Source organism: Oligoflexia bacterium (assembly GCA_034439615.1).
In the GTDB taxonomy this organism is placed as follows: Bacteria; Bdellovibrionota; Bdellovibrionia; order JABDDW01; family JABDDW01; genus JAWXAT01.
The window spans coordinates 1-55,929 of the sequence record JAWXAT010000017.1; the positions used below are offsets into that span (position 1 = coordinate 1).

The 55,929-nt window shown below is 39.4% G+C and carries 62 protein-coding genes (1 of these 62 only partly in view); 23 read left to right on the forward strand and 39 right to left on the reverse strand.

Annotated features, from left to right (window positions below; all coding sequences use genetic code 11):
* The first annotated feature begins 386 nt into the window (after window positions 1-386).
* Together SGI74_04300 and hflX are read left to right on the forward strand one after the other, a co-directional pair.
* Window positions 387-974 carry a hypothetical protein gene (locus SGI74_04300; protein MDZ4676711.1) on the forward strand — a complete coding sequence of 196 codons (588 nt, stop codon included), beginning with the start codon at window positions 387-389 and terminating at the stop codon, window positions 972-974.
* A gap of 44 nt (window positions 975-1,018) precedes the next feature.
* Window positions 1,019-2,404, forward strand: coding sequence for a GTPase HflX (gene hflX, locus SGI74_04305; protein ID MDZ4676712.1), 1,386 nt, complete (start codon window positions 1,019-1,021; stop codon window positions 2,402-2,404).
* Between the two features lie 6 nt (window positions 2,405-2,410).
* On the opposite strand, the gene SGI74_04310 is transcribed toward hflX, so the two are convergent.
* From SGI74_04310 to SGI74_04320, 3 genes are all read right to left on the reverse strand, one after another.
* Complete coding sequence (locus tag SGI74_04310; protein ID MDZ4676713.1) at window positions 2,411-2,602, reverse strand: hypothetical protein; 192 nt, start codon at window positions 2,600-2,602, stop codon at window positions 2,411-2,413.
* Window positions 2,602-2,823, reverse strand: a complete 222-nt coding sequence (gene infA, locus SGI74_04315) for a translation initiation factor IF-1 (protein MDZ4676714.1) — start codon at window positions 2,821-2,823, stop codon at window positions 2,602-2,604. Before infA ends, SGI74_04310 begins: the two co-directional genes overlap by 1 nt.
* Before the next feature lie 132 nt (window positions 2,824-2,955).
* On the reverse strand, window positions 2,956-3,561 hold the full coding sequence (locus tag SGI74_04320; protein MDZ4676715.1) for a DUF1579 domain-containing protein: 606 nt from the start codon (window positions 3,559-3,561) through the stop codon (window positions 2,956-2,958).
* Between the two features lie 89 nt (window positions 3,562-3,650).
* On the opposite strand from SGI74_04320, the gene SGI74_04325 reads away from it, so the two are divergent.
* The gene (locus SGI74_04325) at window positions 3,651-3,968 is read left to right on the forward strand and encodes an MGMT family protein (GenBank protein ID MDZ4676716.1); all 318 of its coding nucleotides are present in this window, start codon (window positions 3,651-3,653) and stop codon (window positions 3,966-3,968) included.
* A 1-nt stretch (window position 3,969) separates the two neighbouring features.
* Here the strand turns inward: SGI74_04325 and SGI74_04330 are convergent, their stop codons facing one another.
* Genes SGI74_04330 through SGI74_04340 form a run of 3 tightly spaced genes read right to left on the reverse strand, consistent with a single transcriptional unit; the run spans window position 3,970 to window position 6,027 of the window.
* Window positions 3,970-4,827 carry an MlaD family protein gene (locus SGI74_04330; GenBank protein ID MDZ4676717.1) on the reverse strand — a complete coding sequence of 286 codons (858 nt, stop codon included), beginning with the start codon at window positions 4,825-4,827 and terminating at the stop codon, window positions 3,970-3,972.
* Entirely contained in the window at window positions 4,811-5,431 is a 621-nt protein-coding gene (locus tag SGI74_04335) for a paraquat-inducible protein A (protein ID MDZ4676718.1), read from the reverse strand. Before SGI74_04335 ends, SGI74_04330 begins: the two co-directional genes overlap by 17 nt.
* Window positions 5,431-6,027 (reverse strand): hypothetical protein, encoded by a 597-nt coding sequence (locus SGI74_04340; protein MDZ4676719.1) that lies wholly within the window; start codon window positions 6,025-6,027, stop codon window positions 5,431-5,433. The genes SGI74_04335 and SGI74_04340 overlap by 1 nt, the downstream gene beginning before the upstream one ends.
* Window positions 6,028-6,103: 76 nt before the next feature.
* Between SGI74_04340 and SGI74_04345 the strand changes: the two genes are divergently transcribed.
* A complete protein-coding gene (locus SGI74_04345) occupies window positions 6,104-7,042 on the forward strand; it encodes a hypothetical protein (protein ID MDZ4676720.1) in 939 nt (312 codons plus the stop codon).
* Between the two features lie 21 nt (window positions 7,043-7,063).
* Here the strand turns inward: SGI74_04345 and SGI74_04350 are convergent, their stop codons facing one another.
* From SGI74_04350 to SGI74_04365, 4 genes are read right to left on the reverse strand one after another with little or no spacing between them, the layout of a single operon-like run.
* Complete coding sequence (locus SGI74_04350) at window positions 7,064-7,645, reverse strand: hypothetical protein (protein MDZ4676721.1); 582 nt, start codon at window positions 7,643-7,645, stop codon at window positions 7,064-7,066.
* A gap of 6 nt (window positions 7,646-7,651) precedes the next feature.
* Complete coding sequence (locus SGI74_04355) at window positions 7,652-8,005, reverse strand: YkvA family protein (GenBank protein MDZ4676722.1); 354 nt, start codon at window positions 8,003-8,005, stop codon at window positions 7,652-7,654.
* Window positions 8,006-8,043: 38 nt separating this feature from the next.
* Window positions 8,044-10,338 (reverse strand): phosphoenolpyruvate carboxylase, encoded by a 2,295-nt coding sequence (locus SGI74_04360; protein ID MDZ4676723.1) that lies wholly within the window; start codon window positions 10,336-10,338, stop codon window positions 8,044-8,046.
* Window positions 10,339-10,347: 9 nt separating this feature from the next.
* Window positions 10,348-11,877: an SDR family oxidoreductase gene (locus SGI74_04365; protein MDZ4676724.1), complete on the reverse strand. Its 1,530-nt coding sequence runs from the start codon at window positions 11,875-11,877 to the stop codon at window positions 10,348-10,350.
* Window positions 11,878-12,095: 218 nt separating this feature from the next.
* Here SGI74_04365 and SGI74_04370 point away from each other — a divergent pair, with 218 nt between their 5' ends.
* The 3 genes from SGI74_04370 to SGI74_04380 all read left to right on the forward strand — a co-directional run bounded on the left by SGI74_04370 (window position 12,096) and on the right by SGI74_04380 (window position 14,534).
* Window positions 12,096-12,767: a hypothetical protein gene (locus SGI74_04370; GenBank protein MDZ4676725.1), complete on the forward strand. Its 672-nt coding sequence runs from the start codon at window positions 12,096-12,098 to the stop codon at window positions 12,765-12,767.
* Window positions 12,768-12,925: 158 nt separating this feature from the next.
* The gene (gene rsmH / locus SGI74_04375) at window positions 12,926-13,999 is read left to right on the forward strand and encodes a 16S rRNA (cytosine(1402)-N(4))-methyltransferase RsmH (protein ID MDZ4676726.1); all 1,074 of its coding nucleotides are present in this window, start codon (window positions 12,926-12,928) and stop codon (window positions 13,997-13,999) included.
* Window positions 14,000-14,063: 64 nt separating this feature from the next.
* Complete coding sequence (locus SGI74_04380) at window positions 14,064-14,534, forward strand: Dps family protein (protein MDZ4676727.1); 471 nt, start codon at window positions 14,064-14,066, stop codon at window positions 14,532-14,534.
* 11 nt (window positions 14,535-14,545) lie between these two features.
* Here the strand turns inward: SGI74_04380 and SGI74_04385 are convergent, their stop codons facing one another.
* The 7 genes from SGI74_04385 to SGI74_04415 all read right to left on the reverse strand — a co-directional run bounded on the left by SGI74_04385 (window position 14,546) and on the right by SGI74_04415 (window position 22,723).
* Window positions 14,546-14,998, reverse strand: coding sequence for a YaiI/YqxD family protein (locus SGI74_04385; GenBank protein MDZ4676728.1), 453 nt, complete (start codon window positions 14,996-14,998; stop codon window positions 14,546-14,548).
* A gap of 17 nt (window positions 14,999-15,015) precedes the next feature.
* Window positions 15,016-16,428: a DEAD/DEAH box helicase gene (locus tag SGI74_04390; protein MDZ4676729.1), complete on the reverse strand. Its 1,413-nt coding sequence runs from the start codon at window positions 16,426-16,428 to the stop codon at window positions 15,016-15,018.
* A gap of 138 nt (window positions 16,429-16,566) precedes the next feature.
* Window positions 16,567-18,402: an ABC-F family ATP-binding cassette domain-containing protein gene (locus SGI74_04395; protein ID MDZ4676730.1), complete on the reverse strand. Its 1,836-nt coding sequence runs from the start codon at window positions 18,400-18,402 to the stop codon at window positions 16,567-16,569.
* Between the two features lie 16 nt (window positions 18,403-18,418).
* Window positions 18,419-19,330, reverse strand: coding sequence for a hypothetical protein (locus SGI74_04400; GenBank protein MDZ4676731.1), 912 nt, complete (start codon window positions 19,328-19,330; stop codon window positions 18,419-18,421).
* A 2-nt stretch (window positions 19,331-19,332) separates the two neighbouring features.
* Window positions 19,333-20,463, reverse strand: a complete 1,131-nt coding sequence (locus SGI74_04405; protein ID MDZ4676732.1) for a DEAD/DEAH box helicase — start codon at window positions 20,461-20,463, stop codon at window positions 19,333-19,335.
* A gap of 143 nt (window positions 20,464-20,606) precedes the next feature.
* On the reverse strand, window positions 20,607-21,839 hold the full coding sequence (locus SGI74_04410; protein MDZ4676733.1) for an ATP-binding protein: 1,233 nt from the start codon (window positions 21,837-21,839) through the stop codon (window positions 20,607-20,609).
* Window positions 21,839-22,723, reverse strand: a complete 885-nt coding sequence (locus SGI74_04415) for a PAS domain-containing protein (protein MDZ4676734.1) — start codon at window positions 22,721-22,723, stop codon at window positions 21,839-21,841. The genes SGI74_04410 and SGI74_04415 overlap by 1 nt, the downstream gene beginning before the upstream one ends.
* 288 nt (window positions 22,724-23,011) lie before the next feature.
* On the opposite strand from SGI74_04415, the gene SGI74_04420 reads away from it, so the two are divergent.
* Window positions 23,012-23,371, forward strand: coding sequence for a hypothetical protein (locus SGI74_04420; protein ID MDZ4676735.1), 360 nt, complete (start codon window positions 23,012-23,014; stop codon window positions 23,369-23,371).
* Window positions 23,372-23,373: 2 nt separating this feature from the next.
* On the opposite strand, the gene SGI74_04425 is transcribed toward SGI74_04420, so the two are convergent.
* Window positions 23,374-24,108 carry a pseudouridine synthase gene (locus SGI74_04425; GenBank protein ID MDZ4676736.1) on the reverse strand — a complete coding sequence of 245 codons (735 nt, stop codon included), beginning with the start codon at window positions 24,106-24,108 and terminating at the stop codon, window positions 23,374-23,376.
* An 80-nt stretch (window positions 24,109-24,188) separates the two neighbouring features.
* Between SGI74_04425 and SGI74_04430 the strand changes: the two genes are divergently transcribed.
* Complete coding sequence (locus SGI74_04430; protein MDZ4676737.1) at window positions 24,189-24,644, forward strand: GNAT family N-acetyltransferase; 456 nt, start codon at window positions 24,189-24,191, stop codon at window positions 24,642-24,644.
* Window positions 24,645-24,646: 2 nt separating this feature from the next.
* On the opposite strand, the gene gstA is transcribed toward SGI74_04430, so the two are convergent.
* Window positions 24,647-25,249 (reverse strand): glutathione transferase GstA, encoded by a 603-nt coding sequence (gstA, locus tag SGI74_04435; GenBank protein ID MDZ4676738.1) that lies wholly within the window; start codon window positions 25,247-25,249, stop codon window positions 24,647-24,649.
* Window positions 25,250-25,281: 32 nt separating this feature from the next.
* Window positions 25,282-25,797 (reverse strand): peroxiredoxin, encoded by a 516-nt coding sequence (locus SGI74_04440; protein ID MDZ4676739.1) that lies wholly within the window; start codon window positions 25,795-25,797, stop codon window positions 25,282-25,284.
* A 117-nt stretch (window positions 25,798-25,914) separates the two neighbouring features.
* Between SGI74_04440 and SGI74_04445 the strand changes: the two genes are divergently transcribed.
* From SGI74_04445 to SGI74_04455, 3 genes are read left to right on the forward strand one after another with little or no spacing between them, the layout of a single operon-like run.
* Window positions 25,915-26,202: an HNH endonuclease gene (locus tag SGI74_04445; GenBank protein ID MDZ4676740.1), complete on the forward strand. Its 288-nt coding sequence runs from the start codon at window positions 25,915-25,917 to the stop codon at window positions 26,200-26,202.
* An 8-nt stretch (window positions 26,203-26,210) separates the two neighbouring features.
* Window positions 26,211-28,064 (forward strand): ABC-F family ATP-binding cassette domain-containing protein, encoded by a 1,854-nt coding sequence (locus tag SGI74_04450; protein MDZ4676741.1) that lies wholly within the window; start codon window positions 26,211-26,213, stop codon window positions 28,062-28,064.
* Window positions 28,061-28,741 (forward strand): class I SAM-dependent methyltransferase, encoded by a 681-nt coding sequence (locus SGI74_04455; protein ID MDZ4676742.1) that lies wholly within the window; start codon window positions 28,061-28,063, stop codon window positions 28,739-28,741. The genes SGI74_04450 and SGI74_04455 overlap by 4 nt, the downstream gene beginning before the upstream one ends.
* A 6-nt stretch (window positions 28,742-28,747) precedes the next feature.
* Here the strand turns inward: SGI74_04455 and SGI74_04460 are convergent, their stop codons facing one another.
* Complete coding sequence (locus SGI74_04460; protein ID MDZ4676743.1) at window positions 28,748-29,101, reverse strand: diacylglycerol kinase; 354 nt, start codon at window positions 29,099-29,101, stop codon at window positions 28,748-28,750.
* Between the two features lie 99 nt (window positions 29,102-29,200).
* On the opposite strand from SGI74_04460, the gene msrA reads away from it, so the two are divergent.
* From msrA to SGI74_04475, 3 genes are all read left to right on the forward strand, one after another.
* A complete protein-coding gene (msrA, locus tag SGI74_04465) occupies window positions 29,201-29,683 on the forward strand; it encodes a peptide-methionine (S)-S-oxide reductase MsrA (protein ID MDZ4676744.1) in 483 nt (160 codons plus the stop codon).
* Window positions 29,684-29,789: 106 nt separating this feature from the next.
* The gene (locus SGI74_04470; GenBank protein MDZ4676745.1) at window positions 29,790-31,724 is read left to right on the forward strand and encodes an RDD family protein; all 1,935 of its coding nucleotides are present in this window, start codon (window positions 29,790-29,792) and stop codon (window positions 31,722-31,724) included.
* Window positions 31,721-32,662 carry a rhomboid family intramembrane serine protease gene (locus tag SGI74_04475; GenBank protein MDZ4676746.1) on the forward strand — a complete coding sequence of 314 codons (942 nt, stop codon included), beginning with the start codon at window positions 31,721-31,723 and terminating at the stop codon, window positions 32,660-32,662. Before SGI74_04470 ends, SGI74_04475 begins: the two co-directional genes overlap by 4 nt.
* Here the strand turns inward: SGI74_04475 and SGI74_04480 are convergent.
* On the reverse strand, window positions 32,657-34,486 hold the full coding sequence (locus SGI74_04480; protein MDZ4676747.1) for a phosphoenolpyruvate carboxykinase (GTP): 1,830 nt from the start codon (window positions 34,484-34,486) through the stop codon (window positions 32,657-32,659). The genes SGI74_04475 and SGI74_04480 overlap by 6 nt on opposite strands.
* 178 nt (window positions 34,487-34,664) lie before the next feature.
* Window positions 34,665-35,729, reverse strand: a complete 1,065-nt coding sequence (locus SGI74_04485; GenBank protein ID MDZ4676748.1) for a hypothetical protein — start codon at window positions 35,727-35,729, stop codon at window positions 34,665-34,667.
* Between the two features lie 137 nt (window positions 35,730-35,866).
* Here SGI74_04485 and SGI74_04490 point away from each other — a divergent pair, with 137 nt between their 5' ends.
* A complete protein-coding gene (locus tag SGI74_04490) occupies window positions 35,867-36,562 on the forward strand; it encodes a hypothetical protein (protein ID MDZ4676749.1) in 696 nt (231 codons plus the stop codon).
* Window positions 36,563-36,801: 239 nt separating this feature from the next.
* Here the strand turns inward: SGI74_04490 and SGI74_04495 are convergent, their stop codons facing one another.
* Together SGI74_04495 and SGI74_04500 are read right to left on the reverse strand one after the other, a co-directional pair.
* Complete coding sequence (locus SGI74_04495; protein MDZ4676750.1) at window positions 36,802-38,118, reverse strand: peptidoglycan DD-metalloendopeptidase family protein; 1,317 nt, start codon at window positions 38,116-38,118, stop codon at window positions 36,802-36,804.
* Between the two features lie 71 nt (window positions 38,119-38,189).
* Window positions 38,190-38,681 carry a rhodanese-like domain-containing protein gene (locus tag SGI74_04500; protein ID MDZ4676751.1) on the reverse strand — a complete coding sequence of 164 codons (492 nt, stop codon included), beginning with the start codon at window positions 38,679-38,681 and terminating at the stop codon, window positions 38,190-38,192.
* 129 nt (window positions 38,682-38,810) lie between these two features.
* Here SGI74_04500 and SGI74_04505 point away from each other — a divergent pair, with 129 nt between their 5' ends.
* Window positions 38,811-39,179 carry a response regulator gene (locus SGI74_04505; protein ID MDZ4676752.1) on the forward strand — a complete coding sequence of 123 codons (369 nt, stop codon included), beginning with the start codon at window positions 38,811-38,813 and terminating at the stop codon, window positions 39,177-39,179.
* A gap of 4 nt (window positions 39,180-39,183) precedes the next feature.
* Here the strand turns inward: SGI74_04505 and SGI74_04510 are convergent, their stop codons facing one another.
* On the reverse strand, window positions 39,184-39,921 hold the full coding sequence (locus SGI74_04510; protein ID MDZ4676753.1) for a lytic transglycosylase domain-containing protein: 738 nt from the start codon (window positions 39,919-39,921) through the stop codon (window positions 39,184-39,186).
* Window positions 39,922-40,107: 186 nt separating this feature from the next.
* On the opposite strand from SGI74_04510, the gene SGI74_04515 reads away from it, so the two are divergent.
* On the forward strand, window positions 40,108-40,905 hold the full coding sequence (locus SGI74_04515) for an alpha/beta hydrolase (protein MDZ4676754.1): 798 nt from the start codon (window positions 40,108-40,110) through the stop codon (window positions 40,903-40,905).
* Here SGI74_04515 and SGI74_04520 read toward each other — a convergent pair.
* Genes SGI74_04520 through SGI74_04550 form a run of 7 tightly spaced genes read right to left on the reverse strand, consistent with a single transcriptional unit; the run spans window position 40,881 to window position 48,151 of the window.
* Window positions 40,881-41,582 carry an esterase gene (locus SGI74_04520; GenBank protein ID MDZ4676755.1) on the reverse strand — a complete coding sequence of 234 codons (702 nt, stop codon included), beginning with the start codon at window positions 41,580-41,582 and terminating at the stop codon, window positions 40,881-40,883. The two genes, SGI74_04515 and SGI74_04520, sit on opposite strands and share 25 nt — an antisense overlap.
* Window positions 41,542-42,600: a tRNA-dihydrouridine synthase family protein gene (locus SGI74_04525; GenBank protein ID MDZ4676756.1), complete on the reverse strand. Its 1,059-nt coding sequence runs from the start codon at window positions 42,598-42,600 to the stop codon at window positions 41,542-41,544. The genes SGI74_04520 and SGI74_04525 overlap by 41 nt, the downstream gene beginning before the upstream one ends.
* On the reverse strand, window positions 42,597-44,105 hold the full coding sequence (locus tag SGI74_04530) for a S8 family serine peptidase (GenBank protein MDZ4676757.1): 1,509 nt from the start codon (window positions 44,103-44,105) through the stop codon (window positions 42,597-42,599). Before SGI74_04530 ends, SGI74_04525 begins: the two co-directional genes overlap by 4 nt.
* Window positions 44,075-44,440, reverse strand: a complete 366-nt coding sequence (locus SGI74_04535) for a YbaN family protein (GenBank protein MDZ4676758.1) — start codon at window positions 44,438-44,440, stop codon at window positions 44,075-44,077. The genes SGI74_04530 and SGI74_04535 overlap by 31 nt, the downstream gene beginning before the upstream one ends.
* Window positions 44,441-44,487: 47 nt before the next feature.
* Window positions 44,488-45,309, reverse strand: coding sequence for a hypothetical protein (locus SGI74_04540; protein MDZ4676759.1), 822 nt, complete (start codon window positions 45,307-45,309; stop codon window positions 44,488-44,490).
* Complete coding sequence (locus tag SGI74_04545) at window positions 45,309-47,525, reverse strand: TonB-dependent receptor plug domain-containing protein (protein MDZ4676760.1); 2,217 nt, start codon at window positions 47,523-47,525, stop codon at window positions 45,309-45,311. Before SGI74_04545 ends, SGI74_04540 begins: the two co-directional genes overlap by 1 nt.
* A complete protein-coding gene (locus tag SGI74_04550; GenBank protein MDZ4676761.1) occupies window positions 47,522-48,151 on the reverse strand; it encodes a TonB family protein in 630 nt (209 codons plus the stop codon). The genes SGI74_04545 and SGI74_04550 overlap by 4 nt, the downstream gene beginning before the upstream one ends.
* Before the next feature lie 60 nt (window positions 48,152-48,211).
* Here SGI74_04550 and SGI74_04555 point away from each other — a divergent pair, with 60 nt between their 5' ends.
* From SGI74_04555 to SGI74_04565, 3 genes are read left to right on the forward strand one after another with little or no spacing between them, the layout of a single operon-like run.
* The gene (locus SGI74_04555) at window positions 48,212-48,799 is read left to right on the forward strand and encodes a TIGR00730 family Rossman fold protein (GenBank protein ID MDZ4676762.1); all 588 of its coding nucleotides are present in this window, start codon (window positions 48,212-48,214) and stop codon (window positions 48,797-48,799) included.
* Between the two features lie 7 nt (window positions 48,800-48,806).
* Complete coding sequence (locus SGI74_04560) at window positions 48,807-50,012, forward strand: MFS transporter (GenBank protein ID MDZ4676763.1); 1,206 nt, start codon at window positions 48,807-48,809, stop codon at window positions 50,010-50,012.
* Window positions 50,009-51,277, forward strand: coding sequence for a dicarboxylate/amino acid:cation symporter (locus SGI74_04565; protein MDZ4676764.1), 1,269 nt, complete (start codon window positions 50,009-50,011; stop codon window positions 51,275-51,277). The genes SGI74_04560 and SGI74_04565 overlap by 4 nt, the downstream gene beginning before the upstream one ends.
* A gap of 7 nt (window positions 51,278-51,284) precedes the next feature.
* Here the strand turns inward: SGI74_04565 and SGI74_04570 are convergent, their stop codons facing one another.
* The 3 genes from SGI74_04570 to SGI74_04580 all read right to left on the reverse strand — a co-directional run bounded on the left by SGI74_04570 (window position 51,285) and on the right by SGI74_04580 (window position 53,782).
* Window positions 51,285-51,962: a carbonic anhydrase gene (locus SGI74_04570; GenBank protein MDZ4676765.1), complete on the reverse strand. Its 678-nt coding sequence runs from the start codon at window positions 51,960-51,962 to the stop codon at window positions 51,285-51,287.
* Between the two features lie 75 nt (window positions 51,963-52,037).
* Window positions 52,038-52,817, reverse strand: a complete 780-nt coding sequence (locus SGI74_04575; protein MDZ4676766.1) for a metallophosphoesterase — start codon at window positions 52,815-52,817, stop codon at window positions 52,038-52,040.
* Window positions 52,814-53,782 (reverse strand): nucleotidyltransferase, encoded by a 969-nt coding sequence (locus SGI74_04580; protein ID MDZ4676767.1) that lies wholly within the window; start codon window positions 53,780-53,782, stop codon window positions 52,814-52,816. The genes SGI74_04575 and SGI74_04580 overlap by 4 nt, the downstream gene beginning before the upstream one ends.
* Window positions 53,783-53,963: 181 nt before the next feature.
* Here SGI74_04580 and SGI74_04585 point away from each other — a divergent pair, with 181 nt between their 5' ends.
* On the forward strand, window positions 53,964-54,137 hold the full coding sequence (locus tag SGI74_04585; GenBank protein ID MDZ4676768.1) for a hypothetical protein: 174 nt from the start codon (window positions 53,964-53,966) through the stop codon (window positions 54,135-54,137).
* A gap of 17 nt (window positions 54,138-54,154) precedes the next feature.
* On the forward strand, window positions 54,155-54,361 hold the full coding sequence (locus SGI74_04590) for a response regulator (GenBank protein ID MDZ4676769.1): 207 nt from the start codon (window positions 54,155-54,157) through the stop codon (window positions 54,359-54,361).
* Window positions 54,362-54,381: 20 nt separating this feature from the next.
* Here the strand turns inward: SGI74_04590 and SGI74_04595 are convergent, their stop codons facing one another.
* The 3 genes in view from SGI74_04595 to SGI74_04605 are tightly spaced (at most 13 nt apart) and all read right to left on the reverse strand, a layout consistent with a single transcriptional unit that may run on beyond the window.
* Entirely contained in the window at window positions 54,382-54,849 is a 468-nt protein-coding gene (locus tag SGI74_04595) for a PaaI family thioesterase (GenBank protein MDZ4676770.1), read from the reverse strand.
* Window positions 54,850-54,862: 13 nt separating this feature from the next.
* The gene (locus SGI74_04600) at window positions 54,863-55,438 is read right to left on the reverse strand and encodes a cysteine dioxygenase family protein (GenBank protein MDZ4676771.1); all 576 of its coding nucleotides are present in this window, start codon (window positions 55,436-55,438) and stop codon (window positions 54,863-54,865) included.
* Window positions 55,426-55,929: the 3' portion of a putative sulfate exporter family transporter gene (locus SGI74_04605; protein ID MDZ4676772.1), read on the reverse strand. The gene runs 447 nt beyond the window's last position; the window shows 504 of its 951 coding nt (coding positions 448-951); its start codon lies beyond the right edge, outside the window; the stop codon is at window positions 55,426-55,428. Before SGI74_04605 ends, SGI74_04600 begins: the two co-directional genes overlap by 13 nt.

Sequence of the window (55,929 nt, forward strand, 5' to 3'; positions counted from 1 at the left end):
AATTGTTTGGCTGAATTTAAATAACTAACCACACCAAGGCTGGTAATTAACAAAAGTGCTGAGGCAATTATTGCCTCAGCCATGCCGAGGCCTTTTTGATTTAAATGTCTTAGACGTATGAAGTTATCCATTAAATAAAAGTTATGGGTATTGAAAATACTAGTCAACATGAAACTAGAGTTTGAGCATTTTCGTGAATAAATTGCGGACTTGGTTTACAAAAATACCCAATCTAATCTGAATTCTAGATTAAGTCTTTCCCTCTCCTACACCAGACCCCTTAAAAACAATAATTGTGTCGAACGCTTCACTTCAGTGCATGGCATATAAGTTGCTCAAGTATCATTCAAAACCGGTAATTTACCTCTCATAAGGAGTATAATTTCATGAAAAATTTATCGTTAATCATTGCTATCACCCTCATCTTTTCGATCATGCTAGTGACAAATTCGTCTCACGCTTATTTTGCGACAAATGCCCTTCAAGACTCAGTTAACACTTACCCAGATGGTTCAGGTGGTTTTGTCTATCGTTATACCGAAGCTGATGGCGGAATCACATGGGCGTGGGATGCCAACGCTGACGGACGCTTCGAAAAATGGAAAAGCATTTATAATATTCCCAATCAAAAAGGTTACGGCGTATTTTATTGGGATTGGAATCAACGTGGAACACCTCAAGGTTATGCTTGGGCCTATGATAATGAAGATAATTATTTTGAAAAAGCTTGGGACGGAGACGGTGATGGTTTTTTTGAAAGTTTCTGCACCTACTCTCGTGATGTGGGCTGTGTGAGTTGGGTATCAGCCAGTACATGTAATCTTGTTGAGCGTAAACAACTTCATACCAAAGCTTACCATGAGCAAATTGCTGCACTCTCATCTGGCAACACGCTTCGCATAAAACGTGCGCAAGCTGAATACACACGTGCAACTGTCGTTCTAAATGCCTGTAAGTATCGAATGGGCGGATAAGTTTCTTGAGTGGCCTTTTGCCACTTTAGTGATAGTGTTGATCGATGTCGAATCAATCAAAATCTAACGCCGTTTTAGTTACAATTCACACGCCAAATTTGAGTGTGGAGGATCTAGAAAGTTCTCTTCAAGAACTCACGCGCCTTGTAACCACACTTGGTTACATGGTCGTGGGGCAAGTAAGACAAAAAAGAAGTTCAGATAAATATGCGACAGTTCTCGGAGAGGGAAAGCTTGCTGAATTAGCCCTTTGGACAAGTGGTTCCGGAAAAGTATCTACATCTTTTAAAAGAAAGAAAAATAAAGCCGCACTAAAACGTGACGCCGAAGCGGCAGAGGCTGATGAATCTGAGTTGGTCGATTCTGAAGACGACTCAGATAGCGAGCCTGAATTTACTGGTGAACAAGCTCAAATTGTCATTGTTGATTGTGACCTTTCTCCTTCTCAACTGAGAAATCTTGAAAGTGCTGTCGGGGTCACCGTACTTGATCGTACAGGTGTGATTATTGAAATCTTTGGACGACACGCCCGCACTCGTGCAGCAAGACTTCAAGTTGAGATCGCAAAACTTAATTACATGGCTCCTCGTTTACGCGAAACGGGAGGTAGCAGTGAACGACAAGGCGGGGGCATCGGCGGTAAAGGCTCAGGTGAAACAAGTCTTGAACTTGATAAACGTAGAATTCGTGATCGAATTAAAGAACTAAAAACTGAATTGGCATCTATAGGTAATGAACATCAACAGCGTCGTGCAAGACGTGAAAAAGAATTAACAGTGGCGCTGGTCGGTTACACCAATGCTGGTAAATCATCATTGATGCGTGCCATGACCGGAAGTGAAGTTCTCGTTGCTGATAAACTTTTTGCAACACTTGATACAACCATTCGCCCACTGTACCCCGAAACACAGCCAAAGGTTTTGATGTCTGATACCGTAGGCTTTATTAAAAAATTACCCCATGACCTTGTGGCATCTTTTAAATCAACTCTTGATGAAGCGGTAAGTGCTTCACTTTTACTTTTTGTAGTTGATTCAGCGGATCCGTCTTTTCGATCTCAACTCGAAGTTACTCAAAAAGTTTTAGCTGAAGTTGGAGCTACTGATGTTCCTAGTAGATTAATATTGAATAAAAAAGATCTTCTTACGATAGAAGATTTAACCACACTTAAAATGGAATATCCTGATGCGGTTTTTATTTCTACAAAAAGTAAAGAAGATCTCAAGGCTTTACGTGAACTCATTATGTCTTACTTTGAAAGTAATATGATTGATGAAGATTTATTTGTTCCATTCGCAGCTCAAGGAGTGATTGGAGAAGTAAGGTCTCGGATGCGTGTATTATCTGAAGAATATAATTCTGATGGAGTAATATTGCGTGTGCGGTCTACGTCTGAAAATCTAACTTTTGTAAAAAAGAAGCTTAAATAAAGAATTTTATAATTTAGATAATAATAATCCGCAATCTACACAGTGGCGATCGCCATTTTTTCTACGCGCTAAGTGTTTGTCGTTATCACACCTTTGTTGTTGGGGCATGTTCAGTTTTTCACCGCAAGTGGGGCAAAATGAAACTTGTGATTGAGCGCGACCATGATTCATATTCGGGCAACGTGCAGATTGATTCATTAAAATCTTTCTCGGTGTGTGATGAATCCGTGAGTAGGATCATAAGGCGAAACAGTTACGGTAACTTTATCTCCGGGCACAATTCTAATTTTGAAGCGCTTCATTTTGCCGCTGAGTTTGGCAAGAATCGTGATTCCGCCATCAAGCAAGACGGAGTAATTACCCCCACCTTTTGTTGTGGTTATTGTTCCTGCCAACGCAATATTATCATCCTTAGCCAAATGTAATTCCTCACAGTGAAAAGTATTTCCAATACTGTAACAGTTTAGCCGACTTAGCGATACTGGAAATCGCTGAAAGCCGTCTTGTCGTATGTGTTGACGTTGACGGCTATTACAGCGGCCTAAAGCATGTTACTTCACGCGTTTATAAGTCATTTCCATCATTTTAAATTCTTTGTTATCGGTCATGCCGGGGCCATGCATAGTGTAGGTCATATTATTTTTATCGATAACTTTCCACTCGCCACGGTAGGTAGATTTTCTCTCTTTTTTCATCGGGCATGAAAATTCGCCACTATCAGTAAGCGTTTTTGTTGCGGCATCAAAATCACCCGTGCCATGCATAACTCCTGTGCCCATATTATCAAGCCAGATGGTTTCATATTTGTTTTTAATATTATCGTACCCAACAAGACCCATACCTTCAAAGGGCATGCCCATCGCTAAACCTTTCGTGTCATGCTGCAAAAAGCGTCCGCCAAGAATCATTTTCATGCTGCTTGTGCCTTTTGATTCTTGAGGCTTTCCATCAGCAGATTCCCACCATTTTGATGTGTACTTCCAGTTTCCTGCCATATCAGCTAGAATTTTATGTGGAGCTCCTGGAGTTGCGTATGCAGTCCATGCTTTCATCATTTCTTGATGCTTTGGATCATTAGGAATCTTTGCTGTATCAGCAGCAACTGCAGTGACGCTCATTGCGACAGTCATGATTAATAAAAATAGATTTTTTTTCATAGAAGTTCTCCTTTGGATGAATGTTCTTGATAAAAAAAACTATCAGCTGACTTGTCATAGAGCAAGTAGTCAGTCTACAAATAATAAGTATGCTTACGGATTTTACAAAACAAGTAATCAAAATGATCAAAAAAATACCCAAAGGCAAGGTGGCTACCTACGGGCAAATTGCTAAACTTTCTGGTAAACCACATGGTGCTCGTGGAGTTTCTTGGATTCTTCACTCATGTTCTAAAAGTCATAATCTACCTTGGCACCGTGTTATTAATTCTAAGGGGAAAATATCATTTCATTGGTCAACGCCTGATTTTCTTCGTCAAAAAAGAATTTTGTATAAAGAAGGCATTAAGTTTTTAACCGAAGATCAAATAGACTTAGTTAAATATCAATGGCGTACTTCCAAATAAATTAGAGTTCAAGTTGGGGGTTCCATTTCCCTGAATCTTTTGGGGCTTCCCCATGAAGTGGATAACGGCTTTGTGCTTTGGCTACTGCGCCGGGATTATTTGGGGTAAAAAATTCGATGCCACCATGCATAATAGAATCAAATGAATTCACCTTAATCTCTGAATTAAATAAACCCAGATCTGCTTTGATTCCAGCTTTTCTCCAAAATACAGAATTTGTGCGAATGAGATTCACGTATTTATTTTGAACATCAATCTGTATGACGGCCACTTGCGCGGTTTTAGAAAGGGCTACTTTACTTATTGAACCAACTTTGATTCCTCGAAATGTGACGGAATCTCCTGGAGAGATTGATTCTGCATTACTTGTCTCAATAAAATAAACAGATGTGTTTTCTAACGAATCATTAGATTCAGGACTCAATTGCCCTTTAAATTCTAATTTGGTTTTTCCCTCAGGGTTCCCTGGTTCTACGGCAATGTAAGTGCCGTCAAAAATTGTTTCGAGGCCACTAATGCCAGCGGCACTGACTTTAGGCATGACCATCCAAAATTTTGAACCGGCAACAGCAAAATTCTCAGCATCGCTTGTCAGCTTGATATAAACAATTGCGTCTTTTGTATCTTTTGTGAGTGAAATCTTTTTGACCGTACCAATGGGAACACCTCGATAACGAACTCGAGTTTTTTCAGCTTGAATACCAGAGGCATCGTCAAAAAATATTTTAATAGTCGGGCCGCCCTGATTAAAATGATCAAATACGAGCCAGCCTGAAATCAGTATGGCAAAAATTGGAAATAACCAAACATGCCAATTTGATCGTATATTTTTTATTTTTTGTTCAACTTGTTTTTTCATTTTCTTTATCCCACAATAGTTTAGGGTCAAAATTATCAGATGCAAGCATGGTAAATATAACTACAAAAGCAAATAAGACGGAGCCAACCTCAGGTGTTACTGATGTCCAATGACCCAATTTCATGACTGCGACAAGTACAGCCAATAAATAAATATCTAACATTGACCATCTGCCTATTGCCTCAATGATGTGGTAAAGGCGTGTTTTAAACTTGGGATTGCCCACACTATTTGCGGTTAGCGATAAATAAAATAAAATAATGAGTTTTAAAAAAGGTATTAACATACTTGCTAAAAAAACTATGAGAGCAATGGGCCAAGAACCATCTTCTGCTAGAGATAAAATTCCACTCCAAATTGTTGAGCTATTTTTATTGCCGTAAAGTTCAACAGTCATAAACGGGAAAAAATTTGCAGGAATATAAAATATCAGTGCAGTCATAGAAAACGCTAATGTCAATTTTGCAGATTTTCTTGCAAGTCGATGATTGTTGTATCCACAGCGGTCGCACTCAATACTTTTTTCTAATTCGTCAGACAAAAGAAGTGGATTTGAGCACTGATAGCATATGAAGTGTCGGGGTTGATTTTTTAAAGTGCTCATTATTTTTCCTGTATCATATATTTCACACCAAAAAGGATTCCATATTGATGGGCATCTTCATTTGGTTTAGTTGACAATGAATAACAATAACGTCCGTCTAAAATTGTTGCGATTTTTTCGTTTGTCCATACTTCCCACTGGATGGAATATTCAATCCCTGATTCGACCATCTCACGAGCAGATGTGATTTCACCCGTAGCAATATCATTATAAATAGTCTGTGGTTCGCCATTTGAAAACATAGAATTAAAGAAAAACCCCATTGAGAAAATGTCTGATAACCAATGCCTATATCCAATCGGTACTGATATTTTATGGACCTTTTCTACCATGAATGCATTCCCAGAAGATCTTTGGTAAGTTTTATGCGTGTAAAATAATCCAATTTCGATGCCGCCTCTATCGTAAAGGTCTCCTTCAGCGAGAAATCCTATGCCCGCAAGCGGGGGCGAATATGCCGGGTTTTTTGAACGTAAGGAATGAGTTTGATGAAAAAATGGCCCAATAGTACCAAGGACTGTACCCTCATGGGCTTGGTGAGCATTGCTGGTGATGCCAACAATGAGAATTGATAAAATTATCCAAAAGCTACCCATATTCACTGACTTAAGATACAAATACGAGTCACAAAAGACTACAAGATTCTTAAGAAGGCGGAGAGCGAATAGATAAATGTTATACTCGGTTTATACATACTTAATATTAGTACTGGCCCAAGTGCTTTTTTGCTCAGGTGTTTATGCGGCTGCCGTTGTCGAAGTCGAAAAAAAACCTAAGACTCTTATTGAGCGTAATATTGAAATTTCAAAAAAAATCGATGAATTTGCAACCGATATTGATGTTGGGTTGTCTGGTCAAAATAATAGAGATGTAAGTTTTAGAAATCTTACTCAAGTCACTTTACGCAGTGAGGCCAATTGGGCTGAAAACGGAGCATTTACATATAAGCCTTTTCTTGACCTGAGATTGCATTTACCTAATTTTGAGAAAAAATGGCAGCTTAAATTTTCAACATCAGATGAAGAACAAGTGCGTGGTGTAAATAAAAACCGTGTGAGGACAGCACCCTCTAGACAAAATTATGGTGGTGGTGTGGGGCTTGCGCAACAGTTGGGTCAAGTCATTGCTGAGTTTGAACCTCGGGTTGAATTTCTTGATGGTGTTCGTCATTCATACATTTTAAGACTTAAAACAAAAACTGAAAATTCATTTTTTACAATTCGCCCAGAAGCAGAACTTTTTGTGCGATCTTACGCGGGTGCAGGCGAGTTCTTTTCGATCAACACAGATATTCCTTTGTATAAAACCGCAGTTTTAACAATCATTAATGAAGAACAATATGTAGATCGAGAAAATGTTTTTTCTACAAACAATGGTATCAGAATTGGTTATGATTATAATGATTCTATGTCACAGGGTTATTCACTCATATTTGAATCATCTAGTCGTCCGAATTATCATTTAGACCGCTATGTTGTAGCCACTGGTTTTAGCCACAAGATTTTTCAAAATATTTTGCATTACACAATTGTGCCTTACTTGGCTTTTCCAAGAACATTAGATTTTAAGGGCTCACCAGGATTAAATTTAGAGTTAAAATTAATATTTTAAAACAATAAGGTGTATTTTTACTTATTGCCTTAAACCTTTTCCCTTAAATTTTATTTGTTCAACTGAATCTTCATTGGGTGTAATGCGATTCTCGATTTTTATATCTACAAGTAGATTGTCAATTAAGAGCATGTCTTCAGTAGGTTTATAGGTCAGCGTAAATTCACTTTTGGTAGTTAAAATATAAATGGCTGCCTGATCAACTTTTGGCGGAATCTTAACGGTAATTTTTTTACCTGCTAAAAGCTCTGATCTTTTTAATTCTGGCTCAATTTCATACTCTTTATCAGATACTTGTAAAGTGATGCTAATTTTGTCTGAATTGTTTTTAAGTGGTTTTAAAATAATTTTTTCTAAGCGAATGTCAACGTAAGGAGTCACTTGGATTTCAGAGTTTGATAACTTTAAAATCGAATTAAGTGTAAGGGCCATGTTTCTTTTGGCTACAGTGTTATTAAGAACACGAAAAACAGGAGTTTTTGACTTGTCATCCACAACCAAAAATGTTTCTCGGTCTTTATAAAAAAGTGGCTTTGGAATCGCTTGAACTGGCTGTGCGAAAAAAATTGATGCGATTATGAGAAATGCTTGAGCGGATTTCATTTAACCTTATTTCAAGTAAACGGAGGGTTTGAATTTCCAGATTTTGTGTTTAATCCAATCGGGGGTTAAAAAGGTTATGATGTGTGCAAATTTTCGAACTCGAATATAGCTTTTCATATCCCAGGGGTAATGTGAGAGCAGAATAACTTGATCTAAATGATTGAAAAAATAATCTAAAACAACACCTAAAATAACGATGTCATCAAGCATTCCAAAAAAGGGAATCCAATCAGGAATTAAATCAATAGGCGAAATGATGAGTGCAATTAAAACCAGTAATATTTTTTTATCAGCATCGGGAATACGCACATCATTGGAGACGTCTTTAATAAATGCGATGAGTTGTTTTATATATTTCATCTCATAAATTTAGAGTTTTAACCTCCAGCAGTCAATTATTAACCTGTGGTGAGCATTCCACTGGCAATACCAGTAACTGTTTCTCTCAAGAGGCTTGGGTCTTTATCTTTTAACGCTATGATCTGAAGTAGATTCATGGGGTGTATCATGGTTGAGCGGAGTCTAATACTTGTGCCTAACCATGGTCTATACCACAGGAGATTTTGTTCTCCACTTAATGCGCGAACAAATCTCATCGCCTTTTCATGTTCTTTAGAAATCTCAATAATACTTGAGTCGATTAGTTTTTTATCCAAGCTTGAATTCATCAAATAAGAAAATGCGACTGATAAATCCACTTTTGACAAAGTAAATGCCATTAACTTTACAAACGTTTTAAAAAGCGGATGTGACTTAAATGTTTCTTTCAAGAGTACTTGCTCTTCTTTATTTAGATTCTCCCACGCTGAGCCAACACCCCACCATACTGGTAAAAGAATTCTTGTTTGTGTCCAGCACAATACCCAAGGGATAGCCCTTAAACCTTTTACTGAAAGCTGACCAGCGCGTTTTGTTGGACGTGAACCGATTTTTAATTGATCAAGATAAGAGTAGGGGGTCGCTTTTTCGACAATCTGTAGAAAATTTGGATCATGAATAAGTTTACGATAATGCTCAGCCACTTGATTTGAAAAAGAAATCAGACTCTGGGTTGTTAGAGTCGAGGGATGCTTTGCTTCTTTGTATCCGCAGTTGACTATTTTTTGAACGATGCTATTTAAAATTTCTGAAGATGCAAAAGTTCGATAGATCATTTCTCCTTGTATGGTCGCTTTAAAATTTGATCGTGCTGAATCTGGCCACCAAGCGACTTGATCTTCAACTGAACCCCCGCCACGATCAACGCTGCCTCCAGAACCGTGAAAAAAAACAGGCATGAGTCCGAAACCTTGTACGGTCTTTTCAAGTTCGTGAAGTGCGTGGCCAATCATTGTGCGACTTGAAAGTGCGCCATTTTCTTTTGCTGAATCAGAGTATCCAAGCATAATTTCAAAAGTAGAGTTCCAAAATTTCGTACAAGCTAAATGCAATTCTTTATTTTTAAGTGTCTGTGACGTAATTTCTATGGCCAGATTTAATGCCTTTTTGTTTTCAAAAAGTGGAATCACCGGAATTACAGGTTTGCCTAATGTTTTTTTAACTATGCTTAAGCCAGCTAGAATGTCTTTTGGTGATTCAGTCATACTAACGACGAATCCTTTTACATACCATCTGGGGTTTGCCCCGCGTGAGAGTTTGTTAACTTGAGTAAACATTTTAAATATTTCACCCGTTGATTTTTCTGCTGCAATTTGAACCAAATCACTACTTTCGCGAAGTTCTAAGGGCACAACAAGAGCGGGAAATAGATCTAAGAGACGACTGAGCTCTTTTAGCCCGGGAGAGTCAGACCTAACGAGGGTTGAGTATTGTTTTTTAGCTTTTGTGAGAAGTGCGTAAAGTGTGGTGATTTTTTTTCCATCACCTGGATTTAAATTCTTTAATTGCCTGAGGTGATTAGAAAGTGCGGTTAAACTTTTTAATTTCGCATGAATAATACTGAGATCATTTTGTGTTCTATCAACGTACGACAACGCTGTTTCAATGAGTCTTTCCCTTGAGAGGCTAAAACTTTCTGTCATCACTTTTGCAGTTACGCCGGGATGCCCATCTTTATCACCACCAACCCAGGTACTTAAATAGACGGGTTGGTTATTACTCGCATAACGGCTAAGTACGTTAATAATATCTTCGCGTAAAACTGAATAAATATAGGCCGCTTCATCGGCGACTTCTGGTTTTTTATCACGAGCCATGGGTACTTTAATCGCAAGTAAGATGAGATGTTCGAGTTGAGCTAACGCCTCAGAATTACCATCAAGTATATTAATGAGTGCATTTGTGATTTGAGAAAAAATAAGTATACACTCAGGGCTTCTGGATTCAGTGGGATGCGCTGTTAATACAAAGGTGATATTCGATACACACTGAGCTGGGTTTTTCTCGGGGCTTTTTCTCAATCTAAAAGTTCTGTAAGCATTCTCACAAGCGTTGATAAGTTCAAGTGAAACCGCAAAACTATGGGCTACCCAAAATCTTTTCTTTGGCGTGAGCTTTCGAAGACTCGTAAGAATTTTTTCGTGCAATTTTAATTTTTCTGAAATTCCAGCTTCTCGTACATTTTTAAACTCAAGTCGTATGTGTTCAATGTAAGTTAGAGTGTCTTTTCCATATTCTGATTCGATTGCTTTGCCGAGAAAATTGAGTGAATCACGAACGAGTGTTCGAAATTCTGCGGGAAGTTTTGTTTCCATGAGATGTTTTTACCAATCTGTGGGTTTATAATCTTTTAAAAATTTTCCACACCAATGTTCTCCGGTTAAAATACCATCAAAAAATGGATCACACACACGTGCTGCGCCGTCTACGATGTCAAGGGGCGGTTGAAAATCATGAACCTCTTGTTTAAGTGCTGAAAGAGTTGCCGGATCTTCATCTGTTACCCAGCCTGTATCAACTGCGTTCATAAAAATTCCAAAATTAACTAAATCACCAGCAGAAGTGTGTGTAAGCATATTCAATGCTGCTTTAGCCATATTTGTGTGAGGGTGGCGATCAATTTTTTTAAAGCGATGAAATTTTCCTTCCATCGCCGTAACATTCACGATGTGTTTTTTGCCTGTCGAATCACGCTTCATTAATGGGACAAGTTTGCTACACAAAACAAACGGTGCGATGGAATTTACTAACTGTACTTCAAGTAATTCAGGAGTTGGTACATCTGCGAGTTTGTAACGCCAGCTATTTGTGCTGCGTAAATCTACCTGTTGAAGATCGGCGTCGAGTTTACCTTGAGGAAAAACTTCTTCCACCGCTAATGAAGCATCATAGGTGTAAGGAATTTGCGAAAGCTGTGCAGAGGCGCGAAGTCCAATTCCTGGGCCTTGGCCATGCCATGCTACTAGCGGAGCTGAGTCGTTTGTTTGTGGTGCTGTTTTGCAAAAAACATCTAACTGAGCTTTGCATGTTTCGTGAGGCTTTAATAATTGTTGAACTTCCTCAGACAATTGACTGTAGGGGGTTGTTTCTCCTGCCATGAGATGAGCGTAAAATCCAGGAGGGCGCCTTACTGTTTGTGCGGCATTATTAATTAAAATATCAAGTCGATCAGTGTTTTGTTCAATATAGCGAGTGAAAATTTCAACACTTGGTGTGTGACGTAAATCTAAACCATGAATTTGAAGTCGATCTTTCCATATAATAAAATCTGATTCTTTTGAAAACCGAGTCGCCGCATCTACTGGGAATCGAGTTGTTACAATCACCCGTGCACCTGCACGTAACATCATCAGCGCAGAGTGATATCCGATTTTTAGTCGTGCACCTGTGATAAGAGCCACTTGGCCCTCGAGGGACGCTGATTGAAATCTTTTTTTGTAATTAAGCTCAGCGCACTCCATGCACATTTGGTCATAAAAAAAATGAAGTTTTGTAAACTCAGCTTTGCACACATAACAATTGCGCGCCGTTTTTAATGCATGTTCTTCGGTTGATTCAGCTGTGATTTGTAGTGGTGCTTTGAAGATAGCATCTTGGCGCGCTTTACGAATTCCTGTTGTAGCACGCGCATTGCGATTCTCACTCATCACAATTTTATGGCGATATTTATCCACAGACTTTTGACGACGACGGCTATCATCTCGATTGGGTCTTGATAACCGGCCCGCGGCTTTAAAGAGTGCAAGCCGAGTGTCGGGTGGTAATTGGGCTAAGAGGGCGCCATTTTCCACAAGGTTTTCAAGTAGCCCTACTGTGCGTTTTATTTCTTCAATTGAAGGTGTATCGTCATTCATGGGTAGGAAATTATTCTTTATGGCATATAGTGTCAACACGCTAAGTGGTGCGTTTTAACTCCTTACATTTCTAATTTTAGGGAATTAGTGTCAATCTGACATCAGAAAACTCATCAAACTCGCATATAAATGATCTTAAGACATTTTGAGTTGGTCTAAACCTTGCGATGAAGCGCTATTACACGGGTCATGGAGGGCCAAATACAAAGGGGTCTATTATGTTTTCTAAAAATTTAGTGGCTGCGGTAATAATTCTAGGGGGCTCATCACATGCAATGGCTCAGCGGGGCGATCATGGTTCTTATGGAACATGCTATGACCAAAAAATTTCTGTTGTGCGAACCATTGACGGTGATGTGACCTCGTCAGTTCGTCAATTAGGTAGTGTAGGTGAGGAAGTTAAGAGAAGTGCTCGAACACTGCGCCAGATGGCTGATTCGATGCATGGGGGAAGTAGTATTAATGGAGGCGGAGTAGATCTCAACCGAGAGATCAACGAAGAAATTGATCGGTCTGTCTTACCACCCTCTCAAGAAGCTGGAAATGCAGTGGCGCGAGCAATGCAACAACTCAATGTAGGTAATATTGATGCCGCACGATCTGAATTACAAGAAGCAACACAGTTGTTGAGGCAAAATCAAAATGCACTAGCTCAATTGAAATCAAAAGTTTCTAGTCTTAATTCACAAGGGAATAATGGTGGTGGCAATTCATATCAATCTCGCGAATTAAGGCAACTCTCAGAGCAGCTAGCAAGAGTGGGGTCGCAAGCTGATTATACCCTTCAAGAAATTCTCGGTGGGTATGGGTATAATAACTCAAATGGTTCGCTGGGGCGTTTAAGACGAAGTTTTGAAGATTATGCATTAAATTGCGGTAGAGGTAGGTAAAGTTTGGGCCGCTTCGTAGGGGGAGCGGCCTTTTTTTAATTCACTCGTACTTATTAAATATGTTATTTTCACTTCACAATGAATCCACAGTTATTTAAAACAGCTGCAAGTTTTCGAAAATGGCTCAGCCATAATCACGATAAAACCAAGGATCATCAATGACATCTTCTGATGACCCCAAAGACAATTCAAAACCCAAACGCAGAATACGCTACAAAGGAACTCATCCGCGAAAATTTCATGAAAAATATAAAGAGCTTGCGCCAAATCAGTATGTTGAAGATATCGAAAAAATAAAATCACGCGGTGCCACACCCGCAGGTACACATCGGCCTATTTGCGTGAATGAAATTTTAGAAATTCTAAACCCACAGCCGGGCAATATTGTACTTGATGCTACTCTTGGCTACGGAGGGCATTCATCACTGATACTTCAAAAGATATTGCCCGGTGGTCGACTTATTGGCCTTGATCAAGATCCCATCGAATTGCCAAAAACAGAATTAAGATTACGCGCGCAAAATATTTCAGGAACAACTGAAACGATTCCTGAATCAGCACTCATTGTTGAAAGTGTTAATTTTGAAAATGCTTTTAGTGTACTGAGAACAAAGGGGGTGCCATTAGTAGATTTAATTTTGGTAGATCTCGGTGTTTCATCAATGCAAATAGATGATCCTTCAAGGGGCTTTTCTTTTAAAATCGATGCCCCACTTGATCTTCGCATGAATCCACTTAAGGGGCAGCCTGCAGCGGCCTTACTTTCACGGTTAAAAGAAAAAGATCTTATAAAAATATTAATCGAAAATGCAGATGAACCTCACGCTGAACAGATTGCAAAGGCATTATTAAAAAACCGCCCCACAACTACAATTAAAATGGCTGATACAATACGTGAGGTTATTAAAACATTTACTCCACGAGTTCAAAAAGAAGAAGGTGATGCTCCAATCAGGCGCGCCTTTCAGGCATTAAGAATAGCTGTGAACGATGAATTTTCTGCCCTTGATCAGTTTCTCGATGACATTCCTCGAATGCTCAAAAGAGGCGGGCGTGTTGCTATTTTGTCATTTCATTCAGGAGAAGACCGTAGAGTGAAAAAATCCTTCCAGGCCAGAGAACGATTAGGTGTGTACAGCAAGGTAGCACCTACCCCCATTCGTCCCAGTTTTGAGGAGCAACACAGTAATCCTCGCTCAAAATCGGCAAAGTTACGTTGGGCAATAAAATAAGAATTTTTTAAGTAGATATAATCTATTGGGGGGGTAATCTTTGCCAAACCCTAAGGAGGTATCTATGAAAATTAATATCGGTATCGAAGAAAAAGATAGAAAAGAAATCGTACATGGTCTTTCAAGACTCTTAGCTGACACATACACATTGTATCTTAAAACTCATAACTTCCACTGGAATGTTAAGGGTCCGATGTTTCAAACTTTGCATCTTATGTTTGAACAACAATACAATGAACTGGCAATAGCTGTTGATTTAATCGCTGAACGAATTCGGGCCCTTGGATTTCCGTCACCTGGCACTTATTCCGAGTTTATTGAACTCTCATCTATAAAAGAAGGCCGCGGTGTTCCGTCTGCTGAAGAGATGATTCAATCGTTAGTAGAAGGCCAAGAAGCTGTAGTGCGTACGGCAAGGACGATTTTCCCCGTAGTTGATAATTGTCATGACGAACCAACTGCTGATTTATTAACTCAACGTATGCAGATTCATGAAAAAACAGCATGGATGTTGAGGAGTCTTTTAGAAAAATAATTTGTGATGCTCTAGCGAGCGTTCAAAATAGATTGAATAATTTGATCTAGTTTAGATAAAAACTGTGACTTATCTTTTTTTTCCATCGGGGCGGGGCCACCTCTGGCTTCGCCCATTTCTCTTAATCGCGCCATGAGTTCACGTGTCGCGAGCGCATCACCAATGCTATCGGGTGTGAATTCAACACCTTTTGGGCCTACAACACGTGCTTGTTTTTTTATACAGCGATCAGCTAGGGGAATATCCGCTGTGATGCAGATATCTTTTACTTGAATGTGCTCAGCGATCCAATCATCAGCAGCGTCAAATTCTCCAGAAACCACTATGAGTTCTATAAGTGGATTAAGTGGAATTTTCATGGCTTTATTGGCAACAAGGATTACTTTGAATTTATACCGAGCTGCTACTTTATAAACTTCATCTTTTACTGCACAACCATCGGCATCTATGTAAATGTCAGGCAAGTATATCTCCGGGCGAATTAATCTTTGGAACGACTCACACCTGAATTACCACCCCATTTTGAGCGGTGTCTTTTCTTTTGCCATCCACCTTCGGTTCGACCGCCGCTTCGGCCACGTGAAAATTCACGGGCATGCTCGCGCAGTGCTGGTGGTTCGATTGGTGATTTCTTGGGATCTTCAAATATTTCAGGGAAGGTTAACATCAGAAATTTACCAACGATTGCTTCTTTACTTAAATCAGTAATCGCAGTTTTCCAGGTGTCATCTAAAAGTTCAATAGCACGAGAATAATTTGCCTGACCTTGAAAACGATTAAGAATTTCTGTAACTTTCTTTGTACCAACGTCTTTACGTGTGGGAAGTATTCCCTCTTTCATCTTACTTTTTGTCATTTGCTCAATTCGTGGAATCAAACCACGGTGGCTTGGTGTAACAAGGCTCATTGCAAAACCTTTTTTACCACTACGAGCTGTTCGACCAATACGATGAACATAACTATCAAGTTCACGGGGTATAGAATAGTTAACAACGTGAGTAATGTCTTTTACATCAAGGCCGCGTGAAGCAACGTCTGTACAAATAAGAATACTTGTTTTGCGATTTCTAAATGCATGCATGGTGCGCTCTCGGGCATTTTGATCTTTATCACCATGAAGACTATCAACCTTGTAACCACGTTCTGTTAGATACTGAGTTAATTCAGTAACAAGAATTTTTGTTTGGCAAAATACGAGGCCGTAAAATGCATCCGCAAAATCAATAATTTTGCACAAAATTTCACGTTTATTTGAATCTCGAGTGACATAATAAATTTGTTCAACCGTACTTGAAAGCATCTCGGTGCGATTCACTTGAACTTGTTGTGGCTTTTTTAGATATGAATCTGCAACGCGACGTACGTCACGTTCCATGGTGGCAGAGAAAAGCCAAATATTACTTGTCGCACGAGGTGTTTTTTTAAGTATTGCTTCTAGATCATCTTTGAAGCCCATTGAAATCATTTCATCTGCTTCATCTAAGATCACCGTATGAACGCTGTCTAAATTTACAGTTCCACGTGAAATGTGATCAATGAGTCTGCCGGGTGTTCCTACAACAATTGAAGCGCCATCTTTAAGACCGCGAAGTTGTTCGCCGTAACTAGCGCCACCATAAATGGCTACGGCACGAACGCCTTTAAATTTACCAAGTAAATTTATTTGTCCGGTGACTTGGAGTGCAAGTTCACGTGTTGGGCAAAGTATGAGCCCCTGTAACTTGCGAATTGCTGGATCAGTTTTTTCTAAAAGTGGAATTCCAAATGCGGCGGTTTTTCCTGTGCCTGTTGCTGCAAGTCCAATGAAGTCAGTTGCGTCGCCTAATAAAATCGGTAATGCCTGCGCTTGAATAGGACTTGGTGTTTCGTAACCCATTTCGGTGATTGCACGCATAATGGGAGGGCTTAGGACTAATTCATTAAATGATTTCAAAAACAATCTCTTTTCTTTGAGAAATTTGGTGCGTGTAAAGCTGATCTCTACACGCGCGATTTAAAAATACTTGTATCATATTTTTTTATGAATGGGAAATTATTCAAGCTCTGCCCATCGTGCATAAAGTCGATCAATTTCTTTTTGCACGACTGACATTTCTTTAGACAGTTCTTGCAAACGAGAAGCGTTAGATGCCAGTTCTGGTTTGATACTTTCGGCAGTAAGTTCAGCTAAGCGGCTCTCAGTCTTTTTAATATTTGCTTCCATTGAATCATATTCGCGCTGTTCATTAAAACCGAGTTTGCGTTTTTTCTTTGGTTGTGAGGCCGTGTAATTTTGATCTGATTGACTATTTTTTGACACCCCATTTTTGAGTAAATCTTTTAATAGTTTTTCTTGTTCGCCATGCCAAATTTCCCATTGCTCTAAACCAATAAGTGGCATGATCATTTTCACACCATTTTCATCAACTCCAAAGGCTAATAATTTATTTGCCACCTGATCTAGAAAGTAGCGATCATGAGTTACAAGTATGACTGCACCATTAAATTCTTGAAGTACTTCTTCAAGAACATCAAGGGTGGCCATATCAAGATCGTTTGTTGGTTCATCAAGTACCAAGACATTTGCTTTTTTAAGCATCAGTTTAGCAATGAGAAGTCTACTTTGCTCACCACCGGAGAGTTTCCCCACGGCAAGACCCATTTGTTCATAGCTAAAAAGAAAACGACTGAGATAACTTTTAATATGAACTTTTCCGCCCGCGTACTCAACGAAATCACCTTTTGGTAAAATAGTGTTTTGTACACTTATATTTAAATCGAGTGTTTCTCTGTTTTGCTCAAAGTAGGCGACCTCAAGGCGTTCAGCGTGAAAAACTATTCCAGTGTCTGGCTTTTCTTGACCCATTAAAATTCGAATCAATGTTGATTTGCCACAACCGTTGGCACCGATAAGGCCAATGCGGCTTTTTGGTGTTAATAGTAAATCTAATTTTGGGACCACCAACTTATCGCCATATGATTTTAATATGCCAGTAGCTTCGATAAGTTTTTTCGGATTTTTTTCAAGATTTTGAAAATCAATACGGACAGTTGCGTTTTTATTTCTTTCAGTTAGTTCTTCAACTTGATTTTTTAAATCGCCAGCTTGTTGTATGCGTGCTTGTTGTTTTGTTTGTCTAGCCTTAGCGCCTCGCCTTAACCATTCGGTTTCACGCCTTAATGTATTTTTAAGTTTTGTTTCGTGAAGTTCTTGAGCTGACATTAAATCTTGTTTGGCATCTAGGTAAGTGGCGTAATCACCTTTAATACTTAATAAGCCACCAGCATTACGTCTATCGAGTTCAAGTATACGATTTGAAATGCGCTGTAAAAAAAGACGATCATGTGTGATTGTTAAAGTTGCAAATTGTGATTGCGCCAGTAAATTCTCTAGCCAAAGAATACTTTCGACATCCAAATGATTTGTAGGTTCATCTAGCAACAACAAGTCGGGCTGTTTAAGTAGTTCGCGAGCAAGGGCTACGCGTTTTTTCCATCCACCAGATAACTTTTCTACCAGTGTTTCTGGTTCTGCTTCTGAGCCACCTGAAAGTGCTAGTTTTGACATGATCTTTTGTGCTCTAGAAATTTCTTCCCAGTCATAGGGGTCAACGGCACCTTCCATCACAGCTGATTCAACAGTAGCATTTTCTGAAAATTTTGGTACTTGCTCAAGATAACCAACGCGAAGACCCCGTTGAACAGAAAGTGTTCCCTCATCAGGGGTTACGTTACCTGCAAGTATTTTGAGGAGTGTTGATTTGCCTGCCCCATTGGGGCCAATGAGTCCGATTCTTTCTCCACTTTCAATAGAGAAAGTAATTCCACTAAACAGAGGGCGAGCTGTGAATGACTTTGTGAGTTGGTGTGCATTGATCAAGATAGACATATCAGTTTAATCCGGCCTATCTTTTCTTTGAGATGTGCTGCATGCGACTTAGTTCGGCAGCTTTATTGTCGGTGTACCAACCATTGAGTGAGAGTTCTTTATAAGCTTGTTCAAAATTTGGTTTAGCTTCGTCATATCTTTTTAAAAGTTGCAGGCATTCTGCAATTTCTAAAAATACATGCCCGTTTGTTTTACCGGTAGCAGCTACTTCATTGAGTAATTCATTTTGAAATTTTAATGATTCATCAAGCCTATTGAGTGCGCGCAATGTACGCGCAATGCTCCATTTAATGGCTAATCCAGTGGTGGCTTGTTTTGTTGATTCAGGCCTTTCCAAAGCTTTATTGAAACTCTCAAGGGCTTCTTCATACTTTCGAAAGTCAAATGCATGCCACCCGTTCATGACATATAATTGTGAAAGCCAAAGTTTGCTCGATTGATCATCTGTGGTTTCAGCAATTTCAAGTGCTTTTTTAAGCCATTCATTTTGATATTTAGGTGGTTGGCTGATTGAAAGCATTACGGCTGATTCAATAAAAAAGAAAATCTCATTTTGTTCAGCAGCTAAATTGAGTGCTTTGGTAAAATGTGTCAGTGCTTGAGAGGGATTCATCGATAGCGCAAAAAACCTACCTTGTTCTATCAAAAATCTTACTTCAGCTCGTTTAGTTGTTTTGGTGTCAGACTTAGAAATAAGATCCCGTGCTTGTAAGAGGGTTGCGCCTACTTCTGAGAGTTTCCCCTGAAGACCTTGAACCCGTGCGAGTTGAATGAGAAGTTCTAACGAACGAAGATCCCAAACCTCTTGCTCAGTAGGAGGTAAAACTTCTCTGATTTTAAATTCAGTTGTTAAGATATCACCAAAATCCCAAAGTCCGTCAACGTCAGGAAATTGGCTTAGCAAATCACGTAAGCTTTCAACTCTCATGATTATCGTTTTGCAGTTTGGGTGTGCCCTTGAGCTCCAGCTTTTGCAAGCATGTGAGCAATTTCTTTCCAGCGACCACGCTCTTCAGGGGTTACTAGACTGAGAGCTTCACCTTCGGCTCCAGCACGTGCTGTGCGCCCAATGCGATGAACATAGTCTTCTGCACATTGTGGAAGGTCGTAGTTAATGACGTGAGCAATTTGTGGAATATCAATGCCGCGAGCTGCGAGATCTGTGGCGACAAGAATTCTAAATTTTCCACCACGAAAACCGCTGATCGCACTGTCTCTTTGATTTTGAGTTCTGCCGCCATGAATGCGATTCACTTGATGGCCATCTTCTGTAAGTTGTCGAGCCAAACGATCTGTGCGGTGTTTGGTTCTTGCGAAAATAAGAATTGAACCAGCTCGAGCGTTAAGCTCATTGTTTAGAACTTCATTCTTTTTAACGTTAGTAGTTTGAATCATGGCCTGTTGAATTTTCTTAACTGGTTGAGAAACAGGGCCAACACTTACGCGAACAGGGTCTTTTAAATATTTTGATGCTAATTTTTGAATGTCAGGTGGAAGAGTTGCTGAGAAAAACAAAGTCTGTCTTTGGCTCGGTAAAAATCTTAAGATCTGTGCGAGTTGTTCAGCAAAACCCATATCGAGCATGCGATCAGCTTCATCGAGAACTAAAATATCAGTTCCGAAAAGTGAAACGGTTCCACGTTTCAAGTGATCAACAAGTCTGCCTGGGGTGGCTACGATTATTCTTGGTTTATTTTGAATCATGCGAATTTGTTTTGGCATGGGTGCACCACCCATTAAAAGTGCGAGTTTAATTTCAGGAAGTTTTTTTGTAAGTTGACCAACGACCTCAGTGATTTGCGCAGCGATTTCGCGGGTAGGTACTAAAATCAATGCATTTTTTTTGTTATTTTTTTCAAGCTTAGCAATAATCGGAATACAAAACGCTGCGGTTTTACCAGTTCCTGTTTGTGCAGAACCAATCACATCACGATTAGAAAGTGCTGCGGGAATAGCTTGCGCTTGAATTGGTGTGGGATGTTTATAACCCATTTGTTCTAATGCTTGGTGAAGACCTGGTGATAAAGCGAAATCTTTAAAAGACTGAATAATATCAGACATTTGTATTACCTCTTTTAGCTATGGTCAGCTCAAAGAGGAAATAAGCACAAAGGCTAAAAACTCGAAGAGTAGACATTCAAAATAAGGCCAATTAGTACCATGCGCATGATTAATTAGATAGGTGATAATTGGGCACGCAGAGATTACAAGAGGATCTCGCCAACTTTGTCTAATAATCCTGCGGTGGTATAAGGTTTTTCCAAAAAATATGAACTGTCTTGTTTTACTCCATAACGTTCGAGTTCACCCTCTGGGTATCCTGAAAGATATAAAACTTTAATTTTTGTATTTGGATAATGCTTATTGATGTACTGAATTAATGCGGGGCCTGTCATTTCAGGCATGATGACGTCGGTAATAATTAACGCAATTTCTAAATTGGTGCTTTTTAATAATTCAAAAGCTTCTTTTCCATTTTTGGCTTCAATAACATTATAGCCTTTCATGTGCAAAAGTTCTGCAGTAACAATTCTTAATTGTTCTTCGTCTTCAACGAGTAAAATGTTTTGATTATTTATTAAGTACGGTAATGAAGATCCTTTGGATTCATGTGTTTTAAAATCTCGTGTTTGAGAAGCTGGAAAATAAATATTAAAACTTGTTCCATTATTGACTGAGCTTTCAACGGAAATGTCTCCGCCTGTTTGTCTCACAATACCAAAAACAGTGGAGAGCCCAAGCCCTGTTCCTGAACCTTTGTTTTTTGTAGTGAAAAAGGGTTCAAAAACATGACTTAGAATTTCTTTCGGTATTCCGCAGCCATCATCTGTCACTGTAAGTGTAAAGAAGTTGCCGGGCTTTAATTGTAATGCGCGCTCGCTAATTTGTGCATCAGTGAGGTCTGTATTTGAAACCTGCAGATTGATTTTTCCTCCATGAAAAATGGCATCGCGAGCATTAACGATGAGATTTAAAATGGTTTGTTCAATTTGACTTTGATCAGCTCGAATAATTGCAGGGGTAGTGCAGAGTTGGGTGGTGAGTTTGATATCTTCGCTCACAACACGCATGAGCATTTTTTGCATGTCGTGTGCAATAATATTGAAATCAATATCATTAATTTCAAAAGCTTGTTTACGACTGAAAGCTAATATTTGTCGTGTAAGGCGAGCTGCTCTGTGTGACGTTTCTTTGATAGATTGAAGTTTGTTAATAAGTGATTTGTCTTTAGTGCTCACTAGGGCTTGTTCGGCATGAAGAAGTATGACTCCAAGCATGTTATTAAAGTCGTGGGCAATACCACCAGCAAATCGACCCATGGCTTCCATTTTTTGGGATTGCCTGAATTGCATTTCAAGTTTTTTCATTTCAGAGAGATCTAACGCAAAGATAATTATTTCAGTGCCTTCAGAGTGTACCAAAACTCCCGTTGTCATTACTGGTACTCGACTACCGTCTTTGCAGATGTATTCTTTTTCGTAGGGGGGAAAGCTGCCGGTTTAAGAAATGTATCGTTGGCTTCAAGAATTTTGCCTTCTACATTTGCTATGCTAATAGACATGGCCAGAGAATTAAAAAGTTTGAGAAATCTTTCTTCAATCCGACGAAGTGTTTGTTCATTAAGTTTTAACTCTGTTACGTCTTGGGTGATCCCGATCATTCGCAAAGGCTTACTTGATTGATCTTTGATAACCTCAGCGCGTAATCTCAGCCATTTTACATCCCCAGAAGGTTGAATAATTCTGTGATCAGCAATAAAGGGTTTATTATTTTGTATTGCTTCTTGGCTCGCTCTATGAACTTTTTCTCGATCTTCGGGGTGAACATACGAAAAAAAATCAGAAACACGTAAAGGTTTCTTCTCATCTACACCAAACATACTATAGATCTGTTTTGACCACTTTAATGAATCGGAATTATTTGGCCCTGATACCCAACTTCCGATTTGGCCTGCTTTTTGTGCTTCTTCGAGGAAGAACTGATATTCAGTGAGTTGCTCTTGATGCTCAAGTTCTTTGGTGGCATCACGAAAAACAAAAATTATAAAACGTACTATATCAGCGGTATCAAAAATCGGGAAAATAGATGTCTCTATTGCTAATTTTTTAGTCTCTGAATCAACCCACGTTATTGGTAATTTAATTGAATGACCCTTAAATGCATCTGTGATTTTTTCTTTATGACTGATGAGGAGGCCATGTTCATCTTTGAGAATATTATAATTGTGGATTGGTTCGTGGCCAAAGAGATTAATATACGTTTGATTAACTAAAAGACTTTTACCATCAGGTGAAAAAACTTGAAGGCACCACGGGTGCAAAGGCAAAACACCCCTCTAAAAATGTCAGAGGATCTTCAACTGTTTTGAGTTTCGCGCGTAATTCATGAAGCTTGTTCAAATATTTCCAGTACATTAAAATTGTTTAGATAGATTAAAGTGTATGAGCATACTTGATTTTAGTTAAAGACTTATTTTAAGAAATCAGACGAAAATAAGGTTGTCACCATACAATTTACGGGGCATACAGTCACGTTTTATGCGGCGTATCCAGTTGATAAAATCATTTGAGTATTTCTCCAGTATAAAGATATAGGTTTAGCATTAATTATGAAAAATACACGACTTGTTTATTCTACAGATCCATTACTTAATCAGAAATGTCCCAAGTGTAAAGAGCTTGTGCCAGAATGCATTTGTGTTTCAGAGCCAGATGTAAAGAATTATAAATTTATTGCTGTGATGCGCATGGAAAAATCAGGACGCAAAGGCAAAACTGTCACGGTAATTGATCAATTGCCAAAGCAAGAAATATTCTTACGTGAACTCACAACAGAACTAAAAAAGAAGTGTGGGTCGGGTGGGACGTATCTTATGGATGGCAAAGAAGGTGTTATTGAAATCCAAGGTGATAAACGAGAACAAGTAAGGTTTGTGCTTGAGAAAAAAGGTATTAAAGTTAAGGGCTGAAATTATTCTTCAAGTTCTAAAGTGTCAGGTGTCGTAACTGCTTTTGTATCGACTAAAGAATTTTTAAGAGTTTCTAGTTGGTCTTTAGGAATATCTCGCCATTCGCCAAATTTTAGATCGCCCAGTTTAATATTCATAATTCTAATTCTTTGTAGATTTTTAACCACAGCATCTAAGGCTTCACACATGCGTCTGATCTGGCGGTTTTTTCCTTCAGTTAGAATAATTGAAAATGTATTTCCTTTGATTTTTTGAGTTTTGCAAGGAAGGGTCACATAATCGCCAATATCTACGCCTTTTGACATTTTGCTAATAAAGGCATCGTCTACAGGGCGATTGATCTCAACAACATATTCTTTTTCATGACCAAATTGAGCACGTAGAATTTTATTTACTATATCACCATCGTTGGTCAGAAAAATCAGGCCCGTAGAGTCTTTATCCAGACGCCCTATCGGAAACACCCTGAGTGAATGCTTAACCGCATCAATGATGTTTTTGTCTATTCTTTGATCCGTTGTGCTCGTTATGCCGCGGGGCTTATTGTACATAATGTAGGTTTTTGGGGGAGAAAAGGCGATGGTTTTACCATCAAGGGTAATTTGGTCGGTTTCGCTAACTTGATCACCCAAAACCGCTATACGGCCATTGATTTTGACGCGCTTTTCCTCAATGAGTTTATCGGCCTGACGGCGTGAGCAGTAACCCTGATCTGTAAAAAATTTATTAATACGCATAGGAAGCACAAATAGCGGAAAATATTCTTCTAGGGAAGTGTAATGGTTGCATCCTCGTGGAACTGTGAGATTATAGGTAGATGAAGAATATTCAATTAGTGCCTATAGCGTTAAGTGGTCATCCTGAAAGAGCGAATTTAGAATTGCCTGATGAGGCAAAAGCTATTTGCTCACAACTGCCTTCGTACTATGATCGGATGGATTATTTTCCACCCTGGATCTGGTATTTGGCGGTTGAAGAATCAACAGTCTTAGGAACATGCGCCTTTAAGACTCCACCGCGCGATAACAAAGTTGAAATCGCCTATTACACTTTCGGTAAAAATGTGGGCCAAGGCGTTGCAACACTAATGGTCACTAAACTTATTGAAATTGCACAAAAGAAAAAGCCTGGGATTATTGTTTATGCCCAGACTCTTCCGAAAGAAAATGCCTCAACAAAAGTTCTCACAAAACTTAACTTCACCCATATTGGAATGGTTAAACATCCAACTGATGGTGATGTTTGGGAATGGCATCTGCTTCCCATAGCCTAAAATTATTTAATAAAACCTTCGGTTTTTAATGTCGCCACAGTAGCTGGGCGGGTTTTCATTTTTTCCATAAATCCTAAGAGCTCGGGAGTTTTTGTGAGTTCAAGTTTGTGGTATCGAGCCCAGTTGAGCATCGTAAATAAATAGGCGTCAGCGATTGTGTAATCACCCATCAAAAAAGATTTTGTGCCTAATTGCTTTGCTACATAAGCAAACTTTTCTTCAAGTGTGGCCCGAGTAGTTTTAACAATCTCTTCTGGATAACTACCAACCCAAAGCACGCCAAAACCTTTATGGATTTCTGAAGAAATGTAATTGAGCCATTCTTGACAACGATAACGCTCAAGGGTTCCAGCTTTGGGGATTAATTTTTTATCAGGAGCTTGGTCAGCGATGTACTGCATAATTACTGCAGCTTCAGTTAGAATTTCGCCATTGTCCAATTCAAGTACTGGTACATAACCTTTTGGATTCACTTGAGTGAAGTCACCTTTTTTGTAATGGCCAGTTACAAGATTAACAGGCTCGACAGTAAAGGTAAGTCCACTTTCGTTGAGTACATAGTGTGGGGCTTGAGAGCAAGCACCTGGGCTAAAATAAAGTTTCATATTAGTCTCCTTCTAAAATTAACTTGTGAATATCATGCGCCTTTGAGGGTTTTGATTTTTTTTGCTACTTCGTCTGCATCTTTAATGGGGTCTACTTTATTATTGATCGTGCGAATCTTTAGGCTTGGATCAATGATGAAGGTCCAACGTTTTGACATGTCAATCACAGGCATTTTTGCGCCGTAGGCATTAATGATTTCCACTTTTGGATCAGCAAGTAAAGTAAAGTTGAGATTGTGCTTTTTATGAAACTTACTCAGCTCACTTACTTCATCAGCACTTATACCAAATACATCTGCATCCAATGCGCGAATTGATTTGATTGCATCACGAAAAGCACAGGCTTGTTTTGTGCAGCCGGGTGTTTCTGCTTTAGGGTAAAAATAAAGGACAGTCCATTTACCTTTACGTGATGCGAGGTCAAAGTTATTTCCTTCATGGGTTTTTGTCTTAAACAGGGGGGCAAGATCATCTGTTTTAAGTTCTATTGCTAAGCAATTGACGCTTAAAGTGGATAAAAATAGAGCTATAATTAGTTGTTTTGCCATTAGTTTCTCCTTGAACTGCTACATGCGTAATAATTAATTCGTTCTCAGCATAGTCGCACAATAGAAAAAGCCTAGTAAATTCCCAAAAATGCAGAAGTTTATGCTAAGTATACAGCCATGAATCAGTTGTTTTATGCTCCTGTGGATCCTATCCACATTAAAAAAGAAAAAGCAAAAGCTCGTGAATTGCGCGAGACGCAGTGGTGGAAGCAAAAGCTAGCCCAAGGGATTTGTAATTACTGTGAGCAGAAATTCACGAAAGTTGAACTTACAATGGATCACGTTTTGCCAATTGGCCGCGGCGGATTTTCTACAAAAGGTAACATTGTTGTTTGTTGCAAAGAATGTAATACAAAAAAAGCTCACAAACTTCCCGTTGAAATTTTTCTTGAAACATTGAGCTAAGAACACACATGAGTAATCTACTTCAAGTTCAAGCAGGTACAAAATCATATGGCCCCAGAGTGCTTTTTAACGACACTTATTTTGCCATCAATGAAGAAGAACATGTTGGAGTCATTGGTCCAAATGGGGCTGGAAAAACAACTCTATTTAAAATTTTAACAAACCAAGAAACTCTTGATTCAGGAAATATCGTTAAATCAAAATCTTTGCGCATCGGTTATTTAGCTCAACATGATCAATGGGGCGCAAATGAAACCGTTGAAGAGTATTTAAGTAAAGACTGTGTGTCGCCTCTTTGGGAGCTAAAAGCGTTGGGTAACGACCTTGGCCTCACTGAAGAGCTTTTCGCAAAACCAATCACTTCTCTGAGCGGCGGATATCGTATGCGCTGCAAGCTTTTGTATTTAATAGGTCAAGAGCCCAGTCTCATGCTTCTTGATGAACCGACAAATTATTTAGATCTTGAAACTACTTTGGTGTTAGAAAAATTTTTGCAAGGTTACAAAGGAGCTTTCTTACTTATTTCCCATGACCGTGAGTTTTTACGAAGAACAACAGATCATGTGCTCGAAATAGAGACTGGCGATATTACAAAATTTAATGGCAATCTTGATGATTATTTTGAGCAAAAAGAAATGTTACGTTCACAACTTGAGGCGCGTGCACTTTCGTTAAAAGAAAAACGTGATGAAGTTTTGCAGTTTGTTGCGCGCTTTGGTGCCAAGGCAAGTAAGGCAAAACAAGCACAATCAAGATTAAAGTCTTTAAATAAAATGGAAACCATTGAATTGAAAGCGCTTCCAGTTACGGCGGCGATTAAACTTCCGCCACCCATAAGAACCGGCAAGCTTATCATGACCATTGATAATGCAAATCTTGGTTATGGAGATCATGTTGTTTTAAAAAATGTGAATTACAAACTACAAAATGGTGATCATCTTGCTGTAGTCGGTCTTAATGGTGCGGGCAAATCGACATTCTTAAAAGTATTGGCTCAAGTAATGAGCCCGTTATCTGGAAAAGTAGAAACGGGATATCAAGTTTCAGTTGGCTATTATGCTCAACACGTTGCTGAGAATCTTAATTCGAAAAGTACCGTTATCGAAGCGATGATGGCAAAAGCACTTCCTGAGGTTACACGACAAGAAGGTCTTAATATGGCTGGGTCTCTGCTTTTTTCAGGCGATGCAATTCAAAAAAAGATTTCAGTACTTTCTGGTGGTGAAAAATCTCGTGTAGCACTCGGCCAGATTCTACTTCAAAAAGCACCATGCCTTGTTCTTGACGAACCTACCAACCATCTTGATTTTCAAACTGTTGAAGCGCTTACCCAAGCGTTGATGAAATATGAAGGAACACTCGTGGTTGTAAGCCATGATAGAAGTTTTATTCGCCGTGTGGGTACTAAAATTTTAGAGATCAATCATGGTGAGGTAAATGTTTATCCAGGCACTTATGATGAATATGTTTGGAGTCTTCAAAAAGGAGAGCTCTCAAAGAGAGCTGCATCTAAAGAGAGCTTTCAAACTGCTGAAGTGGTTGTTGAAGAACCTAAATGGGAACGGCCCGCGGGTTTTAATTATAAAGAAACCAAAAAAAATCTCGATCGCCAACTCAAACAATGTGAAAAATCAGTTATTGAAATTGATTCTCAACTTGCAAATCTCAATCTCAAACTTGCTGTCTTAAACGATAGAATTGCAGCTGGCTCTGGCGATAATCTTTCGCAAATGACAAAGGACCTTGTAGAAATTCAAAAACAAATTGATGAGCTTGAATCACAATGGCTATCAAATAGTGAGAAAAAAGAGGAGACCTTAAAATCATTAAATGATCTTTCTAATTCACAGAGTAAGTCGTGATTTCTTTTTTAAACAGTGATCCTTATCCACTTCTACCATCAGAATCTCATTCATATGCACAAGCGCAACAGCATTCCCATCATGTTGATGAATGGTTGGGTCTACAATCTGAGAAAATTGAAAAAAATCTTTCTGAAAATGGGTGTGCGTTAAAAGCCGGGCATTCTAAAGAGCGTCAAGAACTTTGGATTGGATTAGCTGTTAAAAGTTTATTAACTCCCTATACAGAAATTCGAAGCATGCTTGAGAAATTAAACCCACAAGCTGGAAGTGTGGTGGTTGATTTAGGTGCGGCGTATGGAAGAATGGGGTTTGTTATTGGAAGGCATTACCCGGACGTTAATTTTGTGGGTTATGAATTTGTGGGCGAGAGAGTAAAAGAAGGGCGCCGGTGTTTAGAGGCTTTTAAGTATAATTTGGTGAAATTAGAACATGCCGATTTAAGCTCTCCAGATTTCACGCCACTTAATGCTGATTATTATTTTATTTATGACTACGGAAATGAAAAAGCAGTTGAGAAAACACTTCATGATTTAAGGCGCATTGCTCAAACTCGGGAAATTACTGTTATCGGAAGAGGAAGATTGTCACGTGAGCTTATTGAGCGTCGGCATCCCTGGCTTTCGCGTATGAAAACACCTGAGCATTGTGGGCATATTTCGATATATCGCACTTAAAAATGCTTAAAAATATTTATCGTAAAGCAAAAATAGCAAAATACACACCGACATTAAACTTAAGATCAACACTGCACCTGCTGCGCAATCTTTGGCTTTTGCGATGACGGGGTGAACTTCTGGGTGTAGGCGATCCATCATGTTTTCAAGTGCTGTATTAATAAGCTCAGCACTCAATACACAACCTATGGCCAAGAAAAAAATCGCACACCAAATAGCGCTGGGTTGAATTATTAGTAAAATTGAGATCGCACCACAGCTGAGTGTTACTTGGGTGCGAAAACTGGCTTCTGATTTCAGGGTGTTTTTAATTCCTGAAAGTGCAAATTGTAATCTTTGGTGAAACGGTCTGTTTTTCATATTTAGATTTCATTTTCCCATTAAATTTTTTAGAATTGCCAGTGCTATATTGATTAGTTGTGACAAGTTAAGTCATGGTTTAACGAAGGGAAGTATCAAATGGAGATCGCCACACTTGCTGGAGGTTGTTTTTGGGGAATGGAAGAAATCATTCGTCAAATTCCTGGTGTGCTTAAAACTACAGTTGGATACACCGGTGGCAAAATAGAAAACCCGATTTACGAACAAGTCAAAACAGGTGCAACTGGTCATGCCGAAGCTATTGAAATTGTTTTTGATCCAACAAAAACATCGTTTGATATTATTTTAAGATATTTTTTTAAAATGCATGACCCTACAACTTTAAACAAACAAGGTAATGACATCGGAAGCCAGTATCGTTCATCTATTTTTTATCACAGTGATGAGCAAAAAAAGTCAGCTGAAAATATAAAAGAGGAGATTGATAAGTCAGGTAAGTGGGGTAAAAAAATTGTAACAGAAATATTACCCGTTCAAAAATTTTATTCCGCCGAAGATTATCATCAAAAATACTTGGTGAAAAACCCAGGTGGATATACTTGTCACTTCATGCGCGATTAAATAATTACGAATCATAGAAAAAGCGTCGAAATTCTATGCAGCTATGCATTGGTTTTATTGAGAATTTACCTCAATCTTAGTCCAGTAATACCGATGAGATAATTGTATGGGCTTAAATAATACTTCTACGGGCAGTCATCCAGGGCTATTGTCACCAAGACCACCATCGGTGGGTCAATCTGGGGTACCATCTTCGAAAGTTTCTTCGTTTTCGCGCGAATCTGCCCCAATTGCTGCGGGTTGGGTGCGTGTACTTTCATTTTTTATAGATAATTTTGTAATGTCGATTTTGATCGGATTTATTTCAAGCCCCTGGTCACGTGGTCTCACTGAAGCCATGGCATTGGGAAACAAACTAGCAGTTATCACAAGCATCATTCATTTATTCTTAATCACTTCAGCAATAGCTTATTTGTATGGAGTGATTCCAGTTGCAGTTTGGAATGCAACGCCGGGAATGATGGTTTTTGGACTTAAAATTGTAAATTCATATACGGGCCAAAAAATCGGTTGGAAAACTGCAATTAGACGAACAAATGTATTTTGGTTTGCAAATATTGCGATGGGATTTGGTCTCATTGGTGCATTCACAGATAAATTTCGAAGAACATGGCATGATCTTCATGCAGAAACCATCGTCATTCGCCCCCATCATCGAGCTCACTATCCAGGCCTGTTTGAAAAAGCAGTGGGGAACGCCGCGGTTTATGGCGTTGTAATTCTCTTCATGGGGTTGGTTTATGAGGTAACAATAAAACAAAATACACCAGGGTTTGAAAATGCATTTTTAAAAGAATTAGAAAAATCTGAAGGATTATCTGAGGGACTATCTGAAGTTAAAAACGAGAGACATATCGCCAGTGAATCAAAACTGCTTGATGGATGCAAAGGTACTGATAAAAAAAATCCAGTTCCACAAGGAAAATCAGAAATTGCTCAACGCTTAGAAGACCATCAATTAAGGGGTTATCCGCTTACGTGTTTAGAAGCAGTAGCAGAGCGAGCGCTAGTTACAAACAATAAAGATGAACAGGCTTATTTCGCAAAGGCTGTAACAAGCACTGATCAAAAACATGAGTCTGATTATTTTAAAAAGATTTGCGAGGTTTCACCTCAATCGAGAACTTGTAATTTGGTAAAGGTAGTTGAGTTTCATGACCAGGGCAAATACGCAGAGGCAGCGGGCCTAGTTTTGCCACTGATGCAGGTAAATGATTTCGTATCACTTTGGGCTTATGATTACCTTATTGCCGAATTTAAATTTAATGAAACCCTAGAGCATTTTAACAAATATAATGTAGAAAAATCTGAATTCAGACAATTCAACACATTAAGAAGTTATATGGGTGTTGGGCGTGAGGCTGAAGCTAGAGCGGGTTTTGAATCATGGCTTTCCGTGAATAGCGGAAAGCCATTGTTGTATCTGCCTGCAATTAATATTTGCTCTATTGATGTCGCGGGTGAATGTTCAACTTCAGAAAGCCTTGGTTGTAAAAAACTTGCTAAGATATTAGATGGCTCTAAATTAAAAGACTATGAAGGCTATTTTCTTGGTCGTCATGCGCTTTGCCAAAACAAAACCGAAGAAGCTGAAAAATTATTTTCGACGGTGGTCTCAGCTGACTTGATAAACGCAGAAAAACTTGGTGTTCAGAATAAACACTTCGAAGCAATTGAATTGTATAAAAAAGTTATAGCCGCTAAAGATTCAAGTAAAGAAATAAAGGGTATTGCACAATTACGTGTGGCTTGGCTTAACAGCGATAAATTAAAGAATCACGCTGAAGCTCTAAGTGCTTTTAAATTGGCAGATCGTCATATCATGCCGCTTGTGTGGTTAACTGTAGGGCGACAAATTCAAAAAATTGAGATGAATGAGAAGTTATATGGCCAGGCAACTGAATTTGCACAATTTATGTTAAGTATTAACCCTCAAGATGAAATTTTGAAGCAACAATTATCCATCGCACAAACAGCTTTGATACCTGTGAGAGCACCCGCCTCTGTTAAACGATTACCTCAACAACGAAAAAGAAAATGATTATTCTACCTTGGTTGCGTGGAGTGCTAGGAGCTCATCGTGCCCCAGTCACATGGGTTTTGTTTATTATGAATCTTGGTTTTGCATTGATTACGTTTCCGGGTGATTACGAGGGTAGTAAACAGCTCAAAAAAATTGTTACACCAGAGTTTCTTCGCTCCAATGGCCGAATTTATGCAGACTATTTAGAGAAAAATAAAGAAGAAGGTACTCATTTAAATCGAATGATCGCGGGGCGCGTTTTAAGTGTTGAGCAAGAGCCTGAATTTTTGGGTAGTCTCGCACTTCAAGATCGAGGCTTTTTATCTCAAGCGCGTGTTCTGGCGCCCGCGGGAGATCAAGTTGCTTTTACTGAGTGGCAAGAAAAGGTAAATTCATTTCATGATATTTGGTCAAGTCTGCCTTCAATTTTTTGGGGTTTGTCGACTGATTCAAAAGGAGGTGTGCAGTGGATATCTCACGCCTTCACACATGGCGGGTACTTACATCTGCTGGGTAATATGTATTTTCTATTAATTTTTGGTTCACTTGTTGAAATATGGCTCGGTTCTGCAGTTTTTTTTCTAGGTTATTTAGGATGCGGATTATTTTCAGCTATCGCATATATTTTAGTTCAAGCAGAACCTGGTATTCCCATTGTTGGCGCGTCAGGTGCAATTTCAGGAATCATGGGTTTGTTTTGCGCGCGCTACTTTAAAACAAGAGTAAAGTTTTTCTACATGCTTTTACCAATACCTATAAAAACATTCATGGGAACTTTTACTGCTCCCGCTGGTATTGCGTTACTTTTATGGATACTTCAAGACGTAACCGGAATGATGGCTAGTCCTGTTGGTGCAGGTGGTGTCGCCCACGCGGCACATTTAGGTGGATTTTTAGCCGGACTCACCATGGGTGCGTTGATGGTTAAAATTCAACCTGTAGATGCACATTTATAAATGAAGTTGTGGCTCAACATTTCGCGTAGTTGAAGTGAGAAGACCTGACTTCATATTTTCTTGGATTTGTTTGAATTCTTTTGGAAGCTTTGTGCCTAGTGAAGAAAAGAATTCAGCGTGAGAATCTAATTCTTTTTTCCATTTGTCAGCGTCCACCGACATCAATTCATCAAAAAGATTTTTGGTGATTTCTTCAAGGCCTGTCCAATCTAAATCTTTATAGCGTGGAACAAAACCAAGTGCGCTTTCATGGGCTTCTGCTTTTTGAGTCAATCGTTCAAAGATCCATTTTAAGACGCGCATATTATCGCCGTAACCTGGCCAAATAAATTTACCTTCAGCATTTTTTCTAAACCAATTAACACCAAAAATACGTGGAGATTTTTTTGACTTACGTCCAACATTGATCCAGTGATTAAAATAATCAGCCATGTGGTAACCACAAAAAGGAAGCATCGCCATCGGGTCACGTCTTACTTGACCAACCACACCCGTTGCGGCGGCAGTCGTTTCTGAACCAGTAGTTGCTGCGAGATAAACGCCATGATCCCAATTTTTTGCTTCATAAACTAAGGGAATTGTATCAGCTCTGCGCCCACCAAAAATAAAAGCACTGATAGGAACCCCAGTCGGGTTAAGCCATTCTTTATCTATTGAAGGGCATTGCTCAGCGGGTACAGTAAATCTAGCATTTGGATGCGAAGCTCTACGCCCGCAATCGGGTGTCCACTCTTGACCTTGCCAATCCGTAAGTTTTGCTGGAGGTGTTGGAGTAAGACCTTCCCACCAAACATCACCATCTTCTGTTAACGCGACGTTTGTAAAAATAGTATTTTTACTAATTGTCGCCATCGCATTGGGATTTGTTCTATATGAAGTACCTGGTGCAACGCCAAAGTATCCAGCTTCTGGATTGATGGCGTGAAGTTGCCCGTTTGCATCGGGTTTGATCCATGCGATGTCATCACCAATTGTTGTGACTTTCCAGCCATTAAATGTTTTTGGTGGAATGAGCATGGCAAAATTTGTTTTTCCACAGGCGCTGGGAAATGCTGCTGCAACATATTTTTTCTCATGTGTTGGGGATTCAACACCTAAAATTAACATATGTTCTGCAAGCCAACCTTCGTCGCGACCCATGGTTGATGCGATTCTTAATGCAAAACATTTTTTTCCTAAAAGCGCATTGCCGCCGTAACCACTTCCAAAAGACCAAATGGCTCGCTCCTCAGGAAAGTGAACAATATATTTTTCATCTTTATTGCAAGGCCAAGCAATGTCTTGCTGACCTTCTGCAAGTGGAGCTCCCACTGAATGTAGGCATTTTACAAAGTCACCATCGCCTAACACATCAAGTGCAGCTTTACCCATGCGGGTCATGATTTTCATATTTACAGCAACATAAGGTGAATCAGAAAGTTCAACGCCAATTTGTGAAATAGGTGAACCTAACGGACCCATGCAAAACGGGATCACATAAAGTGTGCGACCTTTCATGCAGCCTTTAAAAAGGCCGTTGAGTTTTTGTTTCATTTCAACCGGTGCCATCCAGTTATTTGTGGGGCCGGCATCATCTTTATTTTGGCTGCAGATAAAAGTGCGATCTTCTACACGTGCAACATCTGATGGATCAGAACATGCGAGATAGCTGTTGGGGCGTTTCTCTGGATTGAGTTTTGTAAGTGTGCCTGATTTAACCATTTGCGCGCACAATGAATCGTACTCAGCATCTGATCCATCGCACCAATAAACATTTGATGGTTGGCAAAGTGCTGAGATCTCATCAACCCACGCAAGTAATTTTTGATTTCTATGGCTACCCATACCGAACTTCCCCTCCAGTAATTATGGTGATTTGACTAAGTTAAGATGCGGGAGCGTTAATTTCCACTGAAAAATACAATACAATAACGCCCCGCATAACTCTGTGGAGTATCTGTACATTTGGTTTGAGGGCTATCAAGTTACTGAAGGCTCATAGCCATGATTAGAAGTAGATGACCTACTCCGTTAAATGCAGTCCTCTTACCTGATAATCATTTTTTAAAGTTTCATACAAAGATACATTCATCAGTTTAGCATTTTTTAAAAGAGCATTTGCAAGATCAGAATACGAACTAAAAGTCCTAAGTTCAGAGATGGTTTTAATATATAGTAATTTTATTCTCTCAATACCAAATTGAAATGTTGCTCGCCAAAGAGGTTGATTGATAACAGAAGAACTTAAATAAGGGTCAGGTAATGCGTAGTTCTCAGATTGAATTAGATCAGCATCAATACTTTTAAGCTTTTTTAATCCCTTCATCGCAAATGCAGGGTAATTTTGTAAAATTATAGGCTCAGCGAGTAGTCTCACCTTAGCCTCACGTTTAGATATTAAAAGATCTGGAAATCGAATAAAATTATCGATATCAAAGCTAAACCCGCCAGCTTTTCCGATTTGTGAGCTCCCTGTAAATAGGGCGGAGAGTAGGTTTGCTGTGCCCTCATGAATACCAAGATTTTGAACACCTTCCATATTCGTCTTACCGTCTGCATTTCCAAATATTTCCTGTCCAGCGGCATTGAAGTGCACAAAATGTCCAATTTCATGGGCAAGTATAGAAATATCAAGAGCGGGTCTAGGATAGGCAAGAACCATTGTTTTTATTGTCGCATAACCACCTGTAGTTGGCAGACTCACATCTTTGCTTAAGTTGATTTCTAAATCATGAAGCAGGGGCAGGCCAAGTTTTAAAAAAACTGCGTTATAATATTCAAGTGCTTTTGTAGCATAGTAATATGTGTGAACAAAAGCAAAACGCTCATCATTAAGATCAAAACAAAAACAACCTTTATTATCTGATTTAATATTCTCAGGAAGTTTTGCAAAATGAATTAATTTATTTTGAAGCACTCCACCTGAGAACTCAGGCAGTACAACTTCAATAGAAATAGGATTAGTATCTTGAAAGATGGCAATTTGGCCGTGCACAACATTAGAGGCAAAGCTTGAGCTGGATACTAAAAAACTAAGGCTTGAAATAATGTTTAATGCCCAATTTCTAAACACGTTTACCTCGTTCATTCCTATTAATTTAAAAACAGCCACAACTTATATCTCACTTTCAAATAGGAAGGAAGATGCTATTCATGAAGTGATTGACTTCAATCTAAACTTGTGAAGAATCTTTCTACTGTAAAGAATTTGCAAAAGGGGGAATCATGAAATTTCTATTTATATTAGCCATCTGTATTTTTACAAACGTGAGCAGTTTAGAAGCAGCTCAACACTTAATGGCTACTTCTGAAATGGATGTTATATCGCCAAAATCCTGTGAAGAACTTACCAATCAAACAACAGGTACAACAGCGCTCTATAGGCAAATCATTAATAAATTTCAGAACGTAGGCGAATACATGTCTCAGTCCACAAATGTTTGTCAGGTAGATGCCACAGGCATGAATCACCTTACCTTTTACATGCTTATTATCGGAGATACACAAAATGCTCGATTTAAAAAGATTCTTGAATTAGTACGAGTGACACCTTTTGAAAATACACAACACATTCTTCGTACACCTACAAAAGTCATAGGTTATAAAACAGCCTCTACAGTAAAAAATAATATGTACATTTATAGAACACCAACAGCCAAAGAGGTATATGCAAACGGCATTGACGGCGCATTAGATGAGATTCGATCTATGCAATATGCCTTTGATCACGATACTGGTGTTGCATTTACAAAATTGGATAATATTTTTGGAAATCAAATTGGGATAGAGCTGGAAACTTCGTGGGTAGAACACCCAGGTTCAGCTGTTTTTTACCATGTTTTTCCAAGCTTTGAATTCGAAAATGGCGATAAGATTTCTGGTGTCTTAGGCTGGTATGCGGAGCGCGCACCTTTAAATTAGGTGTGTACGTTAGAATATAAACGCCTTAGTTTTTCAACCAGGGTATTTCGATTTCTATGCAAATTCACCGTTCTTTTAATAAATAGTTTCGGACTGATGTTTGTTTCGAAATACAACGTGAAACGAGCACCACAAGATTACACCTATAGAGTTAGGCTTCTATTAGATGCCTAACTTCATAGGGTGATAAATTCTGACTTAAGAAAATGAAGTCCGCAAGCGCGACTTAGTCAATAAGCCTACATATCTGATGATGGATTTCTAGAATCGATTGTGGGCATTTGTGTGTTTGTCTGCGCAACACCTTGTGAGGGCCACGGAGGTAGAGTTTGAAGGGAAGGTTGGAGTGCTGCTAAAAAAACGGACATCATCGTTGTCGGGACTGGTTCAGCTGATGGAAATTTTTTTCCAAGAGGGTCAATGTAGCGGCCATTTTGGAAAAATTCAAAATGCAGATGGGGCGCTGTTGATAAGCCAGTAGTGCCCACATGACCGATAACTTGGCCTTGGCTGACGCGAGCACCTTGGCGCACATTGATGCGACTTAAATGTAAATAAGCAGTTTCGTATACAGAGTTATGGCGAATTTTTATCGTGTTTCCACCGCCGCCACGAAAGCCTGCGATTTGCACAACGCCATCACCAACTGCGCGAATGGGTGTGCCGGTGGGTGCAGCGTAATCAACGCCTAAGTGTGGGCGTCTGATTTTTAAAATAGGGTGAAATCTAGCTTTTTGAAAACGTGATGAAATGCGCCCAAAACGCATGGGTGTTCTTAAAAACATTCTACGAAGACTTGATCCGTCGGGTGCAAAGTAACCTAAATCTTTGCCTTCTTGACGAAAGAGGATGGCGATATTTTTTTCGCCCACATTTTCGTATTCAGCTGCGAGGATCTTACCCCATCCGAAAGGTTGGCCATGTACGAGTCTTTGTTCTACCGATAAACGCCAACGATCATTAGGGCGAACTTCTCTGGCGAAATCAACTTGCCATGCGAAAATTTCAGCTAGCTCAGAAATAAGATTTGGATCCATACCTGCATTTTCTGCAGAACCCCAAAGTGTATCGGTAACAATGCCTGCATAGGTGACAAGTTTTATCTCAACAGTTTCGCGAATTATTTTTGCACTCCAGATAAGGGCTTTGGTTGTAGTATCAGTCTCTTTTTTAATTTCTAAAAATTCTTCTGGCGAAAATTTAAAAGTAATTCCTCTTAATTCTTTACTAGGTTCTGGTTCGCGAAAAAGTTGATATTTTGTACCAGCTCTAAGTTTGTTCAAATTAAAGTGTGGTTTGGTATTTTCAACGATTTGATGGATATCAAACCCTGTGAGTCCGGCTTCTTGCAAAATATCAAAAGCTGTTTTGTTTTTTTTCAATTCATACGGATATATTTCAGCTCTTGCTGCAGCTTGTGGATCTGTAGAGGGGATATCGTTTAGTCCGTAACCTGAGAGTTTGCGGCCACCAAAATAAATTCCAAAGCTGAACATCAAAATAACAAGGCAGAGGACGGTAATTTTTTTGAAACCAAGTTTTTTTACTTTTTCCATTTATCGATTATAAACAGAAAATTTCTTGCCCGACCAGTCAAGAATGCTTAAATATCGACACAGCGCGCGTGTCAGTGCGCGCTTTCGAAGTCCATTAACGCCTTTTCAGCAGCGAAATTCTTTTCAAAATGGAGACCTTGCTCAACGGGTAGGTCGAATTCGCCCCATGCTTTCCATCCACCTTCCATCTCGAGTACAGGAAAATCGTGAGAGGCAAAATGGTAAGCGGCTTTTGCACCCAAATGACATACATGTGAATAGCAATAAATCACGTTAGTTTGATCTTTTTTGAGAAGTGTCAAATCACCCCATTTTTCTTCTGGAATGTTTAAAGCGCCTGGAATGTGGCCCATCTCAAAATCAACCGCACTTCGTACATCAATGATGTGTGGCGCTTCACCTTCATCCATTAGATGTTTTATTTCCATTGGGCTAGCTGTGAAGTTTAATTTATTCTCAAAAAAATCTTTTGCTCTCTGAGGATCGAGTACTTTAAGAGTATTTTCCATAAAGTCGCTCACTTTCTTGTCTAAGGTTTGACAATATTCATTATGAGAAAGCAAATATGACGCCAAAAAACTGTCATTCGAAAATGGGAAATTTTGCCCCGTAACACGGAGATTATGTAGTGTATAAAAAAACCACCAGTGTATAGTTGACGGTTAGTAAAAGGTGGTGGATATTCCTATCGGATGAATCAGAACATGACTCAAAAAATATTAATCATTGATGATGATCAATCCATCAGAGAATCAGTATCTGAACTTCTTATTTCTGAGGGACATGAAGTTGTCACTGCAGCCAATGGCCTTGATGGGCTTGATCTACTTAAAAAAAATAAAATAAAACTTGTGATCGTTGATTTAAGAATGCCCATCATGGACGGTTGGGAGTTTAAACAAAGTCTCGATGCTGATCCTAGTTATAAAGAACTTCCTGTTTTTGTTTTCAGTGCAACTCCTGATTATCGACCACCAGGTATCACGGCTACAGGTTTTATTACAAAGCCGGTAGATATTGAAGAGCTGCTCCGAATGCTCGCGCCTTATTTAAAACATTAAATAATCAATTATTTCGCGAATTAGAAAATCCTGATTGTAATTTTTTAAGTTTGTTTACGTATGCATGAGGATTGTGTGCCCCACAATTTCCGATTGATGCTAATTGAAAACGGTTGCGCACGAATTGTTCTCCGCGCTGTGGCCCACAAAGATGAATGATGGCCGCTAGCTCTTGTTTTTGTTGAGTGTTTGGTGGAGCTCCTCGATATCTTTTTATTAATTTTGTTACATGATAATCTAAATAGGCTGCTGTCATTTCAATTGCATGACTGGGAATTAATCGGTTGTATGCAAAGTTAAACCAACACGAACCAATTTCATACCATGGACCATCTTTTACGACTTCTCCATTGTGAATGCAGAATCTTTTCATTTGGGCATAAGTTCCATCTGTAATTTGAAACAAACCAGCAGCACTTGAAGCGGGTGCAAAAATTTTAAATGGATTTGTAGAAAACGACCATTGCCAATATGTACGTGCTATTGGATTTCCTTGAGTTTCAGTTTGCGCAAGAGCTGCCAAAAAATCTGAAGTTATAATTGATGTAGAGTGATCTTTGAAGTCAGATCCTAGATTTTGCCACGTATTTCGTGGACTGTTATAGAAATGAGAGTCGAAAAGTCCAATGACTTCTGAGGGCTTATTGATGGCGTGATAACACCAGTTGATGGTAAAAAAACTAGGGATCGCTATGACCCAAAATTTTAACCAGGCAAGTTTTTTTTTGCGTTTAGTCGCCATTTATTAAGTATATGTGAAAATGCGATTTATAGTCATCTATCATAGATAATCTCAATGCCATTTAGACTTTGGCCGAGATTTGTTGTAAATAAAACCCCTATGAAGTGTATTTCGATTGTTTTCTTTTTAATGAGTTTTATGAGTCAAAGTAGCGCTCAGCAAATCGTCGTGGAAGGAGCCTTGCAGTTGAATGAGAAATCTCAATGGTTTGAAGTAGCGCATCAAAGTAAGGGGGTAATCTTACTTGCTCACGGGCTTAATATGAAGCCTTCTAAAATGGATTCACTATCTAAGTTTTTTCACTCCGAAGGTTACGATGTCTATCGCATAGCACTCAGTGGTCATCGCGGAGATCTTCAAGAAATGCGAGAGGTCACTAAAGAAAAATGGAAAACTGAAAGTCTTCAGCATTACGAAGAAGCGAAAAAACTGGCGCTGTCTAAAGCAGTGCCCTTGTACTTTGTGGGTTTTTCACTTGGCGGTTTGCTTTATCAAGAATTGATAAATACAGAAACACATATCATCTTTGAGCGAGTTGTCCTTTTTGCACCGGCAATATCAATGCATGCACGCACGCAGCTTTTAAAAGCTGTTCGCATATTTAAACCTCAGCTCATGATATTTAGCATGAGCCCCATTGAATACCGCGCCAATGTCGAAGGTACTTCTGTGGGTGCGTATAATGTTCTATTTAATGCGATCTCAAATCTTAGAATGCAGAACTTTAAAGCCTCAAATATTCCAACTTTACTTTTCATCGACCCGAAAGACGAGGTGATTAGTTATAAAGGAATAATGAAAATAAAAAATCAGTTTCAATTAGATCAATGGAATTTGGTCGAGGTCACTAACTCTAGCTCGACACTTTCACAATCAATGCATCATATTATTACAGATGAAGCTGCTGTCGGCACAAGTCAGTGGAATATAATTAAAGATTTAATACGCCAACATTTTAATTATTTTGGAAGTCCTCGAAGATAATTATTTACTCCGTGAAGAACTTCTTGAGGAATTTCGTGTCCTCCGCTAAAAGTTTGTAATTTTCCTTTAAGCCCCGCATCTAAAAGAGTTTTCTCTAAGGCTTGTGCGCCTTGAAGTCCGAGTAGGTCGTCGCGAGTTCCATGACTTTGGTAAAAAGAAAGTCCTGTGCGATTTTTTGCTTTTTCGGCCCAAATTTTTCCATCTAACAATGCGCCTGACATAATGATGAGCCCTTTTGGTGGTTCAGGTGCATAGAGTGTTAACGCTGTAGCAAGCATTGCACCTTGGCTAAAGCCTCCGAAGATTACTTGGGAAAGAGGAATGTTTAAGGTTTTAAGCATTTCAAAAACTTTTTCTCTGGCTTGTTTAATTCCAGGTGGTGTTGTGTTTGAAAGATCTCGATGTGTGCCTTCAGCACGCGCTCTATCAAGTGCTTCAATATCAATCGGAAACCACGCCCGTGCTGAAAAATGAGGTCCCAGTTCGACTTCCATTGTTCCGTTAGGAAACAACCAAGTTGTGCCCGGGGGGGCTGAAATAACATTTGCCAGTGGAACTAAATCAGTGGCGTCTGCACCATAGCCATGGAAAAAAACTATACACGGGCTTTTGGGTTGCCCTGGAATTTCGATAACTTCAAGAGAGCCGATTTTTCTCATTTTTGAAGGTCGTGCCATGATGTACCTCGTTCATTCTTGTTAAGATAAAATTAATATCAGAAACACTTTTTGTTTTTTTGATTTCATCAAACCATAGAAGCTCACGTCTCTGGTTTGCCATTTTAAGCCATTGTTTAATACGACAAACCGTATATTGAGTATCGGGAGATTTATCTTTGGTGAGGTCAATAAAACGTGTGAGAAGTGGTGCCCAGTCAGATATTTCAATGCCGATGGGGTGAAGATCTTGTGCCGCAATAGATAATTTTGAGTGAATGGGTAAACCTAGTTCATGTGCAATTTGATGTTGTAATGATGGATTCGCTAATGCGCCTCGACCAATCATGAAATGTTCACAATTTGTTTCAACTTGGCATTTTTTAAAATCTTCTAAGGTCCAAATTTCCCCATTTGCAACAACGGGTATACTAAGTTGTTTTTGTACTTCGCCGATGTATTTCCAGTGAGCTGGTGGTGCGTAGCCTTGGGTTTTTGTGCGTGCGTGAATGGTGATCCAGCTGGCTCCACCATCTTGGGCTTTTTTTGCATTGGTAAATATGGAATCCATATTATCCCAACCTAAACGAAGTTTTGCTGAAACGGGAATGTGAGATGGAACTGCCTCGCGAACTGCTTTTACAATTTCTTTAATGCGTTCAGGGTATTTTAAAAGTGTAGCGCCGCCATCGTTGCGATTCACTGTGGGTGCGGGGCAGCCAAAATTAATATCAATTGCCAAAGCTCCAAGTTCAATTGCAGTTTGAGCACTTTTTGCCATCAGTTCGGCATTGCCACCCAGTAGTTGAATTTGAACGGGTACTTGTGAAAAAGTTTTTGCACCATGATTTAATTCGGGGGCGTGTTTGAGATAAACTTTTTTGGGTAAAAGTTCTTGGCTGATGCGTAAGAATTCAGCGACACAATAGCTAAATCCACCGCGTTCTGTGAGTAAAGTGCGCATGGGATAATCCGTCACTCCCTCCATTGGAGCGAGAACAAGGGCTGGTTTGTTTTTCTCAATCCAATTAAAACTCATCTGTTGATGTATTTGTGAAGTTCAGAAATATCAGGAAGATTTCCAATGCGTTCATTGGTATTTCCTTTTTGCTGAGTGCCTGTTTTTCTTAATGCTTCACGCATTTGTAATGGGGTTAAGAGCTTACCTTCAGCTTTAGCGATTCCAGAGAGTGCAGCAACTACGCCGGCTACAATAGCTGTTGCACTTGAGGTGCCTGAAAAACGTGCTGTGTAATTGTTGGTGGGATTGGTTCCATAAAGATCGCCAAAACCAGTAGTCGTAACATCTTCACCGTAACCAAAAGCGTCGATTCGATTGCCAAAATTTGAAAGCCATACGCGACTCAGATGATTAAAACTTGTAGGTGGAGCACCAGCGCCAACTAAAACCGCTCCTGAATCTCGTACTTGAATATCAAAGGCTCCTAAATTTGCTTTGTCATCAAGACTGCTTGAACCATTTGCTCCAGCTGCTACGACATAAATACCTTTAAGTGAAGCAGTCTTTACCGCATTGAAAATCAATTCCCAATATTCAGCGGGGACATAACTAATGGGTCCTCTAGTTTGTTGTTCGATTATAAGAACATCGCCGGCAGATAACTGTGTGGTGGCTAATTCAATTGCACGCGCTGCAGATGAAAAATAATTTCCATCTCCGCTACTATCTACAGTGCCTGAAAATCCAAAAGCTGATTCGTGGGCAATTCCTGTTATTCCAGTGCCATTGTTTTTACCAGCGACTACGCCCCAAACGGCAGAGCCGTGTTCAAGGTTTAAGTTAGAATCACTACTCCAAAACGGAAGGTTAAAATCTTCGTGGTTTGCGATCCAACCCCTTTCAATATCGATTATTTTAATTCCTTTGCCTGTGCCACCGGGTGTTGCCCAGCCGTATTTAGCGTTTACACCTTGAGGTGCGGATTCTAAATAATTTTGTCGGTCTTGAAAATCTGGAGTGGAATCAAAACCGGGAGTAAAATCAAGTGTGTCCTCGATTTGTGAAGTTTTAGTTACGTGACTGAGATTTAATTTTGATTCAGAAATCACAGTGTCAAACAACTCAGGCTCAAAGTATGCGTAGGCAATATTGTGATCTGCATAGAGTGATTCTAGAAGTGCCTTGGCTTGGTCTTGTGTGGGTGCTTGAGTAAAATAATAATAATAATAATTTTCAAGATTAGGTGGTTTTATAGTTTTTGCGAAATGCGATGGCACATTGGGATATCTTTTTTTACCGCTTAAAAACACCGGCTCTACTTTGTACGAAATACTTGTGTTGAGTTTAAATTGACTTTTGTTAATGGGTGCTGATTTTCCAAAGATATTAGAATTAAGTATGTCTTTAAATTTTATCAGTAATATTTTTTCTTGAACGTACCCGTTTTTAAACATTGTTATTGATTCTTCAAGTGTATGCGCAAATGTTGAGGTCGTTAAATGGATATTGAGAATTATTAAAAGCAGAATTCTAAAATTTGAAATTTGCATATTTATTTTATCCTCACGGAGGGGCGTGTCCATATAAACACCAATACACATAAAATTATCGATGCGATCACAATTTTAATAGTTTGTGAGATCGGGCCCCAGATCAAGGGGTAACTTATAAGTACAAAAATCATAATGGTAGCTGCGATTTTTGCTTGGAGCTCAATGACTCCGTGTCGTTCCCAATCTTTTAACATGGGCCCGATATGGGGAAGTGAGATGAGCCAATGATGAAGTTTGGGTGAACTTTTTGAAAAACAAAGTGCTGCTAAAATTAAAAACGGAACACCAGGAATTAATGGTAAAATAATTCCTAAAATACCCAAAGCTACAAATATAAAACCTAGAGCAGTTAAAATGTAGTTCATCGGTGGCTTCAACATGACTGAGGCTGTATCAGAAATAGAGGTGAAAATCACTGAAGAATAATCGTCTTCCAATCTGTGCCACCGCGACCATCATGGAGCACTACGGTGAGTTGTACAAGTGATCGTGTTTTTGGCGCGGGGGCTGTCCATTGATTGTTTTTATCACCGCTAAAAGTGCGTGTGGCCTCCATGGTGCCCTCTGTTTGAAACCACGTGATGAGAATGTCTTCTTGAACATTGCGTGTGTTATTTAGTGCGTCCATAAAAGTATAATTTTCATAACTAGCTGAGGGTATTGTCGCCTCTAATGTCACAGTACCTGTTCCTATTAGGTCATTATCGGCAAGTGTTACCGTGTTTCGCGTAAGTGCTGTGACACTGGGATTATTATTTTTTGTAGCTTTTGAAGTTACGACAATTCTTTTAAAAGCGGTAACGGTCTCACTCCCTGCTGTCACTGTGAGGGAGACAATGTAGTTAACACCATTATGTGCTTGTGCAGCTGAAACGAGCGCCAGCATGGTTAACGCAATGGTTTCTGCTCCAGCATTTGATGTGGTAGCTGAACCTAAAGAAATTTTATCTGGAGCATCGACACATTGAAAACGCGTTGAAGATGAAGTGGGAAGTTCACGGCAGCCGACCCAAGTGTACGTGATTGTGCGACCGGCTCCATCGGGGTCAAGTACTAATGCAGAGACAACGGGTATTGCGTCGCCAATTGAAACTTCAGGGGCTGTACTTTTCATGGCCAAAATTCGCAAAGAATTCACAAGATTATATTTAGGCAATTTAGATTCAGTACAAGCTGTAAATACAGTGGTGCTTGCAAAAATAAGAATTGTTAAAAATAAGTTTTTATAAAACATTAAAACTCCGCTCTCAAGCCAAAGCTTGGAATTAGAGGAAGGCCTGTGATGTATTCTTTTTGCGAAAAATTATAACTATAACTTATGCTTTCAACATTTTTTGAATTTGTTAAATTTTGAATATCTAAGTAAGTATTGAGAATCCAGGTGTTGTAGACCCATCTTTTGTCGATTCGAAAATCAATTTGAAAAAATGCGGGCAATCTTTCTGAATACGCAGAGCCATATTCGGGGGCATAGGTGTCATTGTCTGCATCAAAGCGAGCGCCCACAATTGGAGTTTTTGGATTGCCCGTGACATAGCGGCCCCGCAAGCCATATTCCCAACTCGTTGTTGTTTTGTAGTTTGCCACTAACGTGACGTTATGGGTTTGATCATATTTAAAAGTATGTTCTGAAGCATCGGGTTCTGTGCGTGTGCTGCGTGAGAGAGTGTAGCTAAGCCAACCAGCCCATTGATTTTTTGCAAACCTCATCATGAGTTCTGCTCCTACAATGCGGCCAATGCCATCATTTGAATAACGCATTCTAGAGTTTGTAATGATGAGATCGCGTAAATCTTTGTAAAATAAATCTGTTTCCAGTGTGAAACTATTAAACCAAGCTAGATTGGGGTTTGCTTCTGCACCTAAAACATAATGAATAGCGTGGGGTGATCGAATACCTGGATTTCCATACACAGAGTCTGTGAATTGTGGATTTGGTGGTTGATAATAAAGTCCTGAACTTGCTCGTAAAGCAAAAGAATCACTAAGTGCGTAACGACTGGAGAGTCGAGGCGAGGCGAGAGTTTCTTGGGTAATTTTAAAGCGATCTACGCGTACACCTGGGGTGAGAGTCCATTTTTCAGAATCTTCAAGTAAACCAACTCTATGTTCAGTAAATACAGCTGTCTGTGCTTCTTTGGGATGTGTTTCATTCTCAACAAGATTGGCGACAGTAATTGGATTTCCGAATGTTAGTGGAATTTTATATTTTACTGTACCTTCCCAATAAACATTATCAACGCCAATACGTGTGGCGTTTCTAGTGTTATGTCGATGTTCCCAATCGGTACGAATAGAAATATTTTTTGTAGCTAAGTCGAAATAATAATCGCCTATGTCAAAATGAACATTATCTACACCGTAGGCTGTTGAAAATTTAAACGTATCGGTTTCTGAAATTTTGTCTGTGTAAGTTCCGATGACGCGGTAAAATTTTGTAATGTTGTTGAGATTGCCCCGTATAGCGGGTTCTGTGTCTCTGGGTTCTTTAATTAAAAAAGAAAGCTCATCGTAAGAACCTAATAATGAAAACTTTAGTTTTTTGGTTTCAGAGATTTTATTAGTGGCGGTGATAAGGCCATCGTAATAATAGGGGGCTACAGAAAATTCAAAACTTTTATTATTTTTTGCAACGGCTTTAAGTACATCGCCAATATAACTGCGTCGACCAGTGATTCCTAAACTCCAATTTGAACCCAGTGGAGTTTCAATTAAGAGCCCCGCATTGATAACGTCGGCAAAAATATACCCGTGCATGCGATCAGTTTTCGGATCACGAAGAGTGGTGCCTATGATACCGCTTGTGACTCTTCCGTACGGTGAGCCAAAACCACCGGGGAGATAAATCACCTCGTCTAAAAGGTCTGTATTTACAACGCTAGCGAGACCACCGAAATGAAAAATTATTGGCACTTCATGGCCGTCGATTAAATAATGAGTGTCATTAGGATCACTGCCACGAATGATTACGTTGGCAGAAGTTGCTGATGAACGTGCAACGCCAGGCAATGTTTGAACTGCGCGCAGTGTATCGCCGCCGGTACCTGCAATTTTTGAAGCGTCAGCGGCCGAAATATTTTTTTGACTAACTTGTACTGTATTAGCTTTGGTTTGAACTGTGGTTTCATAGGGATTGTAAGTTGATTTTTCAACAAGCAGTTCAACTGAGCCATTATGTGGTACGTCAAAATCAATTCTTGTTTTGATGTAACCGGGAATATTCACGTGAGCAGAGTGTTTACCATCGGGGAGTGTGGTTTCAAATTCTCCTTTTTCATTTGTGGTAACCCGTGTTTTTTCTGGTAAAATAAAAAATGTGATATCGGTAAATGGAGTTCGTGTGCCTAGCTCCATGAGACGCCCTTTAATTGGTGTGTCGGCATTTACATTGAAAGATAAAATTAAAATAAAAAGTGAACTTAAAAATCTTATCACGTGTTGTTCTTTCATTTTTGTATCACGAATTTATAGCTGTATCGAATTACCACGGGCACAGCTTTTTCACCAACTTTAGCTGGTGAAAATAAGAATTGTTTTGCAGCTTCAAGGGCTGCTTCATTGAGTCCGTAACCTGGGCCGCGCACGAGTTTTACTTTTTTAACTCTACCTTCTCCATCAATGTAGAGATCCATTACTACTGCACCTTCAACACCTTTTTGTTTTGCGTCTCGCGGGTAGGGTGTGCGTACATCATTTTGAAGCATCGGCCATTTGTTGACTAAGAAATCTTCGGTCGCAGGAGGAAGTCCGTCATCTGTTGGTGGTAAATTATCTGGCGCTTTAGAAAGTGTATTTCCAATTTTTGCAGCCGTATCTGATTCGCTCACTGTAGAATTACGTGAGACACCCGTTGTCGGTACAGCTTTCTTAGAGGTTTTGGAAGTTTGAGTAGGAATAATCATGGGCTTAACTGGCTGCGTGTTGAGTGGTGTAGTTGGAGTTTCAATAATTGAGACTTCAAGTGTTGTGGATTGTGTGGGGTTATAGTTTTGAAAACCAACTAATAAGCCGAGTAAAAAACCATGTAAAAAAATCGAAAGCGCCAGAGAAATCTCAAGGGCGGCAAGCTTTTTCATGACCGTAAGATCGCTGATTTGGCTTCAAGAGTCTAGGTCAATGTGGTAGTGATTTGAGGCATGAAAAGAATTTGTGTTTTTTGTGGTTCAAATCCAGGAAATCGACTTGAGTATCTAACTGCAGCCAAAGAACTTGGACATCTTTTAGCAGCTAAAAAGATCGGCCTAGTATACGGCGGTGCTAGCATCGGAATCATGGGCGCTATTGCCAATGCCGTGCTTGAAAAAGGTGGTGAAGTCATTGGTGTAATGCCTCAACATCTGGTTGATCGTGAGGTGGCCCATAAAAACTTAACGACTCTTCACGTAGTCAAAACCATGCATGAACGTAAAGCTTTGATGGAAAAACTTTCCGATGCCTTTATTGCGTTACCCGGTGGCTTTGGCACATTAGATGAATTTTGTGAGATATTAACTTGGTCACAACTTGGTTTTCATAAAAAGCCTTCAGGATTACTTAATATCGTGGGCTACTATGATTTATTTATTAAATTTATCAACAATTGTAATGCTGAAGGTTTAATACGTAAAGAAAATCACGAGATGATGTTTGCTGCATCAAATGCCAAAGACTTACTTAAAATTTTTGACGACTATATTGCTGCCACAAACAATCTCGAACCAAAATCACGATTTATGGAAAGTTGACAAAATAATGAATGTTACAACTCTAAGAGAACGCCCATTGATTCTTACGCTTGCCTTAATTTTATTTATGCATGTCGTAGATTTCATGCTGATCATGCCCCTTGGACCACAGCTCATGCGCACACTTTCAATTACTCCAAAACAATTTGGTATAGTTGTGTCTTCTTATATTTTTAGTGCAAGTGCCATGGGTCTTTTGGCTGCGGCATTTATTGATCGCTTTGACTATAAAAAATCATTACTCGTTCTTTATTTTGGTATGATGCTCGGCAACCTTGCGTGCGGCCTTTCTCAAACATACGAAGTTCTTGTTTTAGCGCGTATTATTACAGGTGGCTTTGGTGGTGTACTGAGTGGTTTATGTTTAGCAATTGTCAGCGATGTCGTACCCGGGCCAAGACGAGGTGCCGCCATCGGATTAGTTATGGCTTCGTTTCCTTCAGCTTCTGTTCTTGGAGTTCCCATCGGATTATATTTTGGCACACATTGGGATTGGCACATGCCTTTTCTTATTTTAGCCGGATTAGGTGTGCCCGTTTTGGCAATGTCTTATTATGTATTGCCTAGTATGAAAAAACATCCTTTGTCGCCCATAGCAAAACATCCACTTCGAACAATAACTGATTTGTTTACTGCACCAGAGAATGTTCGTGGCCTGCTTTTGTTCGCAGTTTTGGGATTATCAAGTTTTTCGGTAATTCCTTTTTTAAGCCCTTATCTAGTTGCTAATGGTGGAATTGCTGAGGCGGATTTGGTTTACACTTACTTCGCCGGTGGAGCCTGTAACCTTTTTGCAATGCCATTCATTGGTAGATGTGCAGATCGATTCGGTAAATATAGAGTATTTTTAATCACAGCTATAATTTCTATCATTCCCATAGCGATAGTAACAAATCTTCAGCAAATTTCTTTATTCATGGGGATGTTTATCACTACATTTTTTATGATCTTTGTTTCAGGTAGAGCGGTTACGGCCATGTCTTTAATTTCAATCACTGTTAAGCCGTCAATTCGAAGTAGCTTTATGTCCCTTAATTCATCGGTGCAGCAGTTCTCCTCCGGAATTGCGTCATTTATGGCGGGAAATATTATTGTTAAATCTGCTACCGGGCAGCTTTTACACTATAATGTGGTTGGTTATATTTCAGTTGCGGCTACTCTGCTTAGCCTCTATCTTGGCTCACGACTCATACCACTTAAGGAAGAATTATGAAAAAACACGTTCAACTCTTAATTGCCTTGGTACTCGGAATGCTCGCAGGCGTTTTACTGCATCCGTATTCTGATGTCGTGTGGCTTAATCAGGTCAACACCAACTTCTTGCAACCTGTGGGACAAATCTTTTTACGACTGATTTTTATGATCGTTGTACCTATGATTTTTTCTGCCATGGTCATTGGAGTATTTGAATTAGGAAAAGGTCGTGGCCTAGGGCGCGTTGCTGGTCGGACAATGTTTTTTACACTTATTGCCAGCACATTTTCAGTATTCATTGGAATACTTTTGGTAAATGCTTTTCAACCCGGCAGAGGTTTAACACTCGACTCTAATTTGATTAGTCAGCAATCGGCATCAGTTACAAAACTTCAACAAAATGCGGATGCTGCAAAACCACTGACCCAAATATTAGTTGAACTCATACCTAAAAATCCACTTGATGCAGCTGTTCGAGCGTTTGATGGTGAGATGATTGCATTTATGTTTTTTGCTCTTATCTTTGGATTTGCTCTAAGCCTTTCTGCTGGACGAGAGAAAAAAGAAAATGTTCTGATTTCAGTTTTAGAACAGATTTTTGCTGTATGTATGAAGGTCGTAGATTTTGCCATGGTGCTTGCACCCTATGCGGTGTTTTGTTTAGTATTCAACACGACATTTAAATTTGGGCATGGCGTATTTAAATCTGTATTAGCTTACGTACTTGTTGTTGTGTTCGGTCTTTTAATTCAACAATTTGTTGTTTACTCAGCGATGCTCAAAACAATGAGTAAAATTTCTCCATTTGAATTTTTTAAAAAATGCCGAGAAGTTTATCTCTATGCATTCTCAACAGCTTCATCCAATGCGACTTTGCCCCTGGCCTTAGACACAGCGGAACATAAGCTTGGGCTGAGACCCGATGTCTCGCGATTTGTTTTAACCGTTGGTTCAACGGCGAATCAAAATGGAACAGCACTTTTTGAAGGCGTGACAGTTCTGTTTTTAGCGCAAGTATACAATATTGATTTAACACTGGCTCAACAGATTCAAGTGGTCTTGATGTCAATTCTTGCAGGCATCGGCACTGCTGGGGTGCCTGGTGGTTCATTACCGCTCATTATGATTTTACTCCAATCTGTCGGCATTCCCGCTGAAGGTATGGGTTTGGTTTTGGGAGTCGATAGATTCTTAGATATGTGCCGTACCACAGTGAATGTCAGTGGAGACTTAGTAATTGCAGCACTTGTTAATTCAGGGAAAAAAGAAAAATTAGTTGTGTAGTAACCGCTTAATGAAAATCAACTTTACCTGTATCTAAATAATAAAGTGCCGAAGCTATTTTTAATTTTCCGGTACTAATTTTAGCTTCAAGAATCTTTGAGCGCTTTGCAAGATCACGCGCAACTCCTTTTGCATTTATAGAAGCTTCTTCAGCGACATCAGTTTCTGCAGGACCACGTGCCGCGGAGCTGATGCGGGGTTTGATGTCGCCAATTAATTTATCAAGGCTTGGGCTGCCATTACTTTCACCCTCTTTTGCATTAAGAGCTGCCTTGATAGCGCCACAACTTGTATGACCCATTACTAAAATTAATTTTGAACCTAAATTTTCAACTGCAAATTCAACACTTGCGAGTACAGATGAATCTATTGCTTCGCTCGCAACACGAATGGTGAAAATTTCACCTAAGGCTTGATCAAAAACATGTTCAGGTGGAACCCGTGAATCAGAGCATGACAAAACAATTGTGTGGGGGTGTTGACCCTTGGTTAAACGTTTTCGATCATCGGTTGAGTTGCCATCTTTTCTCATTCTATTTTTATAAAATCGAGTGTTCCCACTTTTTAGTAATTCAATGGCAGCGTCTGCGTTTACTGTGTGATTAGATTCATGAGCACTTGCTGTGGCGGCGTAAGCGAAAAAAAGAAAACTCAACAATGTGATGAGGTGTCGAAAATATTCCATGGCATCGCCCCTTAAATTTTTGTTTATAATATAATGGTGACATAAGGTGAACAAATTGTGAAGGGCTGGATAGATTTAGAAATTCAACGCGACGTTGGGCCCGCTGTTTTGTGGTGAATGACTTGAGTGACTTACGATCCCTTCTTTATTTAAAGTGTAAATATTAAAAATATGTCGAATAACGGGCTGAGCGACGTTGCGCACAGGAATACCTCCAGGTGTTACTCCTTTTTCAATTCCTCTGTGTGCGTGTCCATGAAAAACAATATCTGCACCTGCGGCATCAATAGCTTCAGCAAAAAGGTAGCTTCCTAAAAAGGGGTAAATTTCTTTTTTCTCACCAGTAAGTGTTCCAGGAATGGGGGAGTAGTGCATCAGTACGATTTTATAATCTGTCTTCATTGCTAGAAGTGAATCGTGCAGGCCATGAGCCAGGATTTTAGTATGATGTATGAACGCTTTCATTTCTTTTTCACCAAAGTCACTACCGCAAGCCCCCATAAATCCACCACCAAAACCTTTGAGGCCGACAATACCTACGGCAGATTTTTGAACTTCAACGACACAGGTTTTATTTTCAAGAACATTCACATTCGCAGATTCAAGAATTTTACAAACCTCTGGAACTTGATCTGTGTGAAAATCATGGTTTCCTAAAACAGCAAATACAGGCACGGGTGAGTTATGAAGTTCTTTTGCAAGGATGTTTGCTTCTTCTGCATGACCCGTCTGAGTGAGATCACCAGCAAGTAAGAGTAAATCAGCTTTTTGATTTAAATTTTCAAGGTGAGGTTTAAATTTGCCTTGAGAATTTCGATCAAAATGAATATCTCCTGCTGCGGCAATTCGTATCATACGACGGCCTCAGCCCCTTCTGGGCCAGGAAGCACAGGTACGGTGATTTGATTATCGACTTCACATGCTGGGACAATAGTTTTGATTACCTCAATAATGGCTAGTTTTTGTTCTTCACTGGCGCATTCTCCACGAACAAGAATGTGATTTTGTTCTGCGACAATTTTTATATTTTGATCACCGGTACGACTATCTTGGGCTAATGCATCTTTAATACGACCCACAACGTAAACATCATTTTCAACCCGCCTATGAAGTGAGAATCCACCAAGTGGGCTTGTCGATTGTTGAAAAGACCCAACAGCATTTTGTGCATGAGCTTGATCATCTTCAAAAATAGATTTAAAAAGTGTTTGTATAATTCTATTGGGCACAAGAATGTCATTAGATTGGCCATAAATCAGCAAAGCTAAAACTCTTCTCGGGGCACGTCGGGCGCGCTTTAATAAATATTCCCAATCGAGATGAGCATGAGACAAAACAGCTAGAGCATCATGCCAATGGTGTGGGCCAATTTCATTATGAACAGCTGACTTGATAATAATGAAATCTTCAGGTGCAACGACTTTAACTTGTCGGTCATGAAAATTGATGGCTCTTGCACGTTTGTGCATTTCATCATCGAAGTACATATCTCCGGATGATTTAAAAATGATGTCGACTAGGATGTCTTCCTTCCAGCCTTTAAAAAGCCAATTGTAATCAGTTTTTTCTGTCAAAAAATGATTCTTAGCCAATGCGTCAATTGCAGCTTCAGCATCTTCTGGTCGGACAAAAATGTCTATGTCATGTGTCGATCTGGGACGGCCTAGACCACTTGCTGCAACGCCACCAATAAGTGCGTAGGGTAGTTTTGCAGTTTCAAGGGCATCTAAGGCATCAAAAAGTGTACGATTAAATCGATCTCCATCTTCAGTGTGTCTAGCACTTACTTGATGAGAGGGATTATTTTTACCTGGCTCCATTTGACCTCCTTAAATAAAGAACCATGCTTATTCAAGTTCTGCGCCAGAAAATTTATTACAAATTTTGAGCAACAATTATTCACATTGTTTTAACAGTCAGTACAGTGACTAGACTTTGGATAATCAAGTTCTGGTCTCTGTGCGTATAAATCATGTTATAATCTTTAAAGAGGTAACATTGATGAGCGAAGAAGCTGTCATTCTTATTGTTGATGATGAAAAAGAATTACGTGAAAGTCTTGGAGAGTTATTAGCGCGTAAAGGCTTTGCCGTGCAATGTGTCCAAAGTGGTAACGAAGCACTTCAGGTTTTTCATGAACGTAAAAAAAGTTTGGTCGGCCAGAAGTTAAATTAGTACTCAGTGATTGGATGATGAGTGATGGCGATGGCCTTGCGTTATTAGAGAAATTACGTGTTGGTGAGTTTCATTATGTTCCGTTTATTCTCATGTCAGGTGCAGTTACAAAAGAAGTGTTAAAAAATGTGGTACATCAAGGTGCAGATGGTGTGCTTTTAAAGCCATTTAGTGGTGACACGCTAATTAAAAAAATCTCAGAAGCAATTGCAAATCGTGAATAGCAAGAGTTAGCGCGGGAACTTCACCAGCGGTGAAATGCTGGGTGACCTGGTTTTACGGAAACAAAAATTCCACGACATGTAGCGCAGACCTTACCGTCAACAATGAGTTTGGCCTCAACAGTAGCGCGATCATTTTGTGATTCAACGATCCAAGCTTCAAGTTCAATGGGCTTATCAACCGGTGTCGGGCGCATCAGTTTAATGGCATACTCTGAGGTCACTGTGCAGGGCGGTTCTGCGAGTTTGGTTTTTTCCATTAAATGCCATGCTGCTGTCCAATTGGAATGACAATCTAGTAGGCTTCCGATTATTCCACCGTTTAATACACCCGGAAATGCTTGATGGTATTTTTGGGCATGCCATGTTGCGATGACTTTATCACCTTTGACAATACTTTTGATGTGAAGACCTTTTTCATTGGCAGGCCCACAACCGAAGCAAATACTTTTTAGAGCATATCGTTCTTGAAGGCTTTGTTCTTGAATCAAAGAATTCCCCCTTTTAGAGTGCTTGGTTAATTTCTTTTGCAGGCCAAGGTCCGCCGCGTTTACCTTGTAGGCTGTGATAAACGAGATTTAATTCATTCACTGATTTATTTTGTAAGTCATAAGCCATGCACGAAGAAAATGGTTTTGAATACACATGAAGTGTCATGGCTCTTTGATGTGTTTTCACAGGGTTACGTAGTGAGTGAAGCGCAACCGTATCGTCGATATAGTAGGATTGACCTTTTTTAAAACTTGCACACGAAATTTTTTCTAATGACCCAGTAAATGATGCGGGTGCAATATATTTGAAATCATCGGACATGATGAGGCCATCAATCATAGTCATCCAACAACCTTGAGCCGCATGATCGTGGATCATGGTTGAGTGTCCGGCTTCCCAACATAAAATAATCATTTCAAAAAACGCATTTTTGCAAACAAGGTTTCGTGTATAAGTTGCTTTTTCAAAATGGACGTACTTTTTCACGCTGTCTTTAGTTATGTTTGCGTCTTGAAGAAATTTGAGAATAGTTTCAGGCTTAAACTCATCTTCTTTAAGTGCTAAGAGTTTCTTTTTTAAATTTTCCATTCAATAAATCCAGTTCTTATAGCAAGAAGAGTTATGACACTCACTGCAACCCAAAGAATTACGCCTTGGATGAAAGGCTTCACACCTATGTTTTTGAGCGATGCCTTAGTAAGATTAGCACCAATGAAAAACAAAGCTACTATTAAGAGTTTTTGACTTAGAAAAGCAACCGTGCGCCCAGTCTCAGCGAGTACAGGAAACACAGTAACAACTGTTGCACTGAGTAAAAAGCCAGGAATAAACCATGGAATTTTTGCTTTTGTGTCTCCAGTATGTTTTTTATCAGAGTAGAAATATTTAATCACAAGTGAAACCGGGATTATCCATAATGCTCTGGCCAATTTTACAGGTGTGGCTATTGCTAGTGATTCTGAGCCGTATTGCAAAGCTGCACCTACTACGGAACTTGTGTCATGAATCGCAAGTGCACTCCATAAACCAAACTGTGCATGATTAAGATCTAGTGCATGCCCAATCATCGGGAATGTTAA

Excerpts from the sequence above, each read along its gene's own strand:
- SGI74_04300 (MDZ4676711.1), top strand. The coding sequence starts at position 387 with ATGAAAAATTTATCGTTAATCATTGCTATCACCCTCATCTTTTCGATC.
- hflX (MDZ4676712.1), top strand. The coding sequence starts at position 1,019 with ATGTCGAATCAATCAAAATCTAACGCCGTTTTAGTTACAATTCACACG.
- SGI74_04310 (MDZ4676713.1), bottom strand. The coding sequence starts at position 2,602 with ATGAATCAATCTGCACGTTGCCCGAATATGAATCATGGTCGCGCTCAA.
- SGI74_04320 (MDZ4676715.1), bottom strand. The coding sequence starts at position 3,561 with ATGAAAAAAAATCTATTTTTATTAATCATGACTGTCGCAATGAGCGTC.
- SGI74_04325 (MDZ4676716.1), top strand. The coding sequence starts at position 3,651 with ATGCTTACGGATTTTACAAAACAAGTAATCAAAATGATCAAAAAAATA.
- SGI74_04330 (MDZ4676717.1), bottom strand. The coding sequence starts at position 4,827 with ATGAAAAAACAAGTTGAACAAAAAATAAAAAATATACGATCAAATTGG.
- SGI74_04335 (MDZ4676718.1), bottom strand. The coding sequence starts at position 5,431 with ATGAGCACTTTAAAAAATCAACCCCGACACTTCATATGCTATCAGTGC.
- SGI74_04340 (MDZ4676719.1), bottom strand. The coding sequence starts at position 6,027 with ATGGGTAGCTTTTGGATAATTTTATCAATTCTCATTGTTGGCATCACC.
- SGI74_04345 (MDZ4676720.1), top strand. The coding sequence starts at position 6,104 with ATGTTATACTCGGTTTATACATACTTAATATTAGTACTGGCCCAAGTG.
- SGI74_04350 (MDZ4676721.1), bottom strand. The coding sequence starts at position 7,645 with ATGAAATCCGCTCAAGCATTTCTCATAATCGCATCAATTTTTTTCGCA.
- SGI74_04355 (MDZ4676722.1), bottom strand. The coding sequence starts at position 8,005 with ATGAAATATATAAAACAACTCATCGCATTTATTAAAGACGTCTCCAAT.
- SGI74_04360 (MDZ4676723.1), bottom strand. The coding sequence starts at position 10,338 with ATGGAAACAAAACTTCCCGCAGAATTTCGAACACTCGTTCGTGATTCA.
- SGI74_04365 (MDZ4676724.1), bottom strand. The coding sequence starts at position 11,877 with ATGAATGACGATACACCTTCAATTGAAGAAATAAAACGCACAGTAGGG.
- SGI74_04370 (MDZ4676725.1), top strand. The coding sequence starts at position 12,096 with ATGTTTTCTAAAAATTTAGTGGCTGCGGTAATAATTCTAGGGGGCTCA.
- rsmH (MDZ4676726.1), top strand. The coding sequence starts at position 12,926 with ATGACATCTTCTGATGACCCCAAAGACAATTCAAAACCCAAACGCAGA.
- SGI74_04380 (MDZ4676727.1), top strand. The coding sequence starts at position 14,064 with ATGAAAATTAATATCGGTATCGAAGAAAAAGATAGAAAAGAAATCGTA.
- SGI74_04390 (MDZ4676729.1), bottom strand. The coding sequence starts at position 16,428 with ATGCGTGCAATCACCGAAATGGGTTACGAAACACCAAGTCCTATTCAA.
- SGI74_04395 (MDZ4676730.1), bottom strand. The coding sequence starts at position 18,402 with ATGTCTATCTTGATCAATGCACACCAACTCACAAAGTCATTCACAGCT.
- SGI74_04400 (MDZ4676731.1), bottom strand. The coding sequence starts at position 19,330 with ATGAGAGTTGAAAGCTTACGTGATTTGCTAAGCCAATTTCCTGACGTT.
- SGI74_04405 (MDZ4676732.1), bottom strand. The coding sequence starts at position 20,463 with ATGTCTGATATTATTCAGTCTTTTAAAGATTTCGCTTTATCACCAGGT.
- SGI74_04410 (MDZ4676733.1), bottom strand. The coding sequence starts at position 21,839 with ATGACAACGGGAGTTTTGGTACACTCTGAAGGCACTGAAATAATTATC.
- SGI74_04420 (MDZ4676735.1), top strand. The coding sequence starts at position 23,012 with ATGAAAAATACACGACTTGTTTATTCTACAGATCCATTACTTAATCAG.
- SGI74_04425 (MDZ4676736.1), bottom strand. The coding sequence starts at position 24,108 with ATGCGTATTAATAAATTTTTTACAGATCAGGGTTACTGCTCACGCCGT.
- SGI74_04430 (MDZ4676737.1), top strand. The coding sequence starts at position 24,189 with ATGAAGAATATTCAATTAGTGCCTATAGCGTTAAGTGGTCATCCTGAA.
- gstA (MDZ4676738.1), bottom strand. The coding sequence starts at position 25,249 with ATGAAACTTTATTTTAGCCCAGGTGCTTGCTCTCAAGCCCCACACTAT.
- SGI74_04440 (MDZ4676739.1), bottom strand. The coding sequence starts at position 25,797 with ATGGCAAAACAACTAATTATAGCTCTATTTTTATCCACTTTAAGCGTC.
- SGI74_04445 (MDZ4676740.1), top strand. The coding sequence starts at position 25,915 with ATGAATCAGTTGTTTTATGCTCCTGTGGATCCTATCCACATTAAAAAA.
- SGI74_04450 (MDZ4676741.1), top strand. The coding sequence starts at position 26,211 with ATGAGTAATCTACTTCAAGTTCAAGCAGGTACAAAATCATATGGCCCC.
- SGI74_04460 (MDZ4676743.1), bottom strand. The coding sequence starts at position 29,101 with ATGAAAAACAGACCGTTTCACCAAAGATTACAATTTGCACTTTCAGGA.
- msrA (MDZ4676744.1), top strand. The coding sequence starts at position 29,201 with ATGGAGATCGCCACACTTGCTGGAGGTTGTTTTTGGGGAATGGAAGAA.
- SGI74_04470 (MDZ4676745.1), top strand. The coding sequence starts at position 29,790 with ATGGGCTTAAATAATACTTCTACGGGCAGTCATCCAGGGCTATTGTCA.
- SGI74_04475 (MDZ4676746.1), top strand. The coding sequence starts at position 31,721 with ATGATTATTCTACCTTGGTTGCGTGGAGTGCTAGGAGCTCATCGTGCC.
- SGI74_04480 (MDZ4676747.1), bottom strand. The coding sequence starts at position 34,486 with ATGGGTAGCCATAGAAATCAAAAATTACTTGCGTGGGTTGATGAGATC.
- SGI74_04485 (MDZ4676748.1), bottom strand. The coding sequence starts at position 35,729 with ATGAACGAGGTAAACGTGTTTAGAAATTGGGCATTAAACATTATTTCA.
- SGI74_04490 (MDZ4676749.1), top strand. The coding sequence starts at position 35,867 with ATGAAATTTCTATTTATATTAGCCATCTGTATTTTTACAAACGTGAGC.
- SGI74_04495 (MDZ4676750.1), bottom strand. The coding sequence starts at position 38,118 with ATGGAAAAAGTAAAAAAACTTGGTTTCAAAAAAATTACCGTCCTCTGC.
- SGI74_04505 (MDZ4676752.1), top strand. The coding sequence starts at position 38,811 with ATGAATCAGAACATGACTCAAAAAATATTAATCATTGATGATGATCAA.
- SGI74_04510 (MDZ4676753.1), bottom strand. The coding sequence starts at position 39,921 with ATGGCGACTAAACGCAAAAAAAAACTTGCCTGGTTAAAATTTTGGGTC.
- SGI74_04520 (MDZ4676755.1), bottom strand. The coding sequence starts at position 41,582 with ATGGCACGACCTTCAAAAATGAGAAAAATCGGCTCTCTTGAAGTTATC.
- SGI74_04525 (MDZ4676756.1), bottom strand. The coding sequence starts at position 42,600 with ATGAGTTTTAATTGGATTGAGAAAAACAAACCAGCCCTTGTTCTCGCT.
- SGI74_04530 (MDZ4676757.1), bottom strand. The coding sequence starts at position 44,105 with ATGGACACGCCCCTCCGTGAGGATAAAATAAATATGCAAATTTCAAAT.
- SGI74_04535 (MDZ4676758.1), bottom strand. The coding sequence starts at position 44,440 with ATGAACTACATTTTAACTGCTCTAGGTTTTATATTTGTAGCTTTGGGT.
- SGI74_04540 (MDZ4676759.1), bottom strand. The coding sequence starts at position 45,309 with ATGTTTTATAAAAACTTATTTTTAACAATTCTTATTTTTGCAAGCACC.
- SGI74_04545 (MDZ4676760.1), bottom strand. The coding sequence starts at position 47,525 with ATGAAAGAACAACACGTGATAAGATTTTTAAGTTCACTTTTTATTTTA.
- SGI74_04550 (MDZ4676761.1), bottom strand. The coding sequence starts at position 48,151 with ATGAAAAAGCTTGCCGCCCTTGAGATTTCTCTGGCGCTTTCGATTTTT.
- SGI74_04555 (MDZ4676762.1), top strand. The coding sequence starts at position 48,212 with ATGAAAAGAATTTGTGTTTTTTGTGGTTCAAATCCAGGAAATCGACTT.
- SGI74_04560 (MDZ4676763.1), top strand. The coding sequence starts at position 48,807 with ATGAATGTTACAACTCTAAGAGAACGCCCATTGATTCTTACGCTTGCC.
- SGI74_04565 (MDZ4676764.1), top strand. The coding sequence starts at position 50,009 with ATGAAAAAACACGTTCAACTCTTAATTGCCTTGGTACTCGGAATGCTC.
- SGI74_04570 (MDZ4676765.1), bottom strand. The coding sequence starts at position 51,962 with ATGGAATATTTTCGACACCTCATCACATTGTTGAGTTTTCTTTTTTTC.
- SGI74_04575 (MDZ4676766.1), bottom strand. The coding sequence starts at position 52,817 with ATGATACGAATTGCCGCAGCAGGAGATATTCATTTTGATCGAAATTCT.
- SGI74_04580 (MDZ4676767.1), bottom strand. The coding sequence starts at position 53,782 with ATGGAGCCAGGTAAAAATAATCCCTCTCATCAAGTAAGTGCTAGACAC.
- SGI74_04585 (MDZ4676768.1), top strand. The coding sequence starts at position 53,964 with ATGAGCGAAGAAGCTGTCATTCTTATTGTTGATGATGAAAAAGAATTA.
- SGI74_04590 (MDZ4676769.1), top strand. The coding sequence starts at position 54,155 with ATGAGTGATGGCGATGGCCTTGCGTTATTAGAGAAATTACGTGTTGGT.
- SGI74_04600 (MDZ4676771.1), bottom strand. The coding sequence starts at position 55,438 with ATGGAAAATTTAAAAAAGAAACTCTTAGCACTTAAAGAAGATGAGTTT.